A 44,438-nucleotide genomic window follows, 5' to 3' on the forward strand; every position below is an offset into this window, starting at 1 on the left:
GTGTGAGGTGGGGGAAAAGGTGGAGATTACATCAAAGCCTTACCTATCATCATAATTATATGCAGCAACCAAGAAATTCTTGGAAGAACAGGGTTACGAAGTAATAATGTTGGATTTCCGTAAACCTAAGGCTAGTACACATCATTGGAATCCAATAAAAGCTGTTGTAGATGCTTTAAAGGAAGATGATGAATCGAAAGCTTCTGAAGCAGCATGGAATATAGCAAACATGATCGTATATCAAAAAGAGCGTACGGGCGACCCTGTTTGGGCTACTGGAGCCGAAAGTGTTATTGCCGCATTGATTTTATATATAGCCATAGAATCAAAGAAAGATAGTCAAAAGCATATGGCTAGTGTGTTTCAATTGCTAGTTGAGTATGGGGTAGTTAAGAAACGTGAAATTGGTGATGGGATGATGGAGGAATATGTTCCCTTATTGGAATTGATTGAATCGTTAGAACGAGGCCACCTTGCAAAATTAGCATTTGCTACAGCTGGTATGGCTCCTGAAAAAATGCGTGGTAGCTTCTTTGCATCTGTTGCAGCAGATTTAAGATTATTTGCAGATCCTTCAATTGCATATATGACTAGTTTTCAAGATCACGATTTAAAACAACCTGGTGAAAAGAAAACAGCAACATTCCTTATTATCCCTGACGAAGTTAAGACTCGACATTTCTTAGCAACGTTATATATAGATCAAACGTATTTTGAGTTGGTTAATTTGGCAAATTCTAGACCAGAGGGACGAATTGCAATAAGAACTAGCTGTTTACTTGATGAGTTTGGTAATATGCCGAGAATTTCAGATTTTGACACTAAAATTACTGTTTCAAGGAGTAGGGGAGTTAGATATAACATTGTTGTTCAGGGATTGGATCAAATTAAAGAAAAGTATGGGAAATTGGCTAATACAATAACCGGAAACTGTAGAGTCTGGTTATACTTGTTGACTGGTGATAATGAAACAGCAGAAGTTATTAGTAAAAAATTAGGAACATACACAGTTGCAACCGATGGTTATTCAGCTACTACTAGAACGAAAGACTTTTCTGCTAGTTATTCACAGAATCTATCAAAACGTGAACTGTTAACACCTGATGAGGTAATGAGGTTTCCAGATTTTGAAGCGATTGTTATTAGACAACGTCAATATGCTACAAGAGTCCCTACTCCTGATATTTCGAAGTATCCTATTAAATTTATACCCATTGAAAGGGGTGATTTGGAAAAGAAAGATATTAGAGTTGATGTATTTGATCCATTTAAAGCGCAATGGGAAGGAGAACTTGAAGCAATTGAACAAGCTGCTAAGACAAATGATTTAGAAGAAATTACTGAGACAGAAGAATTTGAAGAAACAATGGATATTACAAACGAACCAATAGATGTAGCTGAACAAAAAGAAAGCTATATGGACATTATTTAGGAGGATTAGAGAATGGAAGAAAGTAAAGAATTGAAAATGACTAAAGGTAAAAAGAAAAAGATTAGTTTTAAACATTATTTAGCTTTTGCATTACCATATGTATTATTTGCAGCACTGTTTGTAATTGATACTTCAGCATATGCAGCTGATGAGCCAAAGATTTATTCTGGTACTAAAAAAATGATTGGTGATGCTACAACATGGCTTATCGCACTAGTTCCTATTGCGGGTGGTTGTATGGTTGCTTGGCAACAGTTTAAAAAGCAAATGTCTGATAATGATCCAGCTGATATTGCACATGCAAATAAACGTACTAAACAGATTTTAATTGCAACAGCAATTGGTGTATCGGCTGTAGGGTTAATTAAATGGTGGGCTAGTTACTATAACTAAGAAGAAGGTTAAAAAACATGGGATTCATATTAGATAAGATATTTAACAGTTGGATTAATGGAGCAATTGAATTTTTCTTAAAAATAATTGCCGAAATTGCCGGCGTATCTGTTTATGTATTAGAACTAGATATTGTAAAACAGGCCATAATCTATACGCAAGTTATTGCTCTATCCTGGGTTGTAGTTGTTGTTGCATTCCAAGCTATATACACTTATATACTTAGAATGAATGGGGATAGTGGAGCAGATCCTATGGCACTTATAAAAGGTTCTGGTCAAGCGGTAGCAGTTATTTGTACGATTCCTTGGATTGTATCTTATGTATATAAATTTGGTACACAGATGGCTGTTGATGTAGCTAAATTACCTGGAGCCAAATGGGACAAGAGTACTAGTGAAATAAAGCAAACACTGGATTTAATTGCAAAATCAACATCCGTTATACCTCTATTTGTATTATTATCGGTTATCGTGGCTGTTGTAGCCATTATTATTGTTCTTATACAAACATCTATTAGAGCAGCTGAACTAGCTTATGCAGCTGTAGCGGGGCCACTTTTGGCTACTGGATTGGTTACAAATTCAGGGATGTATTCAGCTTGGTGGAAAGATGTTTTAGCGATATCATTAGCCCAGGCTTCACAGCTATTTATGTTAAAACTTAGTTTTGAGGCTTTAAAAACAATGGTATACAAAGATTTTCCTATTATGTCGTTATTCCTATTCTTGGGGATTCTTTGGGTGGCAATCAAAGTACCGAAAACCCTTCAAAATTGGGTTCATAGTACAGGAACAGGGAGAATGGCAACAGGCGTAGCTCAGCAGGCAGCTACAGCAGTTATAATGAGAAAAGCAATGACGAAGGGAGCTTAATATCTATGGAAGATAGAGAGTTTGAGAATCCATATTTAATCCCTAAAAACATTAAAGCACGATTTGAATTAATACCTGGTTTTGGGTGGCGAGAAATTTTCGTCACCTTAGCAGGTGCAATAGTTGGATTTATGCTTTTACTGTTATTAGGAGTTTTCGGAATTCCTATAATTGTTAGGATATTCCTCGCTGTAATGTGTGCAGGTATAGGATATGGTATATCGGTGCAAAATCCACGTACTGGCGTGAACTTACTAGATATTTTAAAAATGATGAGGCAATTCAATGCGAGACCTAAACGATTTTATTACGTTTTTGGTGAAGGGAGAGAAAGAGATTAATGAGTCTTTTTAAGAGTAAATCTAAAAAAAATCTTTCACCGGAGCAAGTTGCAACTCAAAAAAACAAAGCAGTTGCTCAACAGTGGATGCCCGTGATGGATATTAACAATGAATTGCTTCATTTGAAAAACGGTTCGATTGTAGGATTTATAAAAGTTCAGCCTTTGAATATGGATTTATTATCAAAGAAGGAACAACGAAGAAAAATTAAAAGTTTAACTGAAGTTTATAACGGGATAACTCGTGGTCAACAAACATTAACTATTGCTAGACCAGTTGATTTAGATGGTTATATCTATAGGCTACAAGAGAAAAAGGCAAATGAAGAAACTCCAGTTAAAAGAAAAATTATAGAACAGGATATTAAGCGTGCAATTATGATGTCTAGTGGTGGTGAAGCGGTAGAACGTCAATTTTATATCATAATATCAAGCCGAAATAACAAAGATGATATGGATCAGGATCAGTTACGTAGAACATGTAATGAAATTGCACAAGAACTTAAAGGAGCAAGTTTATCCGGACAAGTATGTGATGATCAAATGATTCGTGATTTACAATTCTTATTTGGAAATTCAGCACAATCTTCAGTGGAAAGAGCACCAATAGATAATGGCCCATTTATACAAGCTTTTTATAATGGTAATGATACTGTAAATGATGAGGAAAATGAGGGAGCATAAAATATGGCGAAGGTAAAAGAAAAGAAAAAAAAGATTGCTGGCAAAAATCAATTGTCAGGATTCTTAGATGTAATTACACCTAGTGTGATAAATTTTCAGCCTAAACAATTAAACTATGGGGATAGATTTCAACGTGTACTTGTTATAACTGATTATCCTCAACGTGTAGGGGAAGCGTGGCTAAGTCGAATTGCAAATATTCCTGGTGTAGTAACTTCAATGCATACGGAACCTATTGACCCATATGATTTAGTAAATGAAATTCGTGTTTCTATGGGGGAACTTGGAGCCAAAATTGAAAATATGGGAAATCCAGTTTCAAGAGAAAGGGCACAGGATCAATATGATGATGCAAAGGCAATTTTAAAAAAGATTGATAGAGAACAGCAAAAAGTAATGTTAATGACGGTGGTACTTTTAGTATCAGCTGAAGATTTAGATGAATTAAATACGAGATGCCGAAGAGTAGAAAGTATGCTTGCAGCAGCAGGGTTAAGGGCAAGAACACCGATGTTTCTACAAGAAGAAGGTTTAAGAACTGTAGGCCCATGGGGGATGATGGAAAATCGAATTAAAGATATAGGAGCTAGAAATATGCCAGCTGAGTCCGTAGCAGCAGGCTTCCCATTTGTATATTCAGGTCTTAATGATGGTGAAGGTATTTTATTAGGTACTGATAAAGGTGGAGGGATTATTCTTTGTGATTTCTGGACTAGGCGAGAAAGCAGAACAAACTCAAATCTAACTGTTATCGGCCGCCCAGGTGTAGGAAAGAGTACAGCTGTTAAAAAGATTTTGCGTGGTGAATATGGTCGTGGAACAAAAATTATCATTATAGACCCAGAAGATGAATATGGTGATTTAGCAAGAAATATGGATGGGGATGCTATTGATTGTGGGGGATCACAAGAAAGTCGAATAAATCCCCTACAGATAAGAGATGTCCCATTAGATGATAAAGATGAAAAAGAAAAGTTATATGAAGAAGTTGAAGGAAATAATAGTGGCCCATTAGCGTATCACTTTCAATTCTTACGAACATTTTTCAAACTATATTTAGGTAATATAAGTAGAAGAGATATGAGTTTATTGGAAGTAGCCTTAGAAGCATTATATAACTCAAAAGGTATTAATTGGGCTACTAATCCACAAGACATACCTAATGAACAGTATCCAACATTAAAAGATCTGTACTTTATACTATTAGATTTATCGAAGGAAAATGTGGAGGAACTTACAAAAAAATGGGGAGACTTATCCAACGTTTCTCTAACGGGTGCAAATAGTAAGGATTGGCTTGATCTATCTATTTTATTAAGATCAGCAGCGGTAGGAGCAGATTCATTTTTATGGAGTGGACCGACTACAATTAATCCTAAATCAGATTTTGTTGTATTAAATATTAAGAACTTACTAGAGGCAAATGATGAGATTAGAAGGGCACAATTTTATAATGTGTTAGGTTGGGCCTGGAATGAGGTTTCAAAAAATAGAAAAGAAAAGGTTTTACTTGGTGTGGATGAATGTTACTTATTAATTGATCCTGAAGTCCCAGAAACAATTAAGTTTTTACGAAATACCTCAAAACGTATTCGTAAATATGAAGGCGGTTTAATGGTAATAACACAGGATTTAGTAGATTTCTTAGATCCAGCTGTAAAGCGATATGGACAAGCCTTACTAAATAACCCTGTATATAAAATTTTACTAGGACAAGGTGAAAAAGATATTGAAGCATTAGAAAAATTAATGACTTTATCAGAAAGAGAAATACATACATTATCAGAAGGGAATAGGGGAGAAGCTTTATTTATTGCTGGTAATAGACGAATGCATTTAAAAATAGATATTTCTCCAGAAGAATTAATTATGTTTGGTGAGGCTGGAGGCCGTTAATAGAATTAAGGTGAAATATAAATATATTTGTTCTTAAAAGAACGTAGAGTTTGTTTTATTAGGTAAATATTACTACTCTATGTTCTTTTTAGAACGTTTTAGAAGGTGAAACGGTGATTTACTTAAAGGCAGCTTTACTTTTAAAAGATTATTGGAAACCAATTTTGATGGTCTTGATAACTGGGATTGTTTTAGTGTTATTAGGCCCTTTTCTTTTGCTAACATCTTCAACTCCAGGTGGTAAAGAGGAAACTATTAAAAAATATATAGAGGTAGCAACTAATTTACAGATTAATTGGGTAGAACTGGTCGCATTTGATATGGTCAAGTACGAAAATCATTTAGACGGAAAAGATCCTCATGATTCAGCCTATCATTTTATAAAGCTTAAATATGAAGAATATAAAACAGAAGAAAAATGTATTAAAACAAACAAAGAAACTGGTCAATGTGAAGAGAAACAAACGCAGGAAATAGTTACATCTAGTAAAGAAATTAAAGGGAAAAAGGCAGTTCAAGATTTTTTTGCGAAATTTAATCTTTCAGGAAATAGTATAAGTAACAATATAAAGAAGATTAGCGATATGCCTGGAAAACGTGTAATAAGTTCCTCTGTAACATTAGATGAGGCGATGGATGATGCTAAGTTTACAAAGGAACAGAAAGAATATGTTAAAAAGCTGATTGAAGCAGGAACAATCCAGCAGATGTTTCCCGATGCAGGTACAGGAACAGGAGCAGTGTGTACACCAAGCGGTACATTAAATAAAGAATTAATTCGTCAGCAGATGGATAAAGCCGGTGTATTTAAAGGAATGACCGATGACTTTATAAGTATAGCTGAGAAAAATAAAATTGACCCAGTTCTCTTTATAGCAATTGCATTTCATGAAACAGGGAGAGGGACATCCCCGGCGGTAAAAAATAAAAACAATCCTGGAGGTATCATGGGGAGTGGTGGATTATGGACATTTTCTACTTTACATGAGGGATTAGACTTTATGGCTAGAAATTTATATAAATTATATATTTCACAGGGCCTTACGACAATTACACAAATTGGTGGTAAATATGCTCCAGTGGGGGCAAGTAATGACCCACAGGGAATGAATAAAGATTGGGTACCTGTAACAACACAAATAGCAAATTCATTGGGTGGACTAACGATGAATTGTGAAGCTGGAAATCAAGGTGGAGGTATAGTTTTAGATGGAAGTGGCGGACAAAAATTTGATGCTAATAAAGTATATACATCTATGGCACAATTCCTTGGTAGACCTTACGTTTGGGCAGGTGCCAATCCAGCACAAGGTTTTGATTGTAGTGGTTTAATGCAGTGGAATTTTAGACAGGCAGCTGGGATAAATCTTCCACGTACAGCGCAAGAACAATATAATGCCACAGCAAGAGTAAGTAAAGAACAATTACAGCCTGGGGATCTTGTATTTTTCTATGGAACATACGTAGGGCCAAAAGTCACACACGTTGGAATGTACATTGGAAATGGGAAAATGATTAATTCAAACAGTTCGGGTATAAAAATTGATAATGTATTTGAAGGATATTGGAATAGACAATATTACGGTGGTGGACGAATTGTTCGTTAAGTATCTAAAAGGAGAGGGACAATTTGAAAAGTAGAGTGATTATAAGCGTGGCAGTCATATTATTTATGACGGTTTCTTATTTATTTATATATACTTATGGAGAAAATCGACAATTAAAAAATGAAATTGCGAAATTCCATTCAGAAGAAGAGGTAAAAACAGAAATGAATGGATTTATTAAAGAGATGTCTGAAGGTAAATCCGAGGAATTTGAAAAGTATTTGATTGGTGAGGCTAAAAAGAATTTTTTAAGTATAAAAGAAAGAAAGCAAGAAGATTTAAAGGTTAAGCAAACAGACATCCAAGAGCTTAGGGCAATAGCGAAAAATAGTGAAAAAACTAAGATTACATCTTATGCAACATATAGGACTACATATGATGTAGGTACGGATGATATTCAATCCATTTATGTACAAGCTATTAGTGTAAAGGCTGAGTGGATTAAAACTGATACCGGTTGGAAATGTGAGCATTATGAAATTCATTTGTAGAAAGGTAGTGTGTAAGGATGGATGGTATTATAGCACGTCCTAAATTTGTTGAAGAGATAAAAGCTGCTCTCGAAAGAGAGGCTGCTTTTATAAAAATTGGTGAATTTGAAGAAGATAGTTTTAAGCAAGCTTGTTTTTCAGCAGCTCAGGTTTCGTTAAAGCTACTTTTAATTGATATAGGGGTTACAGATAGTGCTAGTTTGATAACTGGAATTAAATCTATTCGTGCTAGTAAGCCATCTATAAGAATTGTATTATTAGCGATAGATAAAGAGCCAGGCGATAAAACGGTAGCAGCTGTTGTGAGTATGGGCATTACAGATGTAATACCGTTATCGACTGAAACTATAGATGAAAAAGGGAAGGAGCGAGAAAACTTCACCCCTTTAATAGAAAAGCATATTAAGAGGAATACAACATATGCTGATGTTGTTAGATGGCATTATGAAGTAGGAAATGAATTTTCTACTTCTAATGAAAAGATAAAAACCAAGATACTTACAAAAAAGCAGGTTATAGAGAAAAAAATTTATGAAACAAAAACCGAGGTAGTATCCGTTGCAAATAAAAATATAGCAATATGCGGTTTAAGTTCGAAATCAGGTAGTAGTTTTGTGTCTATGAATCTTGCAATGGCAATGAGTGATTATGATCTAGCAATTTCTATAATAGAACCACCAATAAATCCGTATTTTTTTGATACATTGTTACTACATGAACACGAAGAAGAGGATAATCAATTCATGTCAATTCCTCACATGATTAAACAAAATGAAATTGGAAACAGGGAGTTTAATAATAAGGTCTTTGATATTTATTGGAATGTAGCTGATACTAGAAAAAGTAAAATTGGTGAGTGGGGAATTAATGAATTAATAAAACAAATACATTTTGAGAAAAAGCCAATTAATATTGTAGACTTTGGAGAGAATGTACCACTAGATGCATTTAGCTATATGGATTATATATTTATTATAATAGATCCTCAACCTTATTTAATCGCCAAGGAAATAGATAAAGTAATGAATTTTGTAAAATTAAAGCAGGAAGGCCACCCAATATATTTTATCTTTAATAAGATGAATAAAGGGGTAGATGGTAAAGGCTTATGTAATTCTCTAGGATTAGAAGGAGTTATAAATATTCCGCATATAGATCCCGTAATTACATATAACTGTCTATACGATGGTAGGATTCCATTTGAGCATAAAGATATAGATGAAGAATTTGTAGATAGTATGGATATTATAATAAAAGAGATTATAGGTAATAAGTACTATAAGAAGGGGAGGAAAACTTCTCTGTTTAATAGATTTTTTAAGAAGTGAAATATAGTGAATTTAATTTAATATTTATAAAAAAAGAACTGAAATATAGGTTGATAGTCCTTGTGAACACCTATATTTCAGTTCTTTTTTATATTGATAAATTTTATTTGTAAAAAATGTGTACATTAATTTTAAATATGCTATAATGTTCCTAAAGGAACATTATTAGTAATATATAACTAATAAAAGAATTTTTATATAGTTACAAATACCTAATAATTAATTTTGAGTAGTTGGGGGTTGGTACATGAGTCTACTCATAGTTTCGCTGTTTATTACATATATGCTCTTTAACATTTATACAGATTTTCTGTACTTAAAAACTAAAGGTTACTGGCATCTTATATTTTTAGTTCTTTGTATCTGTCTGGGCGTAATAACTCATATAAAATTATTAGATCTAATGTGTGTAGTTTGCGTTTCACTAGTTGTAGGGATATTGCGAGAGAATATGAAACTAATTCGTTTTTCTCCTGGTGACACGAAGATGATTATTGTTGCATCTTTGTTTTATTTCCTAATTAGCCCAGAGGAAGGCGTATTATATACCGCATTAATGGTGCATATTGCAATTTTCATGTGCTCTTCAATTTTGACAGGATTTATTACTTTGTTATTGCTTTTCAAATCTTTTATACGATTTAAAACAATAACTGGATATCACAGTATTAAATTTAAAAAAATGAATATCTCGCTAGTGACAGATGGGTGGAAGGTAACTCGTATGTACTATTGTTTGCCGGCAGCTATTTCAGTGCTAGGGGGTGTTATACCATTAATTCTAATATCATTGAAATAGATGAATGCATTGCTGGTTTTACGCAATGATTGTATATTAGAATAATGGAATTAAAAAGGAGGAAATAAATTATGAAAAAGAAATTATTAACTACAGCAACAGCATTGACTATTATGGGGACAGCAGTTTTAGGCACAGGAGCTTCAGTTAGTGCAGCTGATAATACAGATTCATTAAAATATAATGATGTTCCAGCAAATCATTGGTCAACGAAGGCAATTTACGATTTAACAAACCGTAAAGTAGTGCAAGGGTATGGAAATAATGTCTTTGGTTTTGGTGACAATGTAACTCGTGGACAAGTAGCACGTATGATTTATACATACGTAAAACCAGCGGATGCAGATGCTGGCTTCAAAAATCCATTTACTGATATTAAAGGACATATGTTTGAGAAAGAAATCTTAGCACTTGCTAAAGCTGGACTTGTGAGTGGATTTGGTGATGGGAAATATGGCCCAGATGATATTTTAACTCGTGAGCAAATGGCACAAGTACTTACAAATGCTTTTAAATTTAAGGGTACGAAAACAACAAAATTTGCAGATGTTGATACAAATTCTTGGGCTTATGGTGCAATCAGTGCATTAGAAGAAAATGGAGTTACAATTGGTACAGGAGGTAATATGTATTCACCACAAATGCATGTAACACGTGAAGCATATAGTCAGTTCCTTTATAACTCTATTAATGTAGTAGAAAAGAAAAAACCTGAGACTAAGCCAGAAGTGAAGCCTGAGGAAAAACCTGAGACTAAGCCAGAAGTGAAGCCTGAGGAAAAACCTGAGACTAAGCCAGAAGTGAAGCCTGAGGAAAAACCTGAGACTAAGCCAGAAGTGAAGCCTGAGGAAAAACCTGAGACTAAGCCAGAAGTGAAGCCTGAGGAAAAACCTGAGACTAAGCCAGAAGTGAAGCCTGAGGAAAAACCTGAGACTAAACCAGAAGTGAAGCCTGAGGAAAAACCTGAGACTAAGCCAGAAGTAAAGCCTGAGGAAAAACCAGAAACAAAGCCAGAACAAAAATTACCTGAGGGGTTAAACCAGGAGTTAACAACACCAGAAACAAAGTTTAATGAAACAGCATTTAATAATTTACCGATTGCTCAAAAATCAGTTTCAAGTGGCGCTCAAAACATTGTTAAATCTGTCAATTCTACATACGGTACAAATTTGAAATTTAATGAAATTGGTGTATCAGTAGCACTTAAAGACCAGGGAATGTATTTACCAGCAGGTACATTTAATTCACAATTTTTAGTTGAAGGTGTAAATAAAGATGAATTCGAAATTTACTTTTTAGGAAATAACGCTGCAACTGTAGAACTTGCTAAACAATGGGTTAATCTATTAAATCCATCACTTAACTTAGATTCAGAGATTGATAGTGTAGTAGCAACTCATAAAATTAGTAACTATGAAAAAGAAAATAACAAAATAAGAATTGGGCTATCAACAGCGGATCAAATGCTTTATATCCGTGTAGAATCTAAATAATTTAAATTAATTTATGGCATACGAACTAGATAAAAATAAATTAAACTAGTTCGTATGCCACCAATACACGAAAGGAGGAAAATCGTGTATAGAGTAAGACCTTTGTTGTTTTTATTGATATTTATATTCTCGTTACTAGTTCCCAATGCAGCTAGTGCTAGAAATAATGATGTTCCATTCTATAATGGAACTCCAGATACGGAACTAACTTCTAGGCAGTTACAAATACCTGGTAAGTTACTTCGACCAGGTAAAGGATATACACCCCCAGGAAGTGAGAATATATATTATACAGCTGACATACATTATCCAGCATTGTATAATGGTGCATTTAATTTTGGTAATCATCATGAAAACTTGATTAAAAACACTGAATCTTCAGAGCCTTTTGTCAATTTAATTAATGATGGAGTTATAGGGAGTGGAAATCCTATAGGTAATCGGATGGTCACTGAAGTGGAAAGAATGAATGCTTCTATAGTATCCAATATTTATTTTGGTAATGGAGATTTTGTATTAGGTAATATAAATAAACATACTATATCCCATGAAGAAACAGGTAAAAGATATGGTAATTTTTATTGGATAAGAGATATAGCTTATTTAAGTGGGGGATATGCTGGTGCAGGTTTAAGTAGGGAAATTAATCCATATAACATATGGATTGTCAGGACGAGTTTCCCAGATATAACTAAATTCAGTGCAACAAATGGCTCCAAATCAAATCCAGTGTTTTTTGATCTAGAGGGCTATGAATATGTTTCAAAAAACAAAGGTTACACAGATAATGACCCGAATAGTACCACGACTAATCCATACGAAGAAAGTGCTGGGGAAAGAAACCGGGTACATTGGTTCTTAGAAATTTATAAAGATGGGGATTTGGTAGATAAGAAAAACGGATATATGCGCTCGAAACCAAAAAGTAATCCATCTAAAGCGAATGAGAAAGAATCAGGTCACTTTGTAAATGACAATGTGAATCCAATAGGGTGGCAACCTGAGTTGTGTGGAAGATTTACTGCTAAAATAAAGGTTCTAGATGGTGTTCAAAGGACTTCCCAGGAAAAAACAACTACCTTTACAGTCGATGGGGATTGCGATGATAAACCAACTACTAATCCGGATGATAATATGTGCAAAGATGATTTTAAGTATAAAATGGACTTTGCTGTAGATCGAATTGAAGGAGAAACAGCAGAAAAAGGAACAAATATTTCTACCCCTGTAAAAGTATCTAGAGCCAATTTTAAAGAGGAAAGGGATAAATATAGGGGTGAATTAAAAGAGAAGATTAACTCTCTACAATCAGAAGTAAATAGTCTTAAAGATGATAGAGATAGTACACGGTCTAATTTAAAGTCATGTCGTTTGGATCAAACTTGCTATGTGGATGAAAAAGGAAAACAGCATTGTTACCCAAGAGATTGTTCATGGTGGGAAGAACGTTTAGATAGTATTCTATTAAGACTTCAGAAAGCGGAAGAAAAATTAGAATGCGAAACAAATAAATTAAAACGACTTGAAACATTAGAAGCTCAGTACAATTCAACAGAACCTAACGTCACCTTAAGTTTTGATGGTGATAGGGTAGGGGCGCAGAATGTTACCTTAAAGGAAGGAGAGAGTAAAACCATAAGCTTTGATTGGTCATTAAAAAGATCTGGTCAAATAGAAGCTGAAATTAATCCGATACCACGAAAATATGATAACAGTAAAGATGTTAAAAAGACGAACTTTAAGAATAATAAACTAGATACACCTATATACACATCTAGTCATCAAGTGTCATTATGTTCTCGGCCTGGAGAAAAAGCTAGTATTCATGCTGTAGTAAGAACAATAAATGACAAGGGAACAAAGGATAATCTCTATGAATATCTGACAGGTGAGATAATTAATTTATCTAGAAAAACATTGAGATCGGGATATGGATTTAGTTATGAGGTGAAAACAACTTATTCTAATGAAGATCCTAAAAGTAGTGCAACAGGGCCTAAAAATACAGATTCATTTTTCCCAACAATGACTAAGCATTTGCAATATCCAAAAGTTGATGATGGATATAAAGTGCAAATGGAAAAGACGAAAAATTCTGTAAGTGAATCGGTTTGGTCACTCCCAATGACATATGTTGAAAAGTTTTCAGGTAATGTCTTTGATAAAGACTATAAAAATCACCCAGCTTATAATCCAAAAGAGATAATTCTAAATGGTGGTCGAAAGTGGTATACATCTTTTGATCAAAAAGATGGGAAATATGCTTTTAATATTAAATCTTATAATGCTGGAGTAAATAAATTAAACTTATGTCTAACTGGCGAAGTGATGATTGAAGGTTCATTTATTGGAAATAAAAAGGGCGAAGATGATTTTATTAGAAGATCAGTAAATCCGAGTAATCCATTCCCTGATAAGGTGGGATGGAATTGGCAAGGAAAAGAAACAATGTTAACAAGTTTAAATAATTGGTGGACAAATTGGAAATATCCGAATCCTAAAGATATTCCTCCAGGTTATCATAAAGAATCTTATAAAATTAGTCCTGAAATTTACCAATCTATTAAAGCATATAATAAATCTCATGGATTAAATGTGGATTTAAATAGTGAATTCTTTAGCAAGTTTAACCTTAAATAACCTAAAAAGGGTGATGTAATTGAGTGCCCCTAAGTTTGTAATAATGGCTCTTGTATTGCTTGGATTTACATTGTTTATTGCAAGTTCAAGTTATTTGTTTGCAGCTGATACAAATGAGGACAGAACTTTAGAACAGGCAGCAGCAAGCGCTATGAGCCAGGGTATTAATATGGGACAGGTTAGGGTGGATGAAGAAGTTACAGTTAATGAGGATGTAGTAAAAGAGGCTCTTGTGAGACAGTATGTAGAGCAATCAAATCTAAGTGATGGTGAGAAGCAATTACATATATATGCTCTTGCTTCTCAGCCATCCATGCTTGCTGTAGAATCTTATAACACTTTTGATCTTCCGATACGTAAATACCTAAAAGAAGAAGATGAAAAAGCTAGTGTTCGACAATTTGCTAACATTATATTTGAAGCAAAAAAATTGAAAAAACCTAATTAATAGGAGTTGGAAGATGTGAAAAAAAAGAGTACGCCTAAGAAGTTAGCTATTACTTTAGCAGCTTCAATAGGATTAGTAGTTGCGATTGTTGGATACGAGAATTATGCCGTTTCTAGCAAGGTCAATTTACAAAAAGTATATTTTACTAAGGTTGATATTCCACCTAGAACCAAGATAACCAAAGATATGTTACAAGTACGTGAAGTATCAAATAGCTCCATTCCCCCTAATGCGATTAAAAATCCGAATGACATTGTAGGGAAATATACTGTAAATGGTTTTGGGTTAGTCGAGAATTCATATGTTTTTAAGAATAAAGTGGTATCTAAAGATGAGCTTCCAGATGCAGCTATTTTAAACTTAAAACCAAGTGAAGTGGCATTTCCTCTATTAGTAGATATTGAGACTTCTTCAGGGAATAGTATTATTCCCGAAAGTCACGTGGATCTGTACTTTAAGGGAACAGTTAAGGATAAAGATGAAAAAGGTGAGGTTGTAGAAAAGCCTATCTTTGGCCGCATTGCAAAACATGTAAGAGTAACAGCGGTTAAAGATAGTAATGCAGCAAATGTTTTTGATCCTGCAACTATAAATGTGGAAGGTTCATATCAGGATAGCTTAAAAGAAGAAGCGAAAAATCGCCCTATGGCAAAGATTTATACATTCGCAGTGAATGAAGAAGAAAATACATTGCTAAATCAAGGTACATTAATTGGGAAAATAATCCCTGTTGCAAGTGGAACAGCATATAAAACAAATGTTGAAAAAACAGCAGATGAACAAATTGTAAAATGGATACAAAAACAATCGTACAAAGTGAAATAAGAGAGTGAGGGATAGACATGGGGAGTAATAATCCCAAAATTATCGGCGTATTTGGTATAGAGCAAAATATTGGTAAGGCTACATTATCTCATGCGTTATCAAAAATAATTGCAGAAAATCAACATAAAGTATTGTTTGTTGAGTTAGATTATTCAAATCCTTCGTTTGCCAATAAAACCCAAATATTTCTTGGTGATAGACATATGGGAAAATTTATGGAAGAAGCTATTTTGTATAATCAATTAAATCTTGAAAATTACATTTTTAGAAAAAAAGATATTCATAGTAACACAAAACAATTTGATTGGTTGCCCAGTTCATTGGATTTACTAGTTTATCCAAAGGAGTATCAAGCATCCGAATTTCCAGATTTTCAAAATGATAGCGAAGAAATTATCATTAAATTCGTAGAAAAATTAATGAATAGAATCAAGAGTTTAGACTACGATGCAGTTATTTTTAACCTTCCATGTGAAATTGACGATATTTTTGGATTACCAATATTACGTAAATGTGAATATGTGATTAATGTATTGAATGGTAGCCCTAAATATCTATCGAGATATATGGAATTAACAAATGTCTTTGAACAAGCTGATTTACAATACAAGAAATGGATACAAGTATTTAATCTTTGTAGTAGTAATATAGGTAAGGATATTTACGGAGAATTAACTGAGTTAAATATTTCTGAATGCATTCCGTATTGCAATGAACGAGCTGAATTTGAATTTGCTTTGAAGGTGGGCTCTCCTATAATTGATTTGCATTTGAAAACTATTTCTCGTCAACTTGGTTTCTTCATTAAACAAGAAGAAAAAAGAGGTGGCATTAACAAACTATGGAGATCGTAAAGAAAAATATTATCAATTTAGAGAAGTATGGTCATAGTCCAGGGAAAAAGAAAAAAATTGATATTGAGAAGTATATTTATACTATTAAAGCAAGTAATAGTATAGGTGTTAATCATGAAAAGGAACTACCGGAAGAATATTTAAAAGAAGTAAAAGATTTCTTGAAAAATGAACATAAATCATTACTTCAAGAATCCTTTGGTGATGAAAAAAAGAAAGCTGCACTAAGGAAAGTGGTTTCTCAATATCTTATTGAAAAACCTAATCTTCCAGGGTTTTCGCTAGATGAACTAACCAAATTATTAGTGGATGCTGTAGCTGGTTTAGATATTTTGGAAGCTTTTGCAGAGAATCCAAATGTAACTGATATTGTTTGTAATGACTATGATGAAATATGGATTACTGATCTTAAGGAAGGAAAGTACCTTTCTGATATTAAGTTTAAAGATAGAAAAGCATATGAAACATTATGTTATAAGTTTGCATATGCATCTGGGCAAACTTGGTCATATTCAAAACCAGAGTGTGATGCTTTTTTCCCTAACATGCGCATTAACTTAATGGGATTTGATATTTCACAAGAGGGTATTTCACTTGCGATTCGTAAGTTTACTAAGGGTTTAAGAATTAGTCGAGAGTCGATTTTAGAAACACAGCAAGCAAATGAAATTATGATAGATTTATTGAAAGCTATTGTGAGAACACGCAGTAGAATATTAATTTCAGGATCAACAGGAGCAGGTAAAACGGAATTATTAAAGTATTTAGTGGGTTACATTTTTAAATTGGATAGAGTTCTGATGGTCCAGGATAGCCCGGAGGTCTTCTTAAAATTTATTTATCCAGACCGTGACATTAAAACTTGGATAACAAGAGAAAAAGAAGGGGTTGAAAATGTTATTGACTTAGATCGACTAAACCGATCCGCACTACGCCAATTTATAAAATGGCTAATTATTGGGGAGTCTCGTGGTGGAGAAGCTTGGAGTATGGTTAAATCAGCCAAAACAGGACACCCAGTTATGACATCATTACATTCTTTTGGTGCAATTGATAGTATTGAAAGGGTTGTAGACATGTGTTCAGAGAAAGTTAATATGTCATTAGAGTCATTATATAGAAGTGTAGCAAATAACTTTGATTTCGGTATTCATCTAGAACAAACACTGGATGGAACAAGAAGAATTACGGAAATAGTTGAATACACAGGTTATAAAAATGGGGAAGTACAGTACAATAAGTTATTTTCTTTTGATATAGAAGCAGAAACAGAGTATGAAGATGAAAAAGGTAGAACTAGATTCAAAGTAGATGGATGTCATAAACAGACTGGCTATTTAAGTGATTTCAGAATTAAAGAGATGAAAAAGGCCAGAGTTTTTACTAAACAATTAGAAGATTTACAAAAGGATAGGGAGAAAGAAGACCTACCTAAGGGAGGGGCAGCAGTTGCAGTATCTTAAATATTTACCATATTTAATTATGATTGCAGCCATCTATTATGTTATCAATGCGAATCTAGATAGCATACAAAATAAAAAGAAAAATGCATTGAAATATGTTTTAAATAATAAATCAAAGGATAGTAAATTTATTGCATATCTTAAGAAAAAAGGATTATATAAGTGGATTAGCCCTAATCAGATTATTCATGAGGGTAAAGAATTCAATTGGAATTTAACAATTAAAGATTATAGTATGCTTTTAATTGTAGGTTCATTAATTGGGGTAATAATATTTTATGGGTTTTTTATCTCGGTGAATTTTGCTGTTTTTGGTGTGATAGTAGGATTAGTTTTACCGAGAATTATGATGTTTTATAAAAAGAAACGATATGAACTATATGTTGAAGAACAGTTGATGTTGTACTTAAATTCACTTGCAAATGCGATGTCAGCATATGAAAACCCTAGCTTTGCGATTAAAAGTATATTGCCTTTAATGCAGTCACCTATTAAAGAAGATGTTGAAAATTGTTTAATCGTACATTTAGAAGGAACTAGTATTAAAGAATCTTTTGAACCGCTGATTAACAAGTATAAATACAAGAATCTTAAGTTATTTCATGACATGTTGGATCTTATCTCTAAAACAGGAAAAGATGAAGATGGCTTGTTAATGAGAATAGCGGATGAATTTCAGCAAAAAAAGATATATAAAGCCAAATTAAAAGCAGGAATGGAGCCAAAACGATCTTCATTTAAAAAAATTGCTATTATGACAGCATCATTTCCATTCATGTTTTTAGCAGTTACAGCAGATGATTACATTGCTTTTGCAGGGACACCGACAGGGAAAATAATACTTACATTAATGATTCTTGTAAACATTATCTGTGCAGTTAAAGTCGAGCAACATTCATTCTATGATCCAACAGAAGGTATAAATAAAATAAGTTAAAGAAGGGGATAAAGTGAATCTATTAACCACGATTCCACTGTTTCTCTTGCTGTTCTCACTAATATATTTAGTAGTGGATTATGCATTTGAAAGAAGAAATAATAAAAAATTTCAAATACATAAATATATAGGACGGTATAGGAAGAATGAGGAAAATCGAACATTTCTATTCATGCTCTTTGAACCAATTCTAAAGCTTAAAAAAAATTGGATACCTCAAAGAATGGAAGAGGAACTAAATATAAAATTAGATAAAGCAAATCTAAAGATTACACCAATTGAATTTTTGCTAAAAAAATTAGTAATATCAATATTTGTTTTCCTATTTGCGCTTATATATGCATGGATATTTCCACAATATAAGCTAATTATCTTAACAGTAGGCTTAATAATTTCAGCTCTGGTTTTCTTTTATGAAAACGTAAGATTGAACAGTATCATTAAGTCTAGGGAATTAAGGTTGGAGCTAGAGTTACCAGAGCTCATGATTCCTCTAGGGTTTATGCTTTCTAAATTTTCAGCCTTTGAAGCGACAAAAAGATCAATTGAGTACGCATCTGATAGTATAAAACCTTATGCAGAGGAATTGGTTGCTAAATTAGAACTGGAACCTGGTAGCCATGAGCCTTATATAGAATTTGCAAAAGCACTAAATATTCCATCCGCTTATCAATTTATGGTAGCTCTAGAGCAATCTATGAAGATGGATGAAGAAAAAAGTAAAGAAATCATAAATGCACAAATTGAAGTAATGCAAAAACTACAATCTGAATCTCATGATAAGTTAGTTAAAATGAGACCAGGATTAGTTTCTAAATATATTATTTTTGCTTATCTAGGCATGGTTATTTTAATTATGGGAATATCATTTGTTTCTATATTTGATAAATTCGTCAATCTGTTTTAATAGAAGGAATTAATAAATTAATAAATTGCTATATGCAATTATTATAAAAAATACAAACCAAAGGGAGAAATTAATTATGAAAACATTAGCAATCGAAACAAAAAAAGGAACAGGATTTTTAAACAAGGGAAAAGATCTATTAAGAAAAAGTAAATCATGGTTATTAAATGAATCTTCAGATGAAACTACAGATAAAGCAGTATGGATGTATATTGGTGTAGGAGTTGCTCTAGTAGTTTTAACAATTCTATTAGTAGCAATGAAAACAGGAACAGGAAATATCGCTGACTTCTTTGTAAGTGTTACAAAAGGATCTAAAGTAGAACCTTCAGGATGGGGAAAATAATAGAATAATATTAGTGTAAGTTATACAAGAGGGGTAGTTTATTATAACTACCCTTTCTTTTTAGAAAAAGGAGGCCGAGATTAAGTGAGTGAGGCAATACAGTATGTTTTATTTTTCATTGCGTTAATGGCAATAATTTTCTTTGGTGCTGAGTTTGCTGGCCATACTGTATATAATACAAAAGCGAATGAGCTAAGTGAGTATGCAGTAAGTCTGGCTGAACGTGAAGGAGAATTTTCACCAACAGTTATAGAGAAAGTAAAAAAGAAACTTGATGATTGGAATATGGATTCTGATAAATGGAAAATGGATTATACAAAAGGTAAAGTAGACTTTAACCAACCTTTAAATTTTAAAATTGAAGGTGAGTATGAATATAAAGTATTCAATTTGATTCAAAGTGGAGTCGGTGTAAAGAAAGTATCTATTTCAAGTACCCGTAGTGGTTTAAGTCAAGTTTATTTCAGACCCTAGTTTTTTTAATAGAGATTAGTGGTATAAAAATACATAGTTGTCCCTTTATAAGTGCTTTAAAGAACATGTAAGATACCTTATACTGAAAGGAGAATGAAAAATAGAAAATGAGGAATATGGTATGGATATTAAAGATTATAGTATAAAAAAATATAGAATTAGGCCCGAAGCAATGAAGCTAATTAAATATTTGAATTGGAAAGAGACTTCTCAAAAAGAAGAAGAGGATAAGTTTTTCTTAGATAAAATTGTGAATACATATTTCTCACAGATTTTGGCGGGACAAATTTTAATTCAAAAAGAAAAGATAAGTGGACGTAAAGATAGATCATTATTATTAAAAAACGATACTCATCAATTAATAGATAAAAAGCATTCCAAAGCAAAGTGTACAATGGGTGAGACGATAGAATTTAGCCTATTTATTTATGCTCAGGAAAATTTAACTTCAGAAGAATTAAAGATGAATGATTTAAATGCATGGAATATAACATATAGAAGGGTAAGAAAATAATATTATGTTCAAAAAAATATTAAATAATGTTGGAATGATACTATTGGGATCGGCAATTGCTATATGTTTAATATAAAGAATAAAAGCAGGTATTTTATAGTCAAACTATAGAATATCTGCTTTTATTTTTGTGAAAATGCCTATTTTCAGAAGACAAATAAAAAATGGGTTTTCAGATTCCTTTATATGCGTGTTTCAAAGGAATATCCATGGTTTTGGTTTAGAAGGACAGAAAATGTATTTAAACGAAGAATAAGAACAGTATAGATAATTCGATAATTTCACGTACCCTATTTTTCTATTTTTTTAACAATAACTATTTTCCCAGATGTATGGTTAATCTTTGGGATGAGGATACCTTTATCTAAAAAATCCTTCTTACTTTTTAATTGAGCTTGCACTAAATCCTCTATGGGATTTTTTTTAAATGTAAAACGCTTTTTAGATCGCTTATAATATTTCCAATAAAACGTAGTACTTTTTAACCGTTTATTTTTTTTAGCTAATGTTTTTAAAGAAAATCCTTTAATTTTTCCAGAAGAGCTATTAGCAACAATAAATTTATTTTCTTTATTATCATAGCCATATAAGGGAATCCAATGTGAAATCATAGATCCTTTTTTTAAGAATCTGTATAATTTAATCGGATTCCACCAGGAAATAGGGGTAGCAATGCTGAATAAGACAAAACAATTTTGTTTTTGTATGTCCTCAATAACACTGATATCATCTAAATAATTAACATCTTTAATTTTAATATCATAATCGATATTTTTATAGATGAAAGTATTTTTGATTTTATTAAGAAAGGAGATATACGATTCAAAATCAAAAAATTCACCTACAAAAGTAGTTCCTGTTTTAATATTTGAGTCATCTTTAACAATATTAGCCTCTAAGAATGAATACACCATTTTATCAGCTTGTTCCTTTGAAACATCTTTCTTCTGATTAATATGGTACATTCCATTTATAAAAGCATAAATTCCACAAGTGGGACCGGTTTGTTTAATACATTGAGCCATTAAGACCCCCCTTTTTTCAAAACGTTGATTTAAAAACAAAAGGCAGCCGTAATTCACAGCTACCTTTTCAATTATTTGATAAAACACCAGGTAAATTATGAAGCTAAACGTCCCTCAATTTCATCATATTTAACTTTTGCAGTTTGTAGAACTTTGTCTAATTTAGCTAAAATTTCATTTTCTTCATCAAGGGAGAGTGCTGATTCTTGACGGCTAAAACCATTTAATTCTACTTCAATAAGTAGTAATTTTTCTGTAATATCATTATGTATAGTGGAAGTATCATTGCATATATCCCTAATCTGTTTCGCTAGCTCACTATACTTACTTTGATAGTTAGTACCACGAGCTTGCATATCACGAAATTTTTCACTCCCAATAGTCCTTATTTCAGAAATACTAGTGGTGACCACTTGAAGTATTTTTTCTAGCTCAGATCTTTTTTTATGATCATTTAACTTATCTAGAAGAGCACTTGCTGTATTAGCTGCTGTTGAGGCTCTTTTACTGCTAAATGTACCCCATGCAGCAGAACCAATAGCAATGGCACTACTAACTATACTAACTGCATTATTAGTATTACTTACAATATCCCATACAGACATTACTAAATCTCTCTCTTAACATATTTGTATTTTTCCATACCTCTATAAAGCTCGTTAAACACTTCTTCCCAACGCTTGTTTTCCCAAAAAGCATAAGTAATAGCTTCAGCAAAATGATAACCGTGATCAGGCACAATAGCATTTATTTGCATTTCAAACTCATGATGAGACACTTGTCTACCTTCACCAATCATTTTTCTGTATTCGTCCATAAGATCCATTATTTGTGTGAATTGTATTTGAGTGAGATCGTAATCAAATACTAATCGTTCTACACTTCCATTGGTAAATAATAAATTTTGCTTAAATGTTAAATGTGCAACTTGTTGTTTTAGCTGTTCAATTTCATCTAATAGTGCTTTGTTTTCCATATATAGTTCCTCCAAATTATTTTGTATTTACTATGGTTTTTTTTACCCAATCATTATCTTTAATTTCTTCATCAATTAAATTTACAATTTCTTGTAGGGCATCATCTAATGTTTTAAAACAAGAGGGATTACAAACAGCTGTACTAACTTCTTTATTAGTTTCAATAATTTTAGCTTGAGCAGCATACTCGTTTTCATCAAAACATAATATTTCTATTGTGGCCATTGTTCTTCCAGCGACTACAATATTAAAATGTTTTTTCTCAAACAATTGAATTGGTAGTGTAGATTTAATATGTTTCATAAAATCATCCTTTCTAGAAAATGTTTATATTATTTATTATAAAGCTTAATATTTACATATACCATTTTTAATTATTTATTGAAATTAGGTTGAAAAACTCTAATATTGCTTATTAAAAACCAATGGATAAAAACGATAAATAATATTTATTATTTATCGTTTTTATGTGGAATTCTATTGAAAAACGATAAATAACAATGTATAATAGAATTATAAAAACGATAAATAACAAATTAGTTTTAGAAAGAAGTTAAAGGTATAATTAGTTAATGTAGTTTGTAAAAGAAATAATACATGACTAAAGTTTTTCAATTTATATATTAATTTACATTAATTTAATATATAAATTAAATAATTTATTCAAAAGGAGAGAAACAAATGCAGATAATTTTTGAAATGATTAGAGAGGGCCAAAATCCAAATAGTGAATTGAGCAAGCTTGTTGTCGAACCTTATATTGCGGCAACAGGTGTTAAACGAGAAGAAATTAACCTAAGCGATTTAGCAAAATGGATGGAGGATAAAGTGAAAAATGAAAGATAATAAGGAAATAACATATAACAAAGAAAAAATCATTACATTTATTGATGATATTTCTTTATTACAAGATAAACTACAAGAGGAACGAGACGAATTTAGAGCTAGTTGTTCTTTGATCAGGGAGTCTAGAAATATGATGCTTTATCTTGATAAGGAGAAGGTTAGATAGTCTAAAGTTATAGGTTTAGAAGCAGAACCTGGTTATTGGGAGATTGTAGAAAGGAGAAATGAAATGAAATGAATATATTTTCATTAATGCCAATTATTATTATGGCGTTTGTATTTCTATTCATAATGCTGTGCTTGTTAGTAAATGTGATTTTTCTTTATTTTGAAAAGGAATTACCTGATCCATTGAAGTTGGCATTACCAGGAATGCTTACGTGTCTAATTTTGCTTTTATTTCTTCATTTTATAAAATAAGTTATTTGTACAAATGTTGTTTACTAGATTTATCAAATTTGAATTTTGTATAAAAATGGAGGGAACGAAAATGAGAGAAGTTGAGTTTCGTGGTAAGCCTATCAAAGATTATGGTGATGCAAAATGGTTTTATGGAAGCGTAGTTATAAATTATGAAGATGAATTAGCTTATATTGAAGCTCCAGGTTATGGATGCGTTCCGATTGAATGGGAAACGGTTGGTCAATACATAGGGCTAAAGGATAAGTATGGTAAGAAAATTTATGAAGGTGATTTATTCTATTGGCGTGATACTTTACGACAAGTTGTATATAGGGAAGATAAAGCGGCATTCATGGCTAAAAGAGTGCAAGGTAAAAGTAATAATGATTTTTACTTTTATATGTGGAATTTACAAGATTTATTAGAACGAGTTGAAGTAATAGGAAATACCTATGAAAACCCAGAGTTTTTAAGAAACTAAACCAAAGTGTTATTGTATTACAATTTGAATTTTGTAGAAAAGTAGGGATGAGAGTAATGAAAAAATATGCAGTTGGGGTTTGCCCTTACGATGAGGATAATGTTGTAAAAATAGTTGAAGCCGAAAATGAATTATCAGCAATGGTAAAGGCAGTTGGTAATAACGAATCTTGGGGCATTGTTGAAGAGGAAATACCTTTTGATACTGTCGATGAAGGTATTTCATTTTATTTACAAGGTGATTTATCTGTGTCTAAACCTGTTGAAATTTAAAATAAACCTTTTTATTTGTATAAACCATTGAGGAACATATTAAATATTGCAAAGAACAATTACAAAAAAGTGGAGTTCGATTAGTACAAAATTGAATTTTATGCATTTTTTCCACAATAGGAGGCTATAAAATGGAGGCAATACAAGAATTAATATTAAAGTACGATTGGAATTTACTATGTTGGGAAGATAGATATAGTAGAGGTATATGGGCTATTGTTGCACCTGATCCAAACCATACATATGAAATAAGAGAGATTACAGATGGTGAAGGTATATTAAGTACGGCATTGAGTTTTTATTTCTGTAATGAAGGTTCATGGCTCCCTGTTTCTAATGGAAGTAATCTAAAGGATGTTTTAACGAAGCTTGATGACAAAATTAAACCGATGATCGGTAACGATATATGGAGAAGTAGTGTATATGACACACTTCAACATTTTATTGAGGAAGAATATAGTAATTTCGGTTTGGAAATTGCTCTTAAAAATAAAGTGAAGATTTTATTAAAACCAGAGGAATTATAACGGGTTATGGGAAAGCTGGATATTTGGAGAGAGGAATGATAATTTTGAAAAAACCAGTAAATTCTGATGAAACTACTTCTTGTTTTTGTTGTGACAAGTCTATTTTAATAAACTCAGCAAAACTTATGGATGGACTTTATTGCTGTAACAACTGTTTTGAAAAGCGTAAAGACATAATATTTAGACGTAGAACATCTAAAATAAATTTATTTCTTGTAGAAGACCAATTAACAAAGTTAGAAGCTAAGAGTAAAGCAAAACTAATTTCTCCGGATGAAGATGTTGAATACTAGTTTTTATCAAATTTGAATTTTATTAAAAAACAGATGGACCAACACATGGGTTAAATCCACCTTCAGGTGGGGGTACTATTGCCCGTTAATGCGGGTAAGGGTTGTTTTACCAGCACTAGTTGGTCTTGTCAGTCCAGTTCCAACAAGGTTAACAACCTATAGATTTTGAAATTTATTAAAAAGGAGAATGAAAATGAAATTATTAATTGATGTTTATTATTGTGAATCATGTGAGGAAGAATTTGCGGTAAATAAGGATAGAGAAGTGGTATGTTGTCCTCATTGCGAAAGTCAAGATATTGAAAAATCATATACAGGTTCTCATTCAAGGATATAAAGGTATTTCTATACAATTTGAATTTTATACGAAAATGGAGGGTAACAGGTGGAAATTATTAAAAGACCTATTCAAAACATAAAACAAGCTGATTGGGGTGTAGTTATTTGGATGAGTGCATGGACTTCTTTGATTGCACTCTGGGTTATTCCTGCACAAGCATATACAAGTGTTGGTGAGTCCATATCATTTTTATTCTCTTTAGACTTCTATTCAGTACCTACTGTATCAGAAAGTATATTAACAAACATGCAAAACAAAACAATTAACTTATTAAACATAGGAAAAGTAGTATTTTGGGTTATGACTATGGCTATGTTGTTCATGTTCTTATTTAAGAAGCCTAATTCAAAGTAAGACAATTTAAATTTTGCAAAGAAATGAGGGGATGAATCATGAATAAATTTCAAACTATGAAAGATTTGAAAGAAGAACTTAGGAGCAATGTTTTATGTTCGTTTCTTATTTTAATGGGTGCAATTATCAGTATTATTTTTGGTAATTTAACTAAGAATTTGTTTGATACTAATGTCTCTGTGTGGCTATATATTATAGCATGTTATGTAGTTCCTTTTATTTTCATGATATTAGAATTTTGGTTAGTTGTAAGAACGAAACGAATTGTTAAGGAAATAAACAATTTACAATAAAATATCATTTAAAGATGATGGGGGAGAATGACAATTGTATAAGAAGGAGTTGGAAAGTGAATATGGCAGCAGGAATGATAAAAATTTTTCTAGTGTTTATTGGAATCTTTATTTTAAGTACATTAACAATGATATGCTTTTATTTTTATAATAAAAGTAAGGAGAAAAAAACAAATTACTTAAAGGCTCTTATTGGATCACTAGTTGGATTAATAGCATCATTAATAGGACTTACACTTTGTAGGTTTAATCAAAATAATTTCAATTATATATACTCAAAATTTCAGGATGAATATCTAATAGAATTAAATAAAAATGTTTTTTTTACTGGATCTAGCGATTATGGATTACTATTTTTACTGTGTGTTATTATCTTTATTATCTTTTTTTATATCGGATCTAGAAAAAATTAATAATATTGTTTTATCAAAAAATGATGTTCAAATCAGAAAGGAATAATAATATGAGTGAATTATATAACAAACGTATTAAGCAGGCTTATGAAAATGCAAAAGGATCTATGGAGATTGAAGGTTTCAGATTTACAGAGTCTGATGAAAAATTAATTATCGCTTATCTGAAAAAAGAAATCACAAAAGAAACATTTATTAAAATTGCGAGGGAGCGTGCTAGAAAACATGGTAAATAAATCTCTTTACACATACGATGGCACGGATGTTTTAAAGAATAAATTTGGTATTAAGGATCAAGCGGAATTAGAAGAGTTAGAAAAATTGATAACCACGGCCAAAATCGCTGAATTAGAAATTAAGCCAATCCCAGGTAATTTTGATCTTGATCATCTTAAAAAGATACATAAACATATTTTCGAAGACATTTATGAATTTGCTGGCCAAATACGACAAGAAAATATAGCAAAAGATTTCTTTTCTTTTGGCGATGCTAGATTCATTGAATCAGGGGCAAAAGAACTATTTGGTCAACTAAAACAAGAAAATTACTTGAAGGTTATGAGTCCAGAAAAGTTTTCCGAAAGAGCAGCTCATTATCTAGCAGAAATAAATGTACTACATCCTTTCCGAGAAGGAAATGGTAGGAGTCAACGTGAATTCACTAGAACATTGGCCAAAAATGCTGATTATAAAATTGAATGGAATAGAGTTTCCAAAAGAGAAATGATGGATGCGATGATTAAATCCCATGTAAATACAAAAGAACTCGAAAATCTTATTAAGTCAGTGGTAACACCAATACAAAAGAACCCTGAAAAAACAATGATTAGAAACCAAAATAAAAGTTTGGAAAGGGGATAAATCTATATGCAATCAGACTTTTTTAGTCTAAATAAAATCTTAATTTGGATTGGCATAGGAATGTTGATATGTTTCTTTCTAAAAAAAATAAGTAATTATATTAGCAATTGGTTCTATCTAAGGAGATTATATAAAGGCAGCGATATATCGAAAAGTAAGTGTGAAAAATTTTATGTGGGTGAAATTACGAAAGAAGATTTAGGGGAATGGGAGAAAACGCTTAAAGACTTAGATGTCTTAATTCCTTTATCTAATCGTAATGGATCTATACCAGCTATTATAAATTATGATTTAGGCATAATGTATTCTACATCTAAAGAGATGTTTTCAGAGTATCTCACATTATATCATCCAGAGCATGAAAAAATAAGATTTCAATCTGAACAACTAACAGAGCTTAGAGAAAGAATTCTTCAAAAATATCTATATGAATTAATTTATGAATCCTTGAATTGTTTGGATAGTGAATTAGATAATGTTCATAATATAAAAGAGCAAATTACCAGCATAATAGATATTCAAAATAGTAGTAAGCTTTATATTGTATCAAAGAGTTGTGAAGCGACTTCGAGTGAAGAATTAATTATTATACTAAAAAAAATCAGCCAGTATGTATCTTGTACCAAATTTGAAATATGGCACAAAAGATTAAGTTTTTGTATGAAAATTGCTGAAGATAATCAACGTTTAACAAGAGAGGGAAAATAAATATGTATATGACGGTAGAAATTAACATGCACTTAAATAGAAAATTATCACATAAGGACACGACTGCTATAGCAAAGAAGCTTGGCGACTTTGGAACGATGGATGATTATGTGAATTTTGAAGGGGATTCACTTATATTTAAAATGACTAAAGAGAAAAATAGAAAGTATATAACTAAACTGCTTTCTTTTTTAGAACAATTTTTAGAGGATACGGATGTAAACAAAATAGGAATGATAAGTATAGAAGCAGAAGAAAATAATAATCTTCTCATTTATGCCTTTAAAAAGCACATTTTTATTACTATTGAAGGAATCAAAGAAGGGAAAAGAAGCTATAAAATTTTTGATGTGAAAGGCAATGAATATAAGTATAATATGGAAGGAACAGAACAGGTTCCTATTGAAAATCATGTGGCTGCAACATATTTTTTACATTATTGTAAATAAGGATTTTAAAGTAGAGAGGATTAAAATAAAATTCTTCACTTTTTCTTACTAAAAGGAAAAACATGTTCCTTAGAGAACATGTATAATAAGAACAGTAAGAGAAGGGAGAAGAACACATGAGCGAACAGGGATATTGGAGTAAAGAGATCTCTGAGCTATTACAAATTGGGGATAGTACACTGAGAAAGTGGTGTATTGCTCTAGAAAATCAAAAATATATATTTATTCGTGGCCGAAATAATAGTAGGGCTTTTGTTGATAAAGATATTATTGTTTTGAAACGAATGAAAGAACTTGTACAAGAAAAAAGTATAAATTTAGAAGTAGCAGCACAAATATTAGTAGCAGGTATGAATCCTGAAGAAAGAACAATGGGCGTTCCTGAAGAGGAACGCCCTGGAAACTATCTACAGACCATAAATATAGAAGTTCAAAAGCTAGAACAGATATTAGAACAACAAAAACAGCAAGAAGATTTTAATAAAGCACTTTTAAAAAAACTTGAAGAACAGCATAAATACTTTGAAGAACGGATGAACGAACGGGAAAAAAGGGCAGAAGAACGAGATAAGTTACTCTTACAAAATATAAGAGAAATGCAAGAAACAAAAAAATTGATAGCATCTAGTGAGCAAAAAAGGAAAGGTTTTTTTAGCAGGTTGTTTAGAAATACTTAACAAAATATCTGAGATGAGGGGAGAAAGAATGGAAAATAATACAGGAAGTATTGCTTTCTCGGATTTATCTAAGCTAAAAGAAGAAGTACAAAATGAGAAGCAATATTTAGTAGAAATATATAGAATCACCTTTGAAAATTTTTTAATTAATGTGTTTACAGCGGAACAGTTAAAAATTCGAATACAAGAAGCAATGAAAAAAGAGAAAAATGAAGTGACGTTTAGTTTTAGTAATATAAAATTTCCGTACTCCATAAATACTAATACATTTAGCTTTCAATACTTGATAAAAGAAACCTTTTTTTATAAATGGTTAATGTTAATGAAGATAGCAGTTATAAAAAAAGAATTTAAACAGTATAAAAAAGGGATTAATCAAATTTTTGAAGTACCTACTAAAAATGAGCTTACAATACAAGAAATTAAAGAAACTGTTTTAGACCAGAGTAAAAGATGGAATTTAATTCTCAATGAATTAAAAGCGGCTGGTATTAACAGTACAGTGGTAATTGAGGACAGTAGTACAATTATCTTAAAAATGAGTTGGTAAGCTGTAAAGAAATAGATATACCTATAAAGGAGTATTCATGTAGTTATTAGCAGATTATAAATAGAGAATAAATGAAGGTGATACCTTTAGGGAAAGGTAATGTTAGGTGATTGTTTTATGGAAAATTATATAGTTTGGTTAAAAGAACAAGGAAAAAGAGAGAATACAATTAAGCAATATGAAACTACATTAAAAGAGTTTATTCAGTGGTATGAAGATACAAATGGGGTTGTATTCCAGGGAGAGTCGATTACACCTATGGATCTTCAAGAGTGGAAACAATTTCTAATGGAAGTTGCAAAAACAAATAGTGGAAAACAATTATCTGTTTCTACAGTTTCTACAAAAATTGGTCGAGTAAAACCATATTTCAAATTTTTATATGAAACGAATAGAACGCAGACAAATCTAGGTGCAATGGTAAAACAACCTAAAATTCAAAATAAAAATGATGCTAAATGGCTTGATCGTATTTCTAAAAATAGGCTTATGAGGTACCTAGAGGATGTTGAATTAATTAAGAAAAATCCTTGGAAAAACTATAGGAATTTGGCAATAGTTAATATAATGTTACAGGCTGGATTAAGAGTCAGTGAGGTTTCCAAATTAAAACTAGATGATATTGAAGATGGTTTTATTTCTGTACGGGATGGAAAAGGTGGAAAAGCCAGAAAGATTCCTATGAATTCAGATGTAGTCAATAGCATTAATAAATGGAAAGAACATAGACAAATACATCAAGCTTTTAAAGAAAATCAAACAGAATATCTTTTTGTCTCTCAAAAAAATGGTCCACTATCAGTTGTAGGAATAGAAAATATCTTTAAGACAATTCGTAAGCATACGGGATTGGAGGAACTAACACCGCATGTACTTAGACATACTTTTGGCCATGATTTAGTACAAAAAGGTATTCCAATTTCATATGTAGCTGAATTGATGGGACATACGGATATAAATACAACCAAAATTTATGTTACAGCTGGCCAGCAAGAAAAACAAGAAGCTGTAGAAAAGTTAGCCTCTGGAAAGTATACAAAATAGTTTCTCTACTTAAAAGGTTGTAGTACTTGGAAATATTTCAGTACTACAACCTTTTAAGTAAAATAAATTAAAAGCAAGAAACCTTTAAATTATCACGGGGGAAGAAATGAAGGTGGAAAAATGACCGGTAATTTTCTTGTAGACAGTTTTATACTTATTGCATCGGTAGGATATTTGAGTTGTATTTTATACAAGCTAATTATAAATATAAGTGAAGATGAACATGAATAATTCATTAACACCTAATTTTATAGATAAAAATACCTAATTAATTAATTTTTATATGGTATAATATACCCAACATAGTTCTTTAAAGAACTCTATTTTGCAAATAGCTTAGAATATCTAAATCTAAATTTATTTTTTGAAAAGGAGTAATTTAATTGAGAGATATTTTACAAGTGAGAGAAATTTATAATGTATGACGGTGCTTTTTTTAGAGGATGTTTCAATGGTTTAAAACTAGTTGCTCCATTTTGGTTGATTATTGGTTTATTAGTTTATATGAACATCCAGTAATGGATTATAAGTAATTTTTAGGAGGTAAATTGATGGGAAAAACATTATTTATTGCAGAAAAATATAAAGTAGCACAGAAACTATTAAAATCTCCACGTTTCAAAAATTTAAAAAAGGTAAATGGCACAATGCCTTACTATGGTTATTTTGAAAATGAGGACTATATTGTAAGTTGGTGCCAGGGCCATTTATTAAGATTAAAATATCCAGAAGAAATTGATAGTAAGTATAAAGAATTTGATTTTGAACATTTGCCAATTCTTCTAGAACCACATCTTAAAGTTATAGAAGAAACTGAAGAACAACTGAATATCTTAGTAGAACTATTAAATAGAGAAGATGTTGATTTAGTGGTTAACTCATGTGATAAGGACAAGGAAGGAGAATTAATCTATCGTGAAGTTTATAGCTATGCAGGCGTAGATAAAAATGAAAAAAGGATATTTACAGCATCATATGAGCCAGCAGAACTAGAGGCAGCGCTAAATAACTTGTTACCAGGAGAAGAGTTTGATGCGTTAGCATCGGCAGCAAATGCAAGGCAGTATTTAGATTATGCCCTTGGAATCAATATAACCAGGGGATGTACAACTAAACTAGCTAATAATCAATTTTTATTAAGTTCTGGACGAGTACAAATGTGCTTACTTAATGAAATACGCCAACGTGAAATAGCTAGACAAAATTATAAGGAACAAACTTCTTATAATTTAAGAGTCTTAACAGCTCCAGGATGCACAGCTGTAATGAAAACTGAAGAACAAATTTTAGACTCAGCTCCATTAATACAATTAGCAACTAGAATTAAAGATACACAGTTAGTCGTAAAAGAATTTAGTGAAAAGGAAAGAAAAAAACAATCTAAATCACTATATAATTTAACGGATATTTACAAGGATGCTTTAGCAAAACTAAAGATCAGTCCTGAAGTCGCTAATAAACATATTCAACATCTATATGAGGAAGGATTTATTTCTTATCCTAGATCATCATCAAGACATTTACCAAGGGAACAAGTTAATAAAGTAAAAGAAATAATCACTGTTCTAGAAGAATCTAACTATAAAGAATTTGCAAACATGATTGATATTTCAACGGTTTCTGAGAAACATTCATCATTTAATGATGAATTAGTTAATAGTCATTATGCTGTTATTCCTACGACTAAAAAATATGATGGTGCAAATAAAAATGAACTAGAGCAAAAACTATACGAACTTATTGTAAAACGATTTATTAGCAATTTTATGCCGCCTGCTATATATCTTGTGCGTGAAGCATCCTTTGTTGATCAAGAAGGTAATGAATATGTATCAAAGGAAAGACTTTTACAGGAAAAAGGGTTTTTAAGTGTATTCCAAGAGGATGAAGAAGAAGACGACGTAAAAGAATTTAAAATCCCAATGCTAAGTGAAAATGATCGTTTATTAATTGTTAATCATGAATTAATAACATCTAAATCTAAAAAACCAGCATTACATACGGAAAGTACAATGTTAACTTTTATGGAGTCAGCCGGAAAGAAATTAGAGGATCAAAACTTGAAAGAATTAATGAAAGGAAAACGTATTGGGACTGTAGCAACAGAAGCTAAATTCATCCCAACCTTAGAAAATAGAGGATATATTGCTATTGAAAATGGGAAAATTAGTACGACTGAGATTGGAAGAGCATTTGTAGACACTTTCCCAGTAGAACAGGTAAAAAACCCTGAGTATACAGCGGAATTAGAAGGTATGATTACATCCATTGAAAATAAAGAAATGGACTATAACGAATTTGTCTTGCAAACAAATTCGTTTGTAGAAAAGGTAGTTGAACAGTTAGGGAATATAGATAGTAATGTGGCAATTAGAATGGTAAATACTCATAATAAACAAATAGAAATATGCACTTGTACATGTAAAAAGGGAAAAATCATTAACAAAGGAAAATTCTATGGATGTAGTACTTATCCAAATTGTGAAATGTCTATTCCTAAAAAGATAAAGGGAAAGAATATTCCAGAAGAACAAATAAAAAAACTTTTTAAAGATAAAAAAACAGATTTAATTAAAGGGTTTGAATCAGAGAAGGGGAAATTTGATGCATATCTAGCCTTTCATGAAGGAAGGGTGCGATTAGCACTCCCTACAATAGATGAATTATCATTAGGCAGATGTCCAAAATGTCAGAAGGGTAAAATTCTTTCAAAAGAAAAATTTTATGGATGCAGTGATTATAAAAATGGTTGTGATTATTCCTTTCCTATTAAATTAAAGGGAAAACTCATTCCTAAAGCACAAATAAAAAAATTGTTTAGTGGGCAAAAAACAGATTTTATCAATGGATTTCAATCTGAAAAGGGAGAATATACGGCTGCCCTACAATTAAAGGATGGTAAGCCAACATTTATATTTCCTACAATAGATGATCGTACATTAGGTAAATGTCCACTTTGTAGAAGCAGGGTACTTGTAGGAACAACAAATTATAAATGTGAACACTATAATAAAACATGTGATTTTAAGATTAACGGAACATATCTAGGTAAAAATATTACAAATAACCATATAAAAAAATTATTAGAAAAGAACTTAACAGATATGATAAAAGGTCTCAAATCTAATAAAACAGGTAAAGAATTTGATGCCCGATTATCATATAGCGTAGCACAAAAGCGGTTAACATGTATTTTTGAGAAATAGGATACCAGTTTATATTTTCATATTGCTAGATAAAGGGAGTTTGAAAAATGTTGAGATCTAGTTATTGTACTTCGATAGGATACCATATTGGTAACCTAGAAGTTGAAATAGTCATAGATACAAATTATCAAACAAAAGAAGAAGCTGAAAAATTGGAAAATAACACTTCTCTTCACCAGGCAAAGTTAGATAAAGAAAAACTAGTAATAAATGATTCAATTATTATAAACAAAGATGATATTGATAGATACCAGTTTAGATTATGCAAAGTATGGAATCCCATTATTTCAGCTACAGATTTTGAAGCAGTTTCATGGGATGAAGCAATACAATATTTATCTAAAGAATCTGGATTCAATATGTTCAATTTGGAATCTTATTACTTTGAAGTCCATAAGGGGAAGCATATAGTAACTAAGTAATAGGGGGCAAAGGAATGAATAATAATACTTTCATAGTCAGTCCTAGTAAATTTGGTGTAAGAAGAGAATATCTTATCCCAAGTTTACTATTGGAACAAAAAAAGAGCTTAATTGTATTTGATAATAACGTAAATAACTCATATGAGTATACAAATAAACAAAAACAGGAACAAGGATATCTAGTCTTTAAATACGATGTATTTGATGAAGAACTATATATAAAATTGCAGCAACTACTAACAGATAAAAATAATCAAAAATATATATTCTATATTCAGCAGGGAGCTTTTACATTAAACCAGGAATTTAGAACTAAAAATGGAAATGAAAAAATGGGAGAGTTATTTCGAATGATTCTAGAAGAAAGTACAAACTCTGGAATACACATTTTTATAAAAGATTTTCTTAGACATGATCCTGAGAATAAAGAGTTACTAAAAATCCTCAATACTGGACGGAGTAAAAAAATTAGTGTAACTATTATGGAATATTCTTATAAAGAATGTATTGAAGTGGTTAAGAATTGTTTTTCAAAAATATTTGTATTTGGAATTATGGATATAGGCGATGCAGAGTACTTTAGTAAAGCATCTAATAACCTCGTTACATCCGTAGAAATGATGTATATGCCTGATAATAAAGCGTTAGTTTTATTATCAAATAAACCTCCAAAGATTGTTGAAAAAGCAATGGCTTATAAAATGTAAAGAGTATAAGATTTTTTATTATTAACATACAAGTAAAAGAGAGATAGCAAACGCTATCTCTCTTTTATGTGAGTCACTATATAATAGGTAAATCAGCTAAATAATTTAATTTATAAAAACTGAAAATTCTGTATATTTTTTAGAAATATTTATAATAAACTTACTTAATTTTGTTTTTGTTACTATGTAGTAAAGGGATGAGATGAGGAGGGATTTTATGTATACAGCAACCAGTAATGAGAAGGTTATGGAATTGTTAAATACTTGGTATATAGAAATGAGAGCTAGACGTATAGGCAATGCCCAACGTCTAAAAGAGAAAATAGATATTAAAATTCAAAAATTAAAAAATGAAAAAGAAGAAGCGTTACAAGATCAAAATTTATTGTTGTATTATTCTTTATTGGATTTCCGATACAACTACTTAATAGACAATTTAGGTATATCAAAAGATAGTTTTGAAAAAATTAATTCTTTTGAAGCTCCAGGAGATAACTTTCTAGCATATTATTATAACTTCTTTAAAGGTATCCACTCAAACGAATTAGGAAATTATATTGAAGCAAAAGAACACTATGAAAAAGCTGAAACTTTTTTAGAATATGTTCCAGACGAATTAGAGAAAGCAGAATTTTATTATAAATTAGCAACATATCATTATGATATCCAGCAAGCTCTTTTATCTATTAAATATGCAACTAAAGCTAAAGATATGTATATTCACTATTCAGGATACGAAATAAATGTTGCCTTTTGTGACAATATTTTAGGTCTATCTTGTACATATCTTAAAGAGTGGGAACTTGCTGAAGAACATTATACTGCTGCTATGAGTCAATTTCAAAAGATTGGTGAAGAAAAGTTTATTATAATGATCCGACACAACTTAGGCTGGATGTATGCGACTCAAAACCTATCAGTCTTAGCTATTCGTTACCTATCTGAAGTTGTCGAAAAGTCCCCTAAACATTATAAAGCAATATATGTTAAGGCAAAGGAGCACTTTAAATTAAATCAAACAGAGTTAGCAAGTGTATTAATAGAAAAAGGCCTGGAAATTTGTAATGATTTACACCAGGAAGAATATAAAAATCGTAATTTAATTTTAAGAGAAATGAACAATAATTCACCTGCTGAACAATTCGAAAGGGTAGTATTGGAAGGGATTAAATATTTTGAAAGAGAAGAATTATATTATAATGTCCAGGAATATTATGAAGCGCTAGCAACCAAATTTTATGAAGAAGACGGACATTCTAAAGCAAGTAAGTATTTTCATTTGGGTTTACAGGCAAGAAAGAAAGCATTTGATAAGGAGGCATTAAAATGAAGAAAACATTAATTAGTTTAATGGGGATCGTTACAATTTTAACTTTTACAATAGGTTTATCTAATCCAGGAGAAGTTCAAAAGTTTATTCAGACTAAGGTTGCTGCATCCGAAGGCGACTATGGAGGGTAATAATTTTTCAGAGGTAAAGGAAATGGCTTTATTGTTACTTAACTAGGGCTCATGGCACGGGATGTACGGCAGTTGCCTACATTCCGTAAGCCACCGCTCCACCTTTACTCAACTCGATAACTACAGATTGTAGAAAAAAGATTAGCTGGCAGCTGCAGCTAATCTTTTTTACAATCTGTACGTTCCTGAGTTTCGCTTAACAAGGTGGACGGAGCGTAAAACCCGAAAAACAAAACCTAAACCCTTTAAAGGAAGCCAGGCTAGTGCCTGGCAAAAAAAGTACCTGGTATAGCAAGCCCATCCCCACCTGACTTTGAACGTGTGGGACCCCGAACCCTTCACGCTCAAAATCTAGGTGGGGAGCTCGTCTGTCAAGGGCAAGACAAGAAGCGGAATAGCCCAACTCTTACTGCTTTTGAGTTTCGTATGACCTACTCGTCATGCTTCCTCGTATCCCAACTCAACTAACAAAAGACTAGTAATCGTATAGCCTCTCCCACTTCCCTTGACAGACGAGCTCTGGGCTTGCTGTTAAGCTTCGCACCCCGTCGGGAAAAATAATTCCCAACGGGAAGGATAATACCAGGTATTTTTTTAAAAGAAAAAACAAATACCCCAATGGGCTATTTGCCTAATAACAAACAAACGTTAGCCCATTGGATCGCTAATATGATTAAACAATAGTAGATACAGCTTGTTTATAGATAAGTTGTTGTTTTCCATTAACGATCATAAGTATAGTAAATTTGTCTACACCTACAATTCGTCCTGTCATACGCACACCACTAATTAAAAACAGTGTAATTTCTTTTTTTGCTAATTTTAATTGCTCATATAATTCATTTTGAATATCTTTCATTTCAGTATTATATCCCCCATTCTAGTAATATTTACAATATAAATAAAATTCTATCGTTTAATTCTTACTATGGCCACTAAGAATTAAAACATGAAATATTAAACTAAATCATTTTCGTGATATTATTTATCGTTTTTATATAAAAACGATAAATAATACTGTATTTTTTAGGGGTATTATGCTATAATTATATATGTAAGGGAAATAGAAAAATTGAAAGGATTGAATAACTATGAATGAATTATCAATTGTTAAAGAAACAAATCTTATTATTTTAGAATCACCAAAAAGATATGTGAAAGCATTTGAGGAAGAAGCTACAACTAAAGTGGATTCAAATAATATGGATCTTACAAAAAACCAGTATAAATGTTTTTTAAATGCTGTTACAAGTTTAACATTTTTATTAGGTGAAGCACTGACACAAGAACAAAAGGATAAAATTATTAAAACAAGGCAGAGCATAATTAATATAGCAGGGGAATTAGGTTATAACCGCCATGAGATAGTTAGATCAGCATTATTTTATAGTGAAAATAAAGCACTTTTTAAAAGTGTATTATAGTTTACCTCTAACATATACCAAACCGATATAACGGAGGATGGAAATGAATATATTCGTTGTTGCAATTTCATACAATCTTAGTGTTAGTCAAAAAGGAAGGCAAGTATATGCGGAAGTATTTACTACATTTAAAGAAGCTTTTGATTATGCTAAAGATGAAATCTTTGATTTACAAGATGAAGGGATCGAGGTTGATTATAGAGAGGTTATAAATGATGAGTTAAAAGATAGAGAACATAACTTATCATTTTTAGTACAAGAACTAAATGGAACAGATTTTATACAAGTTACGATTAGACCTAAAAAGATATAGATAAATATAGAGATAAAAAATAACAAACAAAATAACAAATCATTAAGAAAAAAAGAGGCCATATATATGAACCAAATAAACGTAGTATTTAAACGTAGAGCTGTTACAGCAACAGTAGAAATTCGTCATAATAATTTTTACGTAGAATTCAATCATTTAACGGGATATCTGTATATTTGTAAATTTGAAAGAGGAATTTCATATTCAAGGTCAAATGAAGTGAAAATATACAAGGGATACATTAAGTATTCGGCTGATAATCCATTTGGAGCGATTCCTACTATTGAAGAAATGTTGAAGAAAAGTGACCTTGGTACAATCAGAATAGCAAGAAATTATGTAGAGGCTTATTATGTGGGCCATAATGAACAGTTAGAACATTTGTATCCAATTATAAAAAATGATTTATCTGTATATAAGGGTGTTTTTGTTGATGGATTAACAGTTAGAGAAGTGATAGAACAAACAGATTTTGATATGTTAAAGGATTTTAAGATGTTTAAAGTAGAACGTGTTTGGGATGCAATTGAACCTCATTTAATGAAAATTGAAGAGATGTTCTTTACAGAAATATACACATTCTTCAAAGGGAATTTTTTCAAAGTGAATTATAGAGATATTTGTACGAAGTTCTTTTCATAATAGAATCCCTCCTTTTTTTAGAAGGGGGATAAAAGGAGAAAATAAGATGAAAAAGTTTATATATATTACAAGTATTTTAATAGGCGGTTTATTAGGTAGCTATATATCACTAACTTACGCAAAGGATGCAACTTTATTTGAAAAAGCAGGAATGTATTTCCTTATTTTCCCTACAATCATAAATAGTTGTGCAAAATTATGCTATAAAGAAATTACTGGAAAAGGAGAAAAAAATGAAACATTATTTTTTCCTACGGTACATTGTGCCATTTGTTGGACAACACTATTGTTCTATATCAATATAAAATTGAATTTCCATTTTGTTTTAACATTAGTTCTAATAGTAAATATAATCGTTTGGGTAATTCTAACAATTACAGCATGGAAGCGTAAGCAAGAAAAGTTAATTGCAATAAAATAAAAGAAAATCAAAAATCTTTGACTTTAAGATATACCAAATAGATATAATAAGAAGTTGTAATTTAAAAAATGGAGGACTTTTTATGAGAAAAGTAAAAGTTATAGTTAATACACTAGAGGGAGAAGCTGGGAGAATTGCTTTTAAAGATGTTGGGTGCGCCGATGCCTTTATTATGGTAATGAACAGAGAAGCTTTAAAAACCAATCAATTAAATTGGAAAATTGAAGTTGAATTGGTTTTACAAGAAGAAGATTCTCGAAAAATTCTTAAATTATTTTATAAAGTTAATGAAAATAATGATGATTCGCCGATTCAGGATGAACTAATAAGAAGTTATATCCAAACCAAGAATGAAATGCAAGAAGAAAAGGATTTACAAAAAATTAAGGAACTAGAAGAACTAATTAAAAAGTATAAGTCTATTATAAGAGAGCTAATCCCTAATATTTTATAAATAATAATTCGAATATCATTATATAAATCTAAAAAGCTCTTATAATATACAAATTTTAAAATAGTAACATATTAGAAACCTGTTAGAATGGCCAACTGGAGAACAAATTATATCTTTGAGATCCAGTTGGTTGCAACAGGAAATAAAAATACTAAATACTATGAAAGGTGTAATGAATATGGGGGATTTTTTAATTGGTTTGTTTAGTGTTATAGTTGTATTAATCATATTATTCTTATTTTACATAGGAATAAGTTACACAAAGATAGTGGGAATTGTATTTGGAGCTTTTCCACTTGCATTGATTTTCTTATTTTTATTATATAAATTTTTAGAAACTACAGGTCAGCTTGTTAATGAAATATATAATAATGCAGGTGTTAAAGGAATTATAATAGGAGTCTTTGGTTTTTGTTTTATACTAGGCATAGTTGGATTGATAGTTAATGCTAATGAAAAACAAATACGTAAAGAAGAATTTTGATTATAAATTTATTTATATGGATTAAAGGTTATATAAATATAAAAAAGGGTGTGTTTTGATGGATAAGATACATGAAGTAGAAATGTTGGAAAAGAAGAGGAAATCAAGCCTTAGACAAACGACCCTTACTATAGTATTAGTACTTATATTGGGAATAGTTATAGAATATTTTTCTTTTTTTGCTGATTTATTTGGGCTTATGGGAATAGAAGGTTTTTTAAAATTCCTTTTACAAATTATATTTTTGGGGTTAGGAATGATTAGTGTTTGTAACTTTCTTATACTTCTTACAATAATTCATCAACTTGATAAAAAAAGGGACGATATTAAATCAAGTAAAACTTTATTATAAATAATAATTTATTAACTGTATAAAAAAGGATCACCCACCTGGGATGATCCTTTTTTATACGCCAGGAAAGAAGCGGCTCAATAGGAGCCGCTTCTTTTTATTTGAAAGGTTGGCATCGAGCCAACTTATGGAAATGCTATGCTATCGCACAGCATCTTTATTTAGAAGGTTAAGCGTCAAGCTTAACCAAACTAGAAACCGCCCTGTTCTCCCTTAGCATAACAAAATACCACTCCATGCAAGGGGCAAAAAATTTCTTTTCCACTTTTCTTCTTCCGTGTTTCGTTTGTCCTTTCGCTGCGCTCCGAGTTTTGATATTTCATTTTATCAAAACTCTCCACTTGCAAAAGCTCAACTCAACATCGAAAGCGTTCCAAAGAAATTTTTATGCTAATCCCTTGCATTCCGTTCTCCCATTTTGTTCAGCACGGTTCGAACAGGGCGGTAAAGAAAAAAACTAAAAGATTAAAAGACTAAAAAACAATATCGAAAACTATTGGAGGTTTTACAAAATGTTAAAAATAATTGAAAAGTCATTCGACTTATATCTATTAAATGAAAAGGAAGGTGAGAATATAGTAGAATGCATCTTACATTCTTATGAGCTATTCGGTGAGGTCGAAAAGAATGATGAGTATGTCGGTCATGTACTAATCACAATAGGGAAGCGCAAACCGTTTGATTTTGCCATTTGGAAGAGTGATTATGAACCAGGGGGAAATTGGACTAATCATTATGTGTGCTTACCTACGATGCTAGAGGAAAATGAAGATGATGAGCTAGAAATTATACCACTTGGTGATTTATTAGAAGGTATGGAAGAGGAAAATGATTTCAAAGATTCAGCAACTAAGGGGGAAGACCACATCGCTATCAAGTTAAGCTTATGCAAAGTCAATTTTAGGCGAGATTGTTTCTTTTTTCTAAGGAGCAAGTATAGGTGATTGAAAGATTTGCATACGAAATAAACCCTACCGGGTTTCACTTTTTTGAATTAAGCGGCTTGATTATCAGACATAGAATTGTAAACGACACCTAATATATCAAAGACCGTTTTTTTCTCATATCGATGAGATTTCCGCCCGTTTTGCTGTAGAAGATTGAACAGACGAAGTAACACCTTTGATAGCTCTTGGGTGTTTTTCTGTATAGTTTGGAATAGAAGAAGAAAATAGTCTTTAATCATATATATGGCTTTATACTCACTAAGCTCTCGTTTTTTCTTCATGAGGAGCAATTGGCGCATTTGAAACATGATAGAAGAACAGAGTAGAATGGCAATCAATTGACCATATAAATGGCACTCTAATCGTTCTGCTTTTATCTTTTTACAATGATGAATTTGAAAGAATGACTTCCACGTTTTAAATAAAATTTCGATTTGCCAACGCAAAGAATACCAGTCATGTACCTGTCCCATAGGGACAATATCTGTAGGGGTGTTTGTCATATATACATTGATACCGCTGAGTCGTTTACTACGAGGAGAATACTTCATTCCTTTCTTTTTTTCTCTTACAGCTTGATCTTGTAATCGTTTTTGTTGCTGTTGTTTTGTTAATCGATGAACAATTACACGAGCTGGCACTTTATCATTCATTCCTACATAAGCATCAGCTACTTCACACGTTTGTCCTGGTTGAAGGGAGTTCATTAACGTCTCTATATCTATCTGTATATACTCTGTACCTTTCTTAATTCTTCCATCTTGAAAATAATCAGGGTTAGGATTTTTTTGATACATACGTGTGTTCGACTTGATACGAGAGATATAGTAGGCCTCTTTATCTTGTATATATTGAAGGTCTTTTAAATGAAAATAACCTAAATCTCGGATACATAAATCATTTGCTGTCACAGTTGGGGCACACAAAGAGCCGTAAGTGCGATCATGTTGTTTACCTGGACCTGTATGAATATGAAGGAACTGTCCACTTAACAAATCATACTCAAGTTGAATTTTTATCCCAGCTGTATGGCTACATCCTCCTGCACCTGGATAAACCGATGAAAATACATCAGGGAGTTGAAATGCAGTTGAATCTAAAATACGAATACGCTTAAAAACAGAAGTATATGGAGAAGAAATCGGTATAGATGAGGTCAATTTTCGGCTTAGTAGTTCAGCTAGTATGTGTTGTAGAAATTGGACGGCTGCTTTATTAAATCGTTGGTTCAGTCCCTCGGGACTGATGAGCACTTCTGTCGAGGCTTCTAAACAGCTAGATAACTGAGTTAAAGACGTCGTAGCGATATTTTGGTTCATCCATACACATAAAGCGACTAAATCTTTTGCTTGGTACTTACTGGTTCGTTGTACGAAACCAACATCTCGAGCAAGATTCCGTAAGGTATTTGGAGATAAAAAACGTTGAATCTCTTGAGCAAATAGTTGTAATTCATCAGAAACAGACATAAAAAACGCCATCCTTTCCTATGATTCTACAGAAAGAATAGCGTTTTTTTCTCTTTATGGATACATTTTTTTAGCTCGATAGCGATGTGGTGTTACCTCAAATATAATTATTTTATTTGAAGGTCCCTTTTAAATTTTTATTAAATCTTTTCATAGGTTGATATACAAGGACGTGTAATGATAAACCTATCACTGCAGTAATGTTCAAAATAATACTTATAATCATTAAAGACCATTCTATAACTGGAGAAAAGTATCCGTTCGTGCTTAATGTAGAAGAACTGATACCTAGTAGTAAAATCACTATTAGTAAAGGTAAGTTTTTAACCAATTTGAATCCCCCTTTTAAATATAATATCTTTATATTATTATATCACACTGGATTATGTAATTAATATAAGATAGTTATCTATGAGAATTTAACATATTTTCTCTTTTTGGGGGTGACCTACTTCTTTAGCTTGATAGCGATGGGGGAAGACCAGCATGACAAATAAGCAATCTGAGTTATTAAATAAATTGGCTAGTGTTCTATTAGAAGTCAGCGAAGAGTGTGAGAAAAATGAAGATTTTCATAAAGAAGTCATACACTTAAATTTTTTTAGTCGCTGTATTGATGAAATAGCTTTAGACATTAAAAATCAATCTTATTACAAAAAAACGATAGTGGCCAATTGGACATTAAAAGATATGGAAAAAGTTCTTTGTGAGAAGGCTATAAGATATATCTGTGAGAACAATGTATTTAAAATTCATGATGTTAAATACTTAAGATATAAAGAGGGTAAATTTATTGGGTATGAACAAGAGACTAAGGAAAAAGTGTAAATGTCAAGATAAACATGTACATTTTCGCTTGTTTAAGCATGTACAAAATC

General features: G+C 31.5%; 57 protein-coding genes and 1 pseudogene. 51 read left to right on the forward strand and 7 right to left on the reverse strand.

What is annotated here, in order from left to right:
- Nucleotides 1-67 precede the first annotated feature (67 nt).
- From CQ064_RS30710 to CQ064_RS30810, 20 genes and pseudogenes are all read left to right on the forward strand, one after another.
- Nucleotides 68-1,432: pseudogene (locus CQ064_RS30710) on the forward strand (VirD4-like conjugal transfer protein, CD1115 family); the annotation flags it as partial.
- A 12-nt stretch (nucleotides 1,433-1,444) separates the two neighbouring features.
- Entirely contained in the window at nucleotides 1,445-1,825 is a 381-nt protein-coding gene (locus tag CQ064_RS30715; RefSeq protein ID WP_000392872.1) for a hypothetical protein, read from the forward strand.
- Nucleotides 1,826-1,842: 17 nt separating this feature from the next.
- A complete protein-coding gene (locus tag CQ064_RS30720; protein WP_000505795.1) occupies nucleotides 1,843-2,700 on the forward strand; it encodes a conjugal transfer protein TrbL family protein in 858 nt (285 codons plus the stop codon).
- A 5-nt stretch (nucleotides 2,701-2,705) separates the two neighbouring features.
- Nucleotides 2,706-3,041, forward strand: coding sequence for a PrgI family mobile element protein (locus tag CQ064_RS30725; protein WP_000390116.1), 336 nt, complete (start codon nucleotides 2,706-2,708; stop codon nucleotides 3,039-3,041).
- The gene (locus tag CQ064_RS30730) at nucleotides 3,041-3,724 is read left to right on the forward strand and encodes a TraC-like domain-containing protein (protein WP_000051765.1); all 684 of its coding nucleotides are present in this window, start codon (nucleotides 3,041-3,043) and stop codon (nucleotides 3,722-3,724) included. Before CQ064_RS30725 ends, CQ064_RS30730 begins: the two co-directional genes overlap by 1 nt.
- Before the next feature lie 3 nt (nucleotides 3,725-3,727).
- Nucleotides 3,728-5,620, forward strand: a complete 1,893-nt coding sequence (locus tag CQ064_RS30735; RefSeq protein ID WP_001151311.1) for a VirB4 family type IV secretion system protein — start codon at nucleotides 3,728-3,730, stop codon at nucleotides 5,618-5,620.
- A gap of 113 nt (nucleotides 5,621-5,733) precedes the next feature.
- Nucleotides 5,734-7,227: a C40 family peptidase gene (locus CQ064_RS34480; RefSeq protein WP_000639715.1), complete on the forward strand. Its 1,494-nt coding sequence runs from the start codon at nucleotides 5,734-5,736 to the stop codon at nucleotides 7,225-7,227.
- Between the two features lie 23 nt (nucleotides 7,228-7,250).
- Nucleotides 7,251-7,718 carry a hypothetical protein gene (locus CQ064_RS30745; protein ID WP_000842367.1) on the forward strand — a complete coding sequence of 156 codons (468 nt, stop codon included), beginning with the start codon at nucleotides 7,251-7,253 and terminating at the stop codon, nucleotides 7,716-7,718.
- A 17-nt stretch (nucleotides 7,719-7,735) separates the two neighbouring features.
- Nucleotides 7,736-9,046 carry a response regulator transcription factor gene (locus CQ064_RS30750; RefSeq protein WP_000348689.1) on the forward strand — a complete coding sequence of 437 codons (1,311 nt, stop codon included), beginning with the start codon at nucleotides 7,736-7,738 and terminating at the stop codon, nucleotides 9,044-9,046.
- Between the two features lie 870 nt (nucleotides 9,047-9,916).
- Entirely contained in the window at nucleotides 9,917-11,338 is a 1,422-nt protein-coding gene (locus tag CQ064_RS30760) for an S-layer homology domain-containing protein (RefSeq protein WP_000728043.1), read from the forward strand.
- Between the two features lie 84 nt (nucleotides 11,339-11,422).
- Nucleotides 11,423-13,978 (forward strand): hypothetical protein, encoded by a 2,556-nt coding sequence (locus CQ064_RS30765; protein WP_000286439.1) that lies wholly within the window; start codon nucleotides 11,423-11,425, stop codon nucleotides 13,976-13,978.
- A 19-nt stretch (nucleotides 13,979-13,997) separates the two neighbouring features.
- The gene (locus CQ064_RS30770; RefSeq protein WP_001275763.1) at nucleotides 13,998-14,426 is read left to right on the forward strand and encodes a hypothetical protein; all 429 of its coding nucleotides are present in this window, start codon (nucleotides 13,998-14,000) and stop codon (nucleotides 14,424-14,426) included.
- Between the two features lie 15 nt (nucleotides 14,427-14,441).
- Nucleotides 14,442-15,251, forward strand: a complete 810-nt coding sequence (gene cpaB, locus CQ064_RS30775; RefSeq protein ID WP_000730537.1) for a Flp pilus assembly protein CpaB — start codon at nucleotides 14,442-14,444, stop codon at nucleotides 15,249-15,251.
- Nucleotides 15,252-15,268: 17 nt separating this feature from the next.
- Nucleotides 15,269-16,105 carry an AAA family ATPase gene (locus tag CQ064_RS30780; RefSeq protein WP_000535383.1) on the forward strand — a complete coding sequence of 279 codons (837 nt, stop codon included), beginning with the start codon at nucleotides 15,269-15,271 and terminating at the stop codon, nucleotides 16,103-16,105.
- Nucleotides 16,093-17,568 carry a TadA family conjugal transfer-associated ATPase gene (locus CQ064_RS30785; protein WP_000407060.1) on the forward strand — a complete coding sequence of 492 codons (1,476 nt, stop codon included), beginning with the start codon at nucleotides 16,093-16,095 and terminating at the stop codon, nucleotides 17,566-17,568. The genes CQ064_RS30780 and CQ064_RS30785 overlap by 13 nt, the downstream gene beginning before the upstream one ends.
- A gap of 19 nt (nucleotides 17,569-17,587) precedes the next feature.
- Nucleotides 17,588-18,505: a type II secretion system F family protein gene (locus CQ064_RS30790; RefSeq protein ID WP_003272645.1), complete on the forward strand. Its 918-nt coding sequence runs from the start codon at nucleotides 17,588-17,590 to the stop codon at nucleotides 18,503-18,505.
- 13 nt (nucleotides 18,506-18,518) lie between these two features.
- Nucleotides 18,519-19,412 (forward strand): hypothetical protein, encoded by an 894-nt coding sequence (locus CQ064_RS30795; protein ID WP_001050939.1) that lies wholly within the window; start codon nucleotides 18,519-18,521, stop codon nucleotides 19,410-19,412.
- A gap of 76 nt (nucleotides 19,413-19,488) precedes the next feature.
- On the forward strand, nucleotides 19,489-19,758 hold the full coding sequence (locus tag CQ064_RS30800; protein ID WP_000853325.1) for a hypothetical protein: 270 nt from the start codon (nucleotides 19,489-19,491) through the stop codon (nucleotides 19,756-19,758).
- 84 nt (nucleotides 19,759-19,842) lie between these two features.
- A complete protein-coding gene (locus CQ064_RS30805) occupies nucleotides 19,843-20,232 on the forward strand; it encodes a DUF4320 family protein (RefSeq protein ID WP_001287332.1) in 390 nt (129 codons plus the stop codon).
- A 121-nt stretch (nucleotides 20,233-20,353) separates the two neighbouring features.
- Nucleotides 20,354-20,746: a hypothetical protein gene (locus tag CQ064_RS30810; RefSeq protein WP_000351728.1), complete on the forward strand. Its 393-nt coding sequence runs from the start codon at nucleotides 20,354-20,356 to the stop codon at nucleotides 20,744-20,746.
- A 290-nt stretch (nucleotides 20,747-21,036) separates the two neighbouring features.
- On the opposite strand, the gene CQ064_RS30815 is transcribed toward CQ064_RS30810, so the two are convergent.
- From CQ064_RS30815 to CQ064_RS30830, 4 genes are all read right to left on the reverse strand, one after another.
- Entirely contained in the window at nucleotides 21,037-21,771 is a 735-nt protein-coding gene (locus tag CQ064_RS30815) for a hypothetical protein (protein ID WP_000035978.1), read from the reverse strand.
- Between the two features lie 95 nt (nucleotides 21,772-21,866).
- Nucleotides 21,867-22,376 (reverse strand): hypothetical protein, encoded by a 510-nt coding sequence (locus tag CQ064_RS30820; protein ID WP_000118032.1) that lies wholly within the window; start codon nucleotides 22,374-22,376, stop codon nucleotides 21,867-21,869.
- A gap of 2 nt (nucleotides 22,377-22,378) precedes the next feature.
- Complete coding sequence (locus CQ064_RS30825; RefSeq protein WP_000428062.1) at nucleotides 22,379-22,747, reverse strand: hypothetical protein; 369 nt, start codon at nucleotides 22,745-22,747, stop codon at nucleotides 22,379-22,381.
- A gap of 16 nt (nucleotides 22,748-22,763) precedes the next feature.
- The gene (locus CQ064_RS30830) at nucleotides 22,764-23,051 is read right to left on the reverse strand and encodes a hypothetical protein (protein ID WP_000680543.1); all 288 of its coding nucleotides are present in this window, start codon (nucleotides 23,049-23,051) and stop codon (nucleotides 22,764-22,766) included.
- 378 nt (nucleotides 23,052-23,429) lie between these two features.
- On the opposite strand from CQ064_RS30830, the gene CQ064_RS33800 reads away from it, so the two are divergent.
- The 22 genes from CQ064_RS33800 to CQ064_RS30930 all read left to right on the forward strand — a co-directional run bounded on the left by CQ064_RS33800 (nucleotide 23,430) and on the right by CQ064_RS30930 (nucleotide 37,054).
- A complete protein-coding gene (locus tag CQ064_RS33800) occupies nucleotides 23,430-23,594 on the forward strand; it encodes a hypothetical protein (RefSeq protein WP_001165641.1) in 165 nt (54 codons plus the stop codon).
- Complete coding sequence (locus tag CQ064_RS33805; RefSeq protein ID WP_000654323.1) at nucleotides 23,584-23,760, forward strand: hypothetical protein; 177 nt, start codon at nucleotides 23,584-23,586, stop codon at nucleotides 23,758-23,760. The genes CQ064_RS33800 and CQ064_RS33805 overlap by 11 nt, the downstream gene beginning before the upstream one ends.
- 324 nt (nucleotides 23,761-24,084) lie before the next feature.
- Entirely contained in the window at nucleotides 24,085-24,477 is a 393-nt protein-coding gene (locus CQ064_RS30840) for a YopX family protein (protein WP_001209422.1), read from the forward strand.
- Between the two features lie 56 nt (nucleotides 24,478-24,533).
- The gene (locus CQ064_RS30845) at nucleotides 24,534-24,749 is read left to right on the forward strand and encodes a hypothetical protein (protein ID WP_000759646.1); all 216 of its coding nucleotides are present in this window, start codon (nucleotides 24,534-24,536) and stop codon (nucleotides 24,747-24,749) included.
- Nucleotides 24,750-24,880: 131 nt separating this feature from the next.
- Nucleotides 24,881-25,276, forward strand: a complete 396-nt coding sequence (locus tag CQ064_RS30850) for a hypothetical protein (RefSeq protein ID WP_000387432.1) — start codon at nucleotides 24,881-24,883, stop codon at nucleotides 25,274-25,276.
- A gap of 35 nt (nucleotides 25,277-25,311) precedes the next feature.
- Entirely contained in the window at nucleotides 25,312-25,569 is a 258-nt protein-coding gene (locus CQ064_RS30855) for a hypothetical protein (protein WP_000584743.1), read from the forward strand.
- 193 nt (nucleotides 25,570-25,762) lie between these two features.
- Nucleotides 25,763-25,906 carry an FmdB family zinc ribbon protein gene (locus CQ064_RS33810; RefSeq protein WP_000770710.1) on the forward strand — a complete coding sequence of 48 codons (144 nt, stop codon included), beginning with the start codon at nucleotides 25,763-25,765 and terminating at the stop codon, nucleotides 25,904-25,906.
- A gap of 48 nt (nucleotides 25,907-25,954) precedes the next feature.
- Entirely contained in the window at nucleotides 25,955-26,263 is a 309-nt protein-coding gene (locus tag CQ064_RS30860) for a hypothetical protein (protein ID WP_000402623.1), read from the forward strand.
- Nucleotides 26,264-26,301: 38 nt separating this feature from the next.
- A complete protein-coding gene (locus CQ064_RS30865) occupies nucleotides 26,302-26,556 on the forward strand; it encodes a hypothetical protein (RefSeq protein ID WP_001032088.1) in 255 nt (84 codons plus the stop codon).
- 62 nt (nucleotides 26,557-26,618) lie between these two features.
- Nucleotides 26,619-26,969, forward strand: a complete 351-nt coding sequence (locus CQ064_RS30870; RefSeq protein WP_003272627.1) for a hypothetical protein — start codon at nucleotides 26,619-26,621, stop codon at nucleotides 26,967-26,969.
- A gap of 50 nt (nucleotides 26,970-27,019) precedes the next feature.
- Entirely contained in the window at nucleotides 27,020-27,205 is a 186-nt protein-coding gene (locus CQ064_RS30875; RefSeq protein ID WP_001293228.1) for an antitoxin VbhA family protein, read from the forward strand.
- A complete protein-coding gene (locus CQ064_RS30880) occupies nucleotides 27,195-27,830 on the forward strand; it encodes a Fic/DOC family protein (protein ID WP_000247595.1) in 636 nt (211 codons plus the stop codon). Before CQ064_RS30875 ends, CQ064_RS30880 begins: the two co-directional genes overlap by 11 nt.
- Before the next feature lie 6 nt (nucleotides 27,831-27,836).
- Nucleotides 27,837-28,538 (forward strand): hypothetical protein, encoded by a 702-nt coding sequence (locus CQ064_RS30885; protein WP_001190270.1) that lies wholly within the window; start codon nucleotides 27,837-27,839, stop codon nucleotides 28,536-28,538.
- Nucleotides 28,539-28,540: 2 nt separating this feature from the next.
- A complete protein-coding gene (locus tag CQ064_RS30890; protein ID WP_000282021.1) occupies nucleotides 28,541-28,987 on the forward strand; it encodes a hypothetical protein in 447 nt (148 codons plus the stop codon).
- Between the two features lie 116 nt (nucleotides 28,988-29,103).
- Complete coding sequence (locus CQ064_RS30895) at nucleotides 29,104-29,664, forward strand: DUF3967 domain-containing protein (RefSeq protein ID WP_000003056.1); 561 nt, start codon at nucleotides 29,104-29,106, stop codon at nucleotides 29,662-29,664.
- A 28-nt stretch (nucleotides 29,665-29,692) separates the two neighbouring features.
- Nucleotides 29,693-30,214: a hypothetical protein gene (locus CQ064_RS30900; RefSeq protein WP_000430093.1), complete on the forward strand. Its 522-nt coding sequence runs from the start codon at nucleotides 29,693-29,695 to the stop codon at nucleotides 30,212-30,214.
- 117 nt (nucleotides 30,215-30,331) lie between these two features.
- On the forward strand, nucleotides 30,332-31,258 hold the full coding sequence (locus CQ064_RS30905; protein WP_000432941.1) for a tyrosine-type recombinase/integrase: 927 nt from the start codon (nucleotides 30,332-30,334) through the stop codon (nucleotides 31,256-31,258).
- Nucleotides 31,259-31,809: 551 nt separating this feature from the next.
- Nucleotides 31,810-34,464, forward strand: coding sequence for a type IA DNA topoisomerase (locus CQ064_RS30910; RefSeq protein ID WP_000520758.1), 2,655 nt, complete (start codon nucleotides 31,810-31,812; stop codon nucleotides 34,462-34,464).
- 47 nt (nucleotides 34,465-34,511) lie between these two features.
- Nucleotides 34,512-34,886 carry a hypothetical protein gene (locus CQ064_RS30915; protein ID WP_000946495.1) on the forward strand — a complete coding sequence of 125 codons (375 nt, stop codon included), beginning with the start codon at nucleotides 34,512-34,514 and terminating at the stop codon, nucleotides 34,884-34,886.
- A gap of 14 nt (nucleotides 34,887-34,900) precedes the next feature.
- Nucleotides 34,901-35,593, forward strand: a complete 693-nt coding sequence (locus CQ064_RS30920; RefSeq protein WP_001063951.1) for a type IV secretory system conjugative DNA transfer family protein — start codon at nucleotides 34,901-34,903, stop codon at nucleotides 35,591-35,593.
- Nucleotides 35,594-35,810: 217 nt separating this feature from the next.
- A complete protein-coding gene (locus CQ064_RS30925) occupies nucleotides 35,811-36,923 on the forward strand; it encodes a response regulator aspartate phosphatase (protein ID WP_000287771.1) in 1,113 nt (370 codons plus the stop codon).
- The gene (locus tag CQ064_RS30930; RefSeq protein WP_000751811.1) at nucleotides 36,920-37,054 is read left to right on the forward strand and encodes a hypothetical protein; all 135 of its coding nucleotides are present in this window, start codon (nucleotides 36,920-36,922) and stop codon (nucleotides 37,052-37,054) included. The genes CQ064_RS30925 and CQ064_RS30930 overlap by 4 nt, the downstream gene beginning before the upstream one ends.
- 673 nt (nucleotides 37,055-37,727) lie before the next feature.
- On the opposite strand, the gene hfq is transcribed toward CQ064_RS30930, so the two are convergent.
- Nucleotides 37,728-37,913: an RNA chaperone Hfq gene (gene hfq, locus CQ064_RS30935; RefSeq protein ID WP_000651963.1), complete on the reverse strand. Its 186-nt coding sequence runs from the start codon at nucleotides 37,911-37,913 to the stop codon at nucleotides 37,728-37,730.
- A 232-nt stretch (nucleotides 37,914-38,145) separates the two neighbouring features.
- On the opposite strand from hfq, the gene CQ064_RS30940 reads away from it, so the two are divergent.
- From CQ064_RS30940 to CQ064_RS30975, 8 genes are all read left to right on the forward strand, one after another.
- A complete protein-coding gene (locus tag CQ064_RS30940; protein WP_001004370.1) occupies nucleotides 38,146-38,478 on the forward strand; it encodes a hypothetical protein in 333 nt (110 codons plus the stop codon).
- 43 nt (nucleotides 38,479-38,521) lie between these two features.
- The gene (locus tag CQ064_RS30945; protein ID WP_001020422.1) at nucleotides 38,522-38,791 is read left to right on the forward strand and encodes a hypothetical protein; all 270 of its coding nucleotides are present in this window, start codon (nucleotides 38,522-38,524) and stop codon (nucleotides 38,789-38,791) included.
- A gap of 66 nt (nucleotides 38,792-38,857) precedes the next feature.
- Nucleotides 38,858-39,433: a hypothetical protein gene (locus CQ064_RS30950; RefSeq protein WP_001071855.1), complete on the forward strand. Its 576-nt coding sequence runs from the start codon at nucleotides 38,858-38,860 to the stop codon at nucleotides 39,431-39,433.
- Between the two features lie 46 nt (nucleotides 39,434-39,479).
- A complete protein-coding gene (locus tag CQ064_RS30955; protein ID WP_000713590.1) occupies nucleotides 39,480-39,854 on the forward strand; it encodes a hypothetical protein in 375 nt (124 codons plus the stop codon).
- Nucleotides 39,855-39,936: 82 nt separating this feature from the next.
- On the forward strand, nucleotides 39,937-40,308 hold the full coding sequence (locus tag CQ064_RS30960; RefSeq protein ID WP_001233378.1) for a hypothetical protein: 372 nt from the start codon (nucleotides 39,937-39,939) through the stop codon (nucleotides 40,306-40,308).
- A gap of 160 nt (nucleotides 40,309-40,468) precedes the next feature.
- Nucleotides 40,469-40,792: a hypothetical protein gene (locus tag CQ064_RS30965; RefSeq protein WP_003272604.1), complete on the forward strand. Its 324-nt coding sequence runs from the start codon at nucleotides 40,469-40,471 to the stop codon at nucleotides 40,790-40,792.
- A 58-nt stretch (nucleotides 40,793-40,850) separates the two neighbouring features.
- Nucleotides 40,851-41,144: a hypothetical protein gene (locus CQ064_RS30970; RefSeq protein WP_000357794.1), complete on the forward strand. Its 294-nt coding sequence runs from the start codon at nucleotides 40,851-40,853 to the stop codon at nucleotides 41,142-41,144.
- A gap of 512 nt (nucleotides 41,145-41,656) precedes the next feature.
- Nucleotides 41,657-42,088 carry a hypothetical protein gene (locus CQ064_RS30975; protein WP_000912542.1) on the forward strand — a complete coding sequence of 144 codons (432 nt, stop codon included), beginning with the start codon at nucleotides 41,657-41,659 and terminating at the stop codon, nucleotides 42,086-42,088.
- 50 nt (nucleotides 42,089-42,138) lie between these two features.
- On the opposite strand, the gene CQ064_RS30980 is transcribed toward CQ064_RS30975, so the two are convergent.
- Complete coding sequence (locus CQ064_RS30980; RefSeq protein WP_000116413.1) at nucleotides 42,139-43,560, reverse strand: IS4-like element ISBth4 family transposase; 1,422 nt, start codon at nucleotides 43,558-43,560, stop codon at nucleotides 42,139-42,141.
- 112 nt (nucleotides 43,561-43,672) lie between these two features.
- Nucleotides 43,673-43,891 carry a hypothetical protein gene (locus CQ064_RS30985; RefSeq protein WP_000240401.1) on the reverse strand — a complete coding sequence of 73 codons (219 nt, stop codon included), beginning with the start codon at nucleotides 43,889-43,891 and terminating at the stop codon, nucleotides 43,673-43,675.
- A 155-nt stretch (nucleotides 43,892-44,046) separates the two neighbouring features.
- Here CQ064_RS30985 and CQ064_RS30990 point away from each other — a divergent pair, with 155 nt between their 5' ends.
- On the forward strand, nucleotides 44,047-44,388 hold the full coding sequence (locus tag CQ064_RS30990) for a hypothetical protein (protein ID WP_000182642.1): 342 nt from the start codon (nucleotides 44,047-44,049) through the stop codon (nucleotides 44,386-44,388).
- The last annotated feature ends 50 nt before the right edge of the window (nucleotides 44,389-44,438 follow it).

Source organism: Bacillus sp. MYb78 (assembly GCF_002975115.1).
Classification (GTDB): Bacteria; Bacillota; Bacilli; order Bacillales; family Bacillaceae_G; genus Bacillus_A; species Bacillus_A cereus.

Bases quoted from the DNA above. Each gene is read 5' to 3' on its own strand.
- CQ064_RS30785 (WP_000407060.1), top strand. From the start codon at position 16,093: ATGGAGATCGTAAAGAAAAATATTATCAATTTAGAGAAGTATGGTCAT.
- CQ064_RS30890 (WP_000282021.1), top strand. From the start codon at position 28,541: ATGTATATGACGGTAGAAATTAACATGCACTTAAATAGAAAATTATCA.
- CQ064_RS30845 (WP_000759646.1), top strand. From the start codon at position 24,534: ATGAAAAAATATGCAGTTGGGGTTTGCCCTTACGATGAGGATAATGTT.
- CQ064_RS30840 (WP_001209422.1), top strand. From the start codon at position 24,085: ATGAGAGAAGTTGAGTTTCGTGGTAAGCCTATCAAAGATTATGGTGAT.
- CQ064_RS30905 (WP_000432941.1), top strand. From the start codon at position 30,332: ATGGAAAATTATATAGTTTGGTTAAAAGAACAAGGAAAAAGAGAGAAT.
- CQ064_RS30975 (WP_000912542.1), top strand. From the start codon at position 41,657: ATGTTAAAAATAATTGAAAAGTCATTCGACTTATATCTATTAAATGAA.
- CQ064_RS30955 (WP_000713590.1), top strand. From the start codon at position 39,480: ATGAAAAAGTTTATATATATTACAAGTATTTTAATAGGCGGTTTATTA.
- CQ064_RS30855 (WP_000584743.1), top strand. From the start codon at position 25,312: ATGATAATTTTGAAAAAACCAGTAAATTCTGATGAAACTACTTCTTGT.
- hfq (WP_000651963.1), bottom strand. From the start codon at position 37,913: ATGAAAGATATTCAAAATGAATTATATGAGCAATTAAAATTAGCAAAA.
- CQ064_RS30875 (WP_001293228.1), top strand. From the start codon at position 27,020: ATGAGTGAATTATATAACAAACGTATTAAGCAGGCTTATGAAAATGCA.
- CQ064_RS30965 (WP_003272604.1), top strand. From the start codon at position 40,469: ATGAAAGGTGTAATGAATATGGGGGATTTTTTAATTGGTTTGTTTAGT.
- CQ064_RS30925 (WP_000287771.1), top strand. From the start codon at position 35,811: ATGTATACAGCAACCAGTAATGAGAAGGTTATGGAATTGTTAAATACT.
- CQ064_RS30895 (WP_000003056.1), top strand. From the start codon at position 29,104: ATGAGCGAACAGGGATATTGGAGTAAAGAGATCTCTGAGCTATTACAA.
- CQ064_RS30900 (WP_000430093.1), top strand. From the start codon at position 29,693: ATGGAAAATAATACAGGAAGTATTGCTTTCTCGGATTTATCTAAGCTA.
- CQ064_RS30950 (WP_001071855.1), top strand. From the start codon at position 38,858: ATGAACCAAATAAACGTAGTATTTAAACGTAGAGCTGTTACAGCAACA.
- CQ064_RS30850 (WP_000387432.1), top strand. From the start codon at position 24,881: ATGGAGGCAATACAAGAATTAATATTAAAGTACGATTGGAATTTACTA.
- CQ064_RS30970 (WP_000357794.1), top strand. From the start codon at position 40,851: ATGGATAAGATACATGAAGTAGAAATGTTGGAAAAGAAGAGGAAATCA.
- CQ064_RS30980 (WP_000116413.1), bottom strand. From the start codon at position 43,560: ATGTCTGTTTCTGATGAATTACAACTATTTGCTCAAGAGATTCAACGT.
- CQ064_RS30715 (WP_000392872.1), top strand. From the start codon at position 1,445: ATGGAAGAAAGTAAAGAATTGAAAATGACTAAAGGTAAAAAGAAAAAG.
- CQ064_RS30720 (WP_000505795.1), top strand. From the start codon at position 1,843: ATGGGATTCATATTAGATAAGATATTTAACAGTTGGATTAATGGAGCA.
- CQ064_RS30930 (WP_000751811.1), top strand. From the start codon at position 36,920: ATGAAGAAAACATTAATTAGTTTAATGGGGATCGTTACAATTTTAACT.
- CQ064_RS30865 (WP_001032088.1), top strand. From the start codon at position 26,302: ATGAATAAATTTCAAACTATGAAAGATTTGAAAGAAGAACTTAGGAGC.
- CQ064_RS30885 (WP_001190270.1), top strand. From the start codon at position 27,837: ATGCAATCAGACTTTTTTAGTCTAAATAAAATCTTAATTTGGATTGGC.
- CQ064_RS30725 (WP_000390116.1), top strand. From the start codon at position 2,706: ATGGAAGATAGAGAGTTTGAGAATCCATATTTAATCCCTAAAAACATT.
- CQ064_RS30915 (WP_000946495.1), top strand. From the start codon at position 34,512: ATGTTGAGATCTAGTTATTGTACTTCGATAGGATACCATATTGGTAAC.
- CQ064_RS30830 (WP_000680543.1), bottom strand. From the start codon at position 23,051: ATGAAACATATTAAATCTACACTACCAATTCAATTGTTTGAGAAAAAA.
- CQ064_RS30825 (WP_000428062.1), bottom strand. From the start codon at position 22,747: ATGGAAAACAAAGCACTATTAGATGAAATTGAACAGCTAAAACAACAA.
- CQ064_RS30760 (WP_000728043.1), top strand. From the start codon at position 9,917: ATGAAAAAGAAATTATTAACTACAGCAACAGCATTGACTATTATGGGG.
- CQ064_RS30870 (WP_003272627.1), top strand. From the start codon at position 26,619: ATGGCAGCAGGAATGATAAAAATTTTTCTAGTGTTTATTGGAATCTTT.
- CQ064_RS30960 (WP_001233378.1), top strand. From the start codon at position 39,937: ATGAGAAAAGTAAAAGTTATAGTTAATACACTAGAGGGAGAAGCTGGG.
- CQ064_RS33800 (WP_001165641.1), top strand. From the start codon at position 23,430: ATGCAGATAATTTTTGAAATGATTAGAGAGGGCCAAAATCCAAATAGT.
- CQ064_RS30810 (WP_000351728.1), top strand. From the start codon at position 20,354: ATGGATATTAAAGATTATAGTATAAAAAAATATAGAATTAGGCCCGAA.
- CQ064_RS30815 (WP_000035978.1), bottom strand. From the start codon at position 21,771: ATGGCTCAATGTATTAAACAAACCGGTCCCACTTGTGGAATTTATGCT.
- CQ064_RS33810 (WP_000770710.1), top strand. From the start codon at position 25,763: ATGAAATTATTAATTGATGTTTATTATTGTGAATCATGTGAGGAAGAA.
- CQ064_RS30750 (WP_000348689.1), top strand. From the start codon at position 7,736: ATGGATGGTATTATAGCACGTCCTAAATTTGTTGAAGAGATAAAAGCT.
- CQ064_RS30945 (WP_001020422.1), top strand. From the start codon at position 38,522: ATGAATATATTCGTTGTTGCAATTTCATACAATCTTAGTGTTAGTCAA.
- CQ064_RS30910 (WP_000520758.1), top strand. From the start codon at position 31,810: ATGGGAAAAACATTATTTATTGCAGAAAAATATAAAGTAGCACAGAAA.
- CQ064_RS30990 (WP_000182642.1), top strand. From the start codon at position 44,047: ATGACAAATAAGCAATCTGAGTTATTAAATAAATTGGCTAGTGTTCTA.
- CQ064_RS30820 (WP_000118032.1), bottom strand. From the start codon at position 22,376: ATGTCTGTATGGGATATTGTAAGTAATACTAATAATGCAGTTAGTATA.
- CQ064_RS30780 (WP_000535383.1), top strand. From the start codon at position 15,269: ATGGGGAGTAATAATCCCAAAATTATCGGCGTATTTGGTATAGAGCAA.
- CQ064_RS30880 (WP_000247595.1), top strand. From the start codon at position 27,195: ATGGTAAATAAATCTCTTTACACATACGATGGCACGGATGTTTTAAAG.
- CQ064_RS30730 (WP_000051765.1), top strand. From the start codon at position 3,041: ATGAGTCTTTTTAAGAGTAAATCTAAAAAAAATCTTTCACCGGAGCAA.
- CQ064_RS30790 (WP_003272645.1), top strand. From the start codon at position 17,588: ATGATTGCAGCCATCTATTATGTTATCAATGCGAATCTAGATAGCATA.
- CQ064_RS30800 (WP_000853325.1), top strand. From the start codon at position 19,489: ATGAAAACATTAGCAATCGAAACAAAAAAAGGAACAGGATTTTTAAAC.
- CQ064_RS33805 (WP_000654323.1), top strand. From the start codon at position 23,584: ATGAAAGATAATAAGGAAATAACATATAACAAAGAAAAAATCATTACA.
- CQ064_RS30940 (WP_001004370.1), top strand. From the start codon at position 38,146: ATGAATGAATTATCAATTGTTAAAGAAACAAATCTTATTATTTTAGAA.
- CQ064_RS30735 (WP_001151311.1), top strand. From the start codon at position 3,728: ATGGCGAAGGTAAAAGAAAAGAAAAAAAAGATTGCTGGCAAAAATCAA.
- CQ064_RS30920 (WP_001063951.1), top strand. From the start codon at position 34,901: ATGAATAATAATACTTTCATAGTCAGTCCTAGTAAATTTGGTGTAAGA.